The 57,671-nt window shown below is 43.2% G+C and carries 47 protein-coding genes and 8 tRNA genes (2 of these 55 cut by a window edge); 39 read left to right on the forward strand and 16 right to left on the reverse strand.

The window, feature by feature from the left end; genetic code table 11:
• Positions 1-140: the beginning of an IS5 family transposase gene (locus FTT75_RS00570; RefSeq protein ID WP_180185781.1), read on the reverse strand. Its footprint begins 625 nt before the window's first position; the window shows 140 of its 765 coding nt (coding positions 1-140); the start codon lies at positions 138-140; the stop codon falls past the left edge of the window.
• 63 nt (positions 141-203) lie between these two features.
• Between FTT75_RS00570 and FTT75_RS00575 the strand changes: the two genes are divergently transcribed.
• From FTT75_RS00575 to FTT75_RS00585, 3 genes are read left to right on the forward strand one after another with little or no spacing between them, the layout of a single operon-like run.
• The gene (locus FTT75_RS00575) at positions 204-896 is read left to right on the forward strand and encodes a CsgG/HfaB family protein (protein WP_257230313.1); all 693 of its coding nucleotides are present in this window, start codon (positions 204-206) and stop codon (positions 894-896) included.
• 45 nt (positions 897-941) lie between these two features.
• A complete protein-coding gene (locus FTT75_RS00580) occupies positions 942-1,289 on the forward strand; it encodes a DUF4810 domain-containing protein (RefSeq protein ID WP_171304303.1) in 348 nt (115 codons plus the stop codon).
• On the forward strand, positions 1,286-1,966 hold the full coding sequence (locus tag FTT75_RS00585) for a GNA1162 family protein (protein ID WP_005097867.1): 681 nt from the start codon (positions 1,286-1,288) through the stop codon (positions 1,964-1,966). Before FTT75_RS00580 ends, FTT75_RS00585 begins: the two co-directional genes overlap by 4 nt.
• A gap of 44 nt (positions 1,967-2,010) precedes the next feature.
• Here the strand turns inward: FTT75_RS00585 and metG are convergent, their stop codons facing one another.
• Positions 2,011-4,071, reverse strand: a complete 2,061-nt coding sequence (gene metG, locus FTT75_RS00590) for a methionine--tRNA ligase (protein ID WP_180185782.1) — start codon at positions 4,069-4,071, stop codon at positions 2,011-2,013.
• A 225-nt stretch (positions 4,072-4,296) separates the two neighbouring features.
• On the opposite strand from metG, the gene FTT75_RS00595 reads away from it, so the two are divergent.
• The 9 genes from FTT75_RS00595 to FTT75_RS00635 all read left to right on the forward strand — a co-directional run bounded on the left by FTT75_RS00595 (position 4,297) and on the right by FTT75_RS00635 (position 16,005).
• Positions 4,297-5,100 (forward strand): hypothetical protein, encoded by an 804-nt coding sequence (locus FTT75_RS00595; protein ID WP_100355579.1) that lies wholly within the window; start codon positions 4,297-4,299, stop codon positions 5,098-5,100.
• A gap of 361 nt (positions 5,101-5,461) precedes the next feature.
• On the forward strand, positions 5,462-6,295 hold the full coding sequence (locus FTT75_RS00600; RefSeq protein WP_180185783.1) for a hypothetical protein: 834 nt from the start codon (positions 5,462-5,464) through the stop codon (positions 6,293-6,295).
• A gap of 279 nt (positions 6,296-6,574) precedes the next feature.
• Positions 6,575-7,840, forward strand: a complete 1,266-nt coding sequence (gene apbC / locus FTT75_RS00605) for an iron-sulfur cluster carrier protein ApbC (RefSeq protein ID WP_005097862.1) — start codon at positions 6,575-6,577, stop codon at positions 7,838-7,840.
• Between the two features lie 265 nt (positions 7,841-8,105).
• Positions 8,106-8,699 carry a LysE family translocator gene (locus FTT75_RS00610; RefSeq protein WP_100329137.1) on the forward strand — a complete coding sequence of 198 codons (594 nt, stop codon included), beginning with the start codon at positions 8,106-8,108 and terminating at the stop codon, positions 8,697-8,699.
• 123 nt (positions 8,700-8,822) lie between these two features.
• Positions 8,823-9,392: a dCTP deaminase gene (gene dcd, locus FTT75_RS00615; RefSeq protein ID WP_004280726.1), complete on the forward strand. Its 570-nt coding sequence runs from the start codon at positions 8,823-8,825 to the stop codon at positions 9,390-9,392.
• 234 nt (positions 9,393-9,626) lie between these two features.
• Positions 9,627-11,648: a hypothetical protein gene (locus tag FTT75_RS00620; protein WP_159138282.1), complete on the forward strand. Its 2,022-nt coding sequence runs from the start codon at positions 9,627-9,629 to the stop codon at positions 11,646-11,648.
• A 12-nt stretch (positions 11,649-11,660) separates the two neighbouring features.
• Positions 11,661-12,383 carry a hypothetical protein gene (locus FTT75_RS00625; protein WP_180185784.1) on the forward strand — a complete coding sequence of 241 codons (723 nt, stop codon included), beginning with the start codon at positions 11,661-11,663 and terminating at the stop codon, positions 12,381-12,383.
• A 33-nt stretch (positions 12,384-12,416) separates the two neighbouring features.
• Positions 12,417-14,702 carry a DUF6160 family protein gene (locus FTT75_RS00630; RefSeq protein WP_180185785.1) on the forward strand — a complete coding sequence of 762 codons (2,286 nt, stop codon included), beginning with the start codon at positions 12,417-12,419 and terminating at the stop codon, positions 14,700-14,702.
• Between the two features lie 16 nt (positions 14,703-14,718).
• Positions 14,719-16,005 (forward strand): hypothetical protein, encoded by a 1,287-nt coding sequence (locus FTT75_RS00635; protein ID WP_159516130.1) that lies wholly within the window; start codon positions 14,719-14,721, stop codon positions 16,003-16,005.
• A gap of 57 nt (positions 16,006-16,062) precedes the next feature.
• Here FTT75_RS00635 and FTT75_RS00640 read toward each other — a convergent pair whose 3' ends face one another.
• From FTT75_RS00640 to FTT75_RS00655, 4 genes are all read right to left on the reverse strand, one after another.
• Positions 16,063-17,778, reverse strand: a complete 1,716-nt coding sequence (locus FTT75_RS00640; RefSeq protein WP_159138278.1) for a proline--tRNA ligase — start codon at positions 17,776-17,778, stop codon at positions 16,063-16,065.
• 96 nt (positions 17,779-17,874) lie between these two features.
• Positions 17,875-20,982 (reverse strand): efflux RND transporter permease subunit, encoded by a 3,108-nt coding sequence (locus tag FTT75_RS00645; protein ID WP_180071786.1) that lies wholly within the window; start codon positions 20,980-20,982, stop codon positions 17,875-17,877.
• A 24-nt stretch (positions 20,983-21,006) separates the two neighbouring features.
• Positions 21,007-22,134, reverse strand: a complete 1,128-nt coding sequence (locus tag FTT75_RS00650; protein ID WP_180185786.1) for an efflux RND transporter periplasmic adaptor subunit — start codon at positions 22,132-22,134, stop codon at positions 21,007-21,009.
• 51 nt (positions 22,135-22,185) lie between these two features.
• On the reverse strand, positions 22,186-22,833 hold the full coding sequence (locus FTT75_RS00655) for a hypothetical protein (protein ID WP_005097852.1): 648 nt from the start codon (positions 22,831-22,833) through the stop codon (positions 22,186-22,188).
• Between the two features lie 287 nt (positions 22,834-23,120).
• On the opposite strand from FTT75_RS00655, the gene pilG reads away from it, so the two are divergent.
• The 6 genes from pilG (at position 23,121) to FTT75_RS00685 (ending at position 31,653) form a co-directional block, all read left to right on the forward strand.
• Positions 23,121-23,504: a twitching motility response regulator PilG gene (pilG, locus tag FTT75_RS00660; RefSeq protein WP_005097851.1), complete on the forward strand. Its 384-nt coding sequence runs from the start codon at positions 23,121-23,123 to the stop codon at positions 23,502-23,504.
• A 28-nt stretch (positions 23,505-23,532) separates the two neighbouring features.
• Positions 23,533-23,901, forward strand: coding sequence for a response regulator (locus FTT75_RS00665; RefSeq protein WP_005097847.1), 369 nt, complete (start codon positions 23,533-23,535; stop codon positions 23,899-23,901).
• Positions 23,902-23,906: 5 nt separating this feature from the next.
• Complete coding sequence (locus FTT75_RS00670) at positions 23,907-24,443, forward strand: chemotaxis protein CheW (protein WP_005097846.1); 537 nt, start codon at positions 23,907-23,909, stop codon at positions 24,441-24,443.
• 46 nt (positions 24,444-24,489) lie between these two features.
• Positions 24,490-26,562: a methyl-accepting chemotaxis protein gene (locus FTT75_RS00675; RefSeq protein ID WP_005097845.1), complete on the forward strand. Its 2,073-nt coding sequence runs from the start codon at positions 24,490-24,492 to the stop codon at positions 26,560-26,562.
• A 168-nt stretch (positions 26,563-26,730) separates the two neighbouring features.
• Entirely contained in the window at positions 26,731-31,191 is a 4,461-nt protein-coding gene (locus FTT75_RS00680) for an Hpt domain-containing protein (RefSeq protein WP_180185787.1), read from the forward strand.
• 3 nt (positions 31,192-31,194) lie between these two features.
• The gene (locus tag FTT75_RS00685) at positions 31,195-31,653 is read left to right on the forward strand and encodes a hypothetical protein (RefSeq protein WP_180185788.1); all 459 of its coding nucleotides are present in this window, start codon (positions 31,195-31,197) and stop codon (positions 31,651-31,653) included.
• Between the two features lie 65 nt (positions 31,654-31,718).
• Here FTT75_RS00685 and dapE read toward each other — a convergent pair whose 3' ends face one another.
• The 3 genes from dapE to FTT75_RS00700 all read right to left on the reverse strand — a co-directional run bounded on the left by dapE (position 31,719) and on the right by FTT75_RS00700 (position 34,117).
• A complete protein-coding gene (gene dapE, locus FTT75_RS00690; RefSeq protein WP_180185789.1) occupies positions 31,719-32,855 on the reverse strand; it encodes a succinyl-diaminopimelate desuccinylase in 1,137 nt (378 codons plus the stop codon).
• Between the two features lie 121 nt (positions 32,856-32,976).
• Positions 32,977-33,129, reverse strand: a complete 153-nt coding sequence (locus FTT75_RS00695) for an entericidin A/B family lipoprotein (protein WP_004280704.1) — start codon at positions 33,127-33,129, stop codon at positions 32,977-32,979.
• Between the two features lie 112 nt (positions 33,130-33,241).
• Positions 33,242-34,117, reverse strand: a complete 876-nt coding sequence (locus tag FTT75_RS00700) for a DUF1853 family protein (RefSeq protein WP_180185790.1) — start codon at positions 34,115-34,117, stop codon at positions 33,242-33,244.
• Between the two features lie 87 nt (positions 34,118-34,204).
• On the opposite strand from FTT75_RS00700, the gene FTT75_RS00705 reads away from it, so the two are divergent.
• The 11 genes from FTT75_RS00705 (at position 34,205) to FTT75_RS00755 (ending at position 37,123) form a co-directional block, all read left to right on the forward strand.
• Positions 34,205-34,663: a YbaN family protein gene (locus tag FTT75_RS00705; protein WP_100355569.1), complete on the forward strand. Its 459-nt coding sequence runs from the start codon at positions 34,205-34,207 to the stop codon at positions 34,661-34,663.
• A complete protein-coding gene (elsL, locus tag FTT75_RS00710) occupies positions 34,660-35,193 on the forward strand; it encodes a cell wall-recycling L,D-carboxypeptidase ElsL (protein ID WP_005097834.1) in 534 nt (177 codons plus the stop codon). The genes FTT75_RS00705 and elsL overlap by 4 nt, the downstream gene beginning before the upstream one ends.
• A 496-nt stretch (positions 35,194-35,689) precedes the next feature.
• Positions 35,690-35,765 (forward strand) — tRNA-Val (locus FTT75_RS00715).
• Positions 35,766-35,793: 28 nt separating this feature from the next.
• Positions 35,794-35,870, forward strand: a tRNA-Asp gene (locus FTT75_RS00720).
• 48 nt (positions 35,871-35,918) lie between these two features.
• Positions 35,919-35,995, forward strand: a tRNA-Asp gene (locus tag FTT75_RS00725).
• Between the two features lie 21 nt (positions 35,996-36,016).
• Positions 36,017-36,092 (forward strand) — tRNA-Val (locus tag FTT75_RS00730).
• Between the two features lie 14 nt (positions 36,093-36,106).
• A tRNA-Asp gene (locus FTT75_RS00735) sits at positions 36,107-36,183 on the forward strand.
• A 70-nt stretch (positions 36,184-36,253) separates the two neighbouring features.
• A tRNA-Val gene (locus tag FTT75_RS00740) sits at positions 36,254-36,329 on the forward strand.
• Between the two features lie 12 nt (positions 36,330-36,341).
• Positions 36,342-36,418 (forward strand) — tRNA-Asp (locus tag FTT75_RS00745).
• A gap of 99 nt (positions 36,419-36,517) precedes the next feature.
• A tRNA-Val gene (locus FTT75_RS00750) sits at positions 36,518-36,593 on the forward strand.
• A gap of 71 nt (positions 36,594-36,664) precedes the next feature.
• Positions 36,665-37,123 carry a DUF2750 domain-containing protein gene (locus tag FTT75_RS00755; RefSeq protein WP_005097833.1) on the forward strand — a complete coding sequence of 153 codons (459 nt, stop codon included), beginning with the start codon at positions 36,665-36,667 and terminating at the stop codon, positions 37,121-37,123.
• A 24-nt stretch (positions 37,124-37,147) separates the two neighbouring features.
• Here the strand turns inward: FTT75_RS00755 and FTT75_RS00760 are convergent, their stop codons facing one another.
• The 4 genes from FTT75_RS00760 to yccS form a co-directional block, all read right to left on the reverse strand.
• Positions 37,148-37,942 (reverse strand): YdcF family protein, encoded by a 795-nt coding sequence (locus FTT75_RS00760; RefSeq protein WP_005097832.1) that lies wholly within the window; start codon positions 37,940-37,942, stop codon positions 37,148-37,150.
• A gap of 95 nt (positions 37,943-38,037) precedes the next feature.
• Complete coding sequence (locus FTT75_RS00765; protein ID WP_179999743.1) at positions 38,038-40,617, reverse strand: sulfite reductase flavoprotein subunit alpha; 2,580 nt, start codon at positions 40,615-40,617, stop codon at positions 38,038-38,040.
• 170 nt (positions 40,618-40,787) lie between these two features.
• On the reverse strand, positions 40,788-41,348 hold the full coding sequence (locus tag FTT75_RS00770; protein ID WP_005169724.1) for a YcxB family protein: 561 nt from the start codon (positions 41,346-41,348) through the stop codon (positions 40,788-40,790).
• 85 nt (positions 41,349-41,433) lie between these two features.
• A complete protein-coding gene (gene yccS, locus FTT75_RS00775; RefSeq protein WP_159138270.1) occupies positions 41,434-43,608 on the reverse strand; it encodes a YccS family putative transporter in 2,175 nt (724 codons plus the stop codon).
• Between the two features lie 139 nt (positions 43,609-43,747).
• On the opposite strand from yccS, the gene FTT75_RS00780 reads away from it, so the two are divergent.
• Complete coding sequence (locus FTT75_RS00780; protein WP_180185791.1) at positions 43,748-44,965, forward strand: multidrug effflux MFS transporter; 1,218 nt, start codon at positions 43,748-43,750, stop codon at positions 44,963-44,965.
• A 77-nt stretch (positions 44,966-45,042) separates the two neighbouring features.
• Here the strand turns inward: FTT75_RS00780 and FTT75_RS00785 are convergent, their stop codons facing one another.
• Positions 45,043-45,750, reverse strand: coding sequence for a nitroreductase (locus tag FTT75_RS00785; RefSeq protein ID WP_005097826.1), 708 nt, complete (start codon positions 45,748-45,750; stop codon positions 45,043-45,045).
• 912 nt (positions 45,751-46,662) lie between these two features.
• Here FTT75_RS00785 and gltS point away from each other — a divergent pair.
• Positions 46,663-47,901: a sodium/glutamate symporter gene (gltS, locus tag FTT75_RS00790; RefSeq protein ID WP_180185792.1), complete on the forward strand. Its 1,239-nt coding sequence runs from the start codon at positions 46,663-46,665 to the stop codon at positions 47,899-47,901.
• Between the two features lie 45 nt (positions 47,902-47,946).
• Positions 47,947-49,422, forward strand: a complete 1,476-nt coding sequence (locus FTT75_RS00795) for a sodium:alanine symporter family protein (RefSeq protein WP_180185793.1) — start codon at positions 47,947-47,949, stop codon at positions 49,420-49,422.
• 54 nt (positions 49,423-49,476) lie between these two features.
• Here the strand turns inward: FTT75_RS00795 and chrA are convergent, their stop codons facing one another.
• Positions 49,477-50,685: a chromate efflux transporter gene (chrA, locus tag FTT75_RS00800; protein ID WP_180185794.1), complete on the reverse strand. Its 1,209-nt coding sequence runs from the start codon at positions 50,683-50,685 to the stop codon at positions 49,477-49,479.
• A 123-nt stretch (positions 50,686-50,808) separates the two neighbouring features.
• Here chrA and FTT75_RS00805 point away from each other — a divergent pair, with 123 nt between their 5' ends.
• The 7 genes from FTT75_RS00805 (at position 50,809) to FTT75_RS00835 (ending at position 57,081) form a co-directional block, all read left to right on the forward strand.
• Positions 50,809-51,813, forward strand: a complete 1,005-nt coding sequence (locus FTT75_RS00805) for a patatin-like phospholipase family protein (protein ID WP_180185795.1) — start codon at positions 50,809-50,811, stop codon at positions 51,811-51,813.
• 345 nt (positions 51,814-52,158) lie between these two features.
• Positions 52,159-52,335, forward strand: coding sequence for a hypothetical protein (locus FTT75_RS00810; protein WP_005169744.1), 177 nt, complete (start codon positions 52,159-52,161; stop codon positions 52,333-52,335).
• Between the two features lie 289 nt (positions 52,336-52,624).
• Positions 52,625-53,146, forward strand: coding sequence for an acyl-CoA thioesterase (locus FTT75_RS00815; RefSeq protein ID WP_004280680.1), 522 nt, complete (start codon positions 52,625-52,627; stop codon positions 53,144-53,146).
• A 497-nt stretch (positions 53,147-53,643) separates the two neighbouring features.
• The gene (locus FTT75_RS00820) at positions 53,644-54,207 is read left to right on the forward strand and encodes a TetR/AcrR family transcriptional regulator (protein ID WP_005097816.1); all 564 of its coding nucleotides are present in this window, start codon (positions 53,644-53,646) and stop codon (positions 54,205-54,207) included.
• A 31-nt stretch (positions 54,208-54,238) separates the two neighbouring features.
• On the forward strand, positions 54,239-55,438 hold the full coding sequence (locus FTT75_RS00825) for an MFS transporter (protein WP_005097814.1): 1,200 nt from the start codon (positions 54,239-54,241) through the stop codon (positions 55,436-55,438).
• Position 55,439: 1 nt separating this feature from the next.
• Positions 55,440-56,333 (forward strand): LysR substrate-binding domain-containing protein, encoded by an 894-nt coding sequence (locus tag FTT75_RS00830; protein WP_005097811.1) that lies wholly within the window; start codon positions 55,440-55,442, stop codon positions 56,331-56,333.
• Between the two features lie 133 nt (positions 56,334-56,466).
• Positions 56,467-57,081: a glutathione S-transferase family protein gene (locus FTT75_RS00835; RefSeq protein ID WP_180185843.1), complete on the forward strand. Its 615-nt coding sequence runs from the start codon at positions 56,467-56,469 to the stop codon at positions 57,079-57,081.
• An 80-nt stretch (positions 57,082-57,161) separates the two neighbouring features.
• Here the strand turns inward: FTT75_RS00835 and FTT75_RS00840 are convergent, their stop codons facing one another.
• On the reverse strand, positions 57,162-57,671 hold the final stretch of the coding sequence (locus FTT75_RS00840; RefSeq protein WP_180185796.1) for a bifunctional 3-(3-hydroxy-phenyl)propionate/3-hydroxycinnamic acid hydroxylase. It continues 1,095 nt past the right edge of the window; the window shows 510 of its 1,605 coding nt (coding positions 1,096-1,605); its start codon lies off the right edge, out of view; it ends in the stop codon at positions 57,162-57,164.

Here is a 57,671-nt window from a genome sequence, read left to right on the forward strand (position 1 = left end):
CGCCATGGGCAGCCTGTTCTTATTCTATAAAGTATTGCTTCGACAAAATTTCTCAAATTAGATTTGAAATAGATATCAAAATTTCGGAAAATAGAAAGTAACTTAGACCAGTGTTGATCATTCAGCATTGTACGAGGCATAGCGAGAAGTAAATTTGGTTTGGCGATTAAATTTTACTTTCTCGCTATTTTTTTGAACAGAAAATGTCAACAGACCCTAATATTTTGAAAAAAACAGCACTCGTTTGTTCTTTAACCTGCTTAGCTTTAACAGCGTGTTCAACAACTGAAACCTCAAAAACAATACAAGCACCGCAAGTAACAGCTGCAACCGCACAAGTAAAATATACGGGCGCTAAAACTGCAGTTTCTATTGGGAAATTTGATAACCGTTCAAGTTATATGCGCGGGATTTTTTCTGACAATGTAGATCGTCTGGGGGGGCAAGCAAAAACAATTTTAGAAACTCATTTGCAGCAAACGGGTTATTTCTCTGTTTTAAATCGTGATAATTTATCTGAATTGCAACAAGAAGCAGGATTTGGAAAATCAACACAATCAATTAAAGGCGCACGTTTTGTACTAACAGGGGATGTTTCTGAATTTGGTCGTAAAGAAGTAGGTGATCACCAATTATTTGGTGTATTAGGTCGTGGTAAAACGCAAATCGCTTATGCAAAAGTTAATCTTAATGTAGTTGATGTAAAAACTGCAGAAGTGGTTCACTCAGTACAAGGTGCAGGTGAGTATGCGTTAAGTGAGCGTGAAGTGCTTGGTTTTGGTTCGACCGCATCTTATGACTCAACATTAAACGGTAAGGTTTTAGATTTAGCTGTACGTGAAGCAGTGAATAATCTTGTGCTTGATTTACAGACTGGTAAATGGTCAAACAAGTAATAGGATTATTCTGTGAAAAATATTTTTTTATTACTTGGTGCTGTGATGTCACTAAGTTTGGTTGGTTGTGCAAGTGGTCCTAAATCTTTATATAGTTGGGGTACATATCCGCAACAAACTTATTTGTTGTTAAGTGTTCCTGAAAAAACCTCTCCTCAAGAGCAGATTGCTAAACTTGAAAAAGATATAGAGAAGGCTAAAGCTAAAAATGCGGCTGTGCCCCCGGGTTTATATGCACATTTAGGGCTATTAAATTTAAATCTTAATAATGGCCCACGAGCAGTAGAGTATTTTGAGTTAGAGCGTCAGGTTTATCCAGAATCAACTGTTTTGATGGATCGTTTACTGAAAAAAATGACAAGTCAAACTATTATTGCAGGAGCGAAAAAATGAAACAGTTAAAACATTTATTCGCTTTAGTTGCAGTAACATTGTTAGTTACAGGTTGTGCAGTAGCCCCTAAAAATACGCGTGATTTAAGCAGCTACACCGCGCATATGCCAAAGTCTATTTTGGTGATGCCACCTGTGAATGAATCTCCTGATACACGTGCAATTTATAGTTATTGGTCAACAGTAACTGTTCCTGTTGCAGAGGCAGGTTATTACGTTTTCCCTATTAGCGTTGTCGATACGATGTTTAAGGAAAATGGTATTTATAACGGTTCTGATGCTCAAACAGTAAGCACTCAAAAGCTACAAGAGATTTTTGGCGCTGATGCTGCTTTGTATGTGAAAGTAAAAGAGTATGGTTCGAAGTATCAAGTGATTCAAACGGTAGCTACGGTAGCTGTAGAAGCTAAATTGGTTGATTTAAAAACTGGTCAACTTCTTTGGGAAGGTTCAGAAAAGCAGATCCTTGCTAACAGCAATAATAATGCTGGTTTAGTGGGTATGTTGGTTGGTGCTTTGGTGGATCAAATCTCGAATCATTTAAGTGATAAGGCGTATGTACTATCAGGTACGGTAAGTCAATTGTTGTATTCGCCACGGTTGAATCAGCAAAAAGGTTTGTTATATGGACCAAGATCTCCGAATTTTTCACAGAATTCGATAAGTCCTCAGCAGTAAAAAATCCCCTCAATTGAGGGGATTTTTATATTTAGGTCTAAAAATTAAGAAACTTTATCACCCGGTTGAGCACCAGATTCAGGTGAAATCACCCAAACGCCGTCGCCATTACCCGCAGCTAAAACCATACCATTTGAAATACCAAAGCGCATCTTACGTGGCGCAAGGTTAGCCACCATCACCACCAATTTACCTTTTAGGTCTTCAGGTTGATAGAACTCACGAATACCACTGAACACATTACGTGGCTCAGCTTCACCAACGTTTAAAGTGAGTTGAAGCAGTTTGTCAGAACCTTCAACTATAGCTGCTTCAAGAACTTCAGCCACACGTAGGTCAACTTTCATAAAGTCTTCGATGCCAATAATTTCAGCTTCACCGACTTTAGGTTCAGCTTTCTTCTCGACCTTCTTCTCTTTTTTCTTTTCAGCTTTAGCTGGTTCAACAGCAGGAGCAGCTAAAGAATCTTTAGATGCATCGACCATGGCAGCAACCGCTTTTGGATCTACACGTTGCATCAATGGTTGGAACAATGCAATTTCATGACCCAGCAGAATCGTTTCACGAGAAGCGAAGTTGAAAGATTCTAATTGCAAGAAATCTTGAACTTGTTGCGCCAGTGTTGGCAACACCGGAGCCAAATAAACAGCCAATTGACGGAACAGGTTAATACCGACAGAACATACGTCATGTACTTGTTGTTCCTGGCCTTCCTGCTTCGCCAGCGCCCAAGGCTTTTTCTCATCGATATATTGATTGGCTTTATCTGCAAGTGCCATGATTTCACGAATCGCAGCAGAGAACTCACGTGACTCATATTGCGCTGCGATTGAATCACCCGCATCAATGAAGCTTTGAACCAATTCAGGCTCTGCACAAGTTGCAGATAATTTATTGTCAAATTTAGTATTGATGAACTTCGCACAACGGCTGGCAATGTTGACCACTTTACCAACCAAGTCAGAATTTACTTTCTGCACAAAATCATCCAGATTCAAGTCAGAATCTTCAACTTTATCCGAAAGTTTCGACGCGAAGTAGTAGCGTAAATATTCAGGGTTTAAATGTTCTAAATAGGTTTCCGCTTTAATAAATGTGCCGCGAGATTTCGACATCTTCTGACCATTGACAGTCAAGAAACCGTTTACAAATAAACCTGATGGCGTACGGTAGTTAGCACCTTCTAGCATTGCCGGCCAGAACAGCGCATGGAAATACACAATGTCTTTACCAATGAAGTGATACACCTCATTTTTAGAATCTTTTTTCCAGTAGTCATCAAAGCTTAAATCAGGACGTTTGGTTTTGATATAGTTTTCAAAACTCGACATGTAGCCAATTGGCGCATCGACCCACACGTAAAAGTATTTGTTGGGTGCGTCTGGAATTTCAAAACCGAAATATGGCGCATCACGCGAGATATCCCAATCGTTCAGGCCATTTTCAAACCATTCATCTAATTTGTTGGCAATCGAGACCGGTAAGCGGCCTTCATCACGTGTCCATTTTTGCAGGTATTCACCAAAATTCGGCAACTTAAAGAAGTAATGGTCAGATGATTTTTCGACAGGTGTTGCACCGCTTAAAGTCGAATGTGGGTTCAATAATTCGGTTGCATTATAAGTTGCACCGCAAACTTCACATGAATCGCCATATTGATCTTCTACTTTACATTTCGGGCAGGTGCCTTTAATGAAACGGTCTGAGAGGAACATGCCTTTTTCAGGATCGAAAAGCTGGGTGACAGGACGAACCGCAATATTGCCGGCATCACGGTTTTTGAGATAGATTTCAGATGCACGTGCGCGGTTGGTATCGCTATGGGTAGAATCATAATGATCGAAGTGCACTGCAAAACCGTCAAAATCACGAATATGTTCTTTTTGCACGTTGGCAATTTGTGCTTCCGGTGAAATCCCGTTGGCTTCAGCACGTAACATGATGGCTGTGCCGTGAGCATCGTCCGCGCAGACATAAGTCACATCATGACCCATTGCACGCATCGCACGTACCCAAATATCAGCTTGGATATAACCGAGTAGGTGACCCATATGAATCGGGCCATTGGCGTATGGAAGGGCGTTAGTGACTAAGATATTACGCACGGATATGACTCTCTCATTCGTATATTATGCAAGGTGGATGATTTTACCTGATGCAGGTCCGAATACAAAGCAATCCTTTAAGCGAATCAATTCCATTTCACCGCGAATTCGTGTCGAAAGGTCTTTGTATTTACAGAATGTCTTGGAAATGTAGATTTCTCTATATTGCGTTGCCAATAACAGTGATAATAGGCCATTGATCTAAAAGCTTTGAGCTAGAAAACCATGATTGACGAAGATGATTTTGATTTTGACCAACCTGTCACGCGTATTAAACAAAATGCAGCGAGTCAAAAACAGTTGGGCAGTCAGATTTTAAAAGATGCAGAAGCTTATCTTGAAGACATCTCGGCAGATGAACATACACTTTTAATCAAAAACTTATCGGGTTTAGTCGCGCAAGATGCTTATTTCCAAGTGCTGGCAGATCAGCTCGATCAACCGATTGGCGCGAAGTTTGCCAATGATGCTTTAAATTTGATGCATTTTTGGCCGGCCACTCACCAGTTTGAAGATATTGAGCAATTTAAGCTACTCGATATGATCAATAGCGAATATTTCCAAACTGAAATGCTGAAAGCCTTTGATGCCTTAGAGATTGATGAAGACATCAAAGCCAAGCGCCGTTTGGTGCTGCTTGAAAGCTTGAAAATGTACAAACTTGGCTTTTACAGCGGTTGTATTCCAAATGTCTATGCGCAGCTCGAAGGTATTTTGACAGATATCCTGATCAAAGCAGGCTTCTTAAAGCAAAATGGTACCAAGTTTGTCGATGTCTATAAAATCGTACCGGGTTTAAAAGGCAATGAAATTAAAAGCCTGTGGCATAAGTCTAAAATTGCGATTGAACTGAATCCGTATTTTGCTGAACTTGCTGCCTATAAAATGGATTCAAGCTCGAATGTGACCATGAGCCGTCATAACATGCTACATGGCACAGATGTCGACAACTTCAATCAAGCACGCAGCTTCATTCTGTTGATCTGGTTGTTCTCTGCGCTCAGCTTTATGAGCACCTTGCGTGTCTGACTTGAAATAATATCTCCTGATGCATTTGCATCCTATAAACATCTGCTGTGAATTGGCAACACTGATTCTTTGGCTTTGGAAACTATGCTATAACGGCATTTGAATGAGAAGCCAAAGAAAATGTGCTGACAGGCTTTGTCGAAACCTCAAGTAATCGATGGACTTGAATCGCCAGAATCCAAAAGAGTTGGATTATTCATCTTTGCAATACTGATTGGGCGCAGCTCATGCTACAGACTGCAAACAATAGCAACAACATGTACAGGCTTTGTTGCAGTTTGCTTACTGCGCCCGATTTGCTCCACACTTTGTGCTAAAAAATGGCTGATTGTTTATATGATATGCCTAAGGAGGGTACCTCATGACTCAGCAGAACCAGAGCAATAGTTCAAAGCAAAATCAAGACAAAGAACAACATGAGAAACAATTAAATCAGAAAGCCAAAGAAGAGCAAAAGCAAAACCAGAATGACCAGAAGCACAATCAGTCGCATGATACACAAGACACAAAGCCACACCAGACTGATGAAAATTCTGATAGCAAACAAAACTCTAAAGATACAGGCGCTGACTCGAAATCGAAGGATGAAGCCTCTAAAGAGCAGCCATCTGATCAAAAAGATAATTCGAAAAATGAGCAATCAGATAACAAAACTGAAAGCTTTAAGATGGATGATTTAAAAGCGAAGGCCATTGCGATTGGTGAGGAGCTATTACAAAAAGGCGAAAAACTTCTGAATGAGCTAAAACATGGCAAGTCCAACGGTCAGAAAAATGATGATCAAGGTTCAGATGACGCAAAAAAGGCAAAAGCTGATCATAGCACTGAAGATAAATCATCGAATCAGTCAGATAAACAAAATGCTAAAGAAGCTCAGACCGATCAACAGGCAAGCATGGCCAATTTAAAAGATGAGGCTGTACATAAGTTTGAAGATACAAAACAGAAGATTACTGAGTTAGTCAGTGAAGCCTCTACCAAGCTGGGTGAGCTGAAACAGATGGCGGCTGATAGCATGAATAAAATGAAAGAAAATCAATCTCAGGGCAATGATTCTGATCAGCAAAAAGATGCCAAAGCTCAAAATTCAGAATCGAAATCAGGTCAGTCTGACAAGAGTGAATCTAAAGAAGATCAGGATAAAAATGCCAAGGATCAGCAGCACAAGTCTGAAAATAATAAAAATCATAAATAGACTGTGATTATTGTAGAGCCACTTTAATCAAAGAAGGTTAAAGTGGCTTGCTACACCTAAAATCAATAAAAATTCTTTTCACATCAAAAAGAATCCAGTTGGCTTTACTTTGATTGATTCACTTTTAGCATGCCTATCCGCTACAATCCAACAAAACCAAGTAAAATGGTTGGAAATTGCAGATATCTCTTCGATCTTCTCGGCAGAGTGCTTAACCTTAAGCGAAAACCCCGTTAAACTATGCCATTCGGATATCTATCTATAGTTTTGGAGTAACCTATGTCGTGGCTTTCTTCGCTCAAATCGGTCTTTTCACCTTCGCAGGAGGTGAACGAAGAAGCTGTGCAAAAAGTATTGCAAAACTATCTGTTGCCAAATTCAAATGATCCGCTCAAACAGCGTATTACTCAGGTCAATGTTCAAGCTGAGATCCTACAAATCACCTTAAATACTTATCCTGAAGAAAAACAAGATCTGCAACAAATCCATGATGAACTGGCGCAAGCTTTGCAAAAATGTGGTATTCAAGAATTGAATATGCATGTGATTCAGCAAAAAACCGGGCCTAAAAGTCATAAATCGGATGGCTGCGGGCATAAGCATGCCGAAGGTGAAAGCTGTTCCAGTCAGCCTAAAGCAGAAGCAAAACCCAATCTTCCTCCTGTGGTGGATGCCTCCGCTCAGCCTGCAAAACAAGAAGAAGCTGATCCCAATAATCCACCGATTCAAAAAGCTGCACCTCAGCAACGTGATGTACCAAAACATCCACGTATTCAAAATGTGATTCTGGTGTCATCCGGCAAGGGCGGTGTAGGTAAATCGACGACTACAGTGAATCTGGCACTGGCTCTGCAAAAATTAGGCTTAAAGGTCGGTGTGCTGGATGCCGATATTTATGGTCCGAGTATTCCGACCATGCTCGGTAATGCGGGCAAAACGCCGATGATCGAAGCGGAACAGTTTGTCCCTATCGAAGCCTATGGAATGGCAGTGTTATCGATTGGCCATTTAACTGGTGATCACAATACTCCAGTGGCTTGGCGTGGACCGAAAGCCACCGGTGCATTGATGCAATTATTTAACCAGACCTTATGGCCAGATCTTGATGTTCTGATGATTGATATGCCACCCGGTACAGGGGATATCCAGTTGACGTTGGCACAGCGCATTCCGGTAACCGGGGCAGTGATTGTCACCACACCACAAAACGTGGCCCTACTCGATGCGACCAAAGGCATTGAACTGTTTAACCGTGTGCAAATTCCGATCATGGGCGTGATTGAAAATATGTCGACCCATATCTGTTCAAATTGTGGTTTTGAAGAACAGATTTTTGGCACAGGCGGTGGAGATAAACTGTCTGAGCAATATCATATTCCATTATTGGGTCGCTTACCTTTAGATGCTGAAATTCGTGAAAATGCCGATGCTGGCACACCTTCAGTCATTGCCGGAGATGATGCAGCCGAAAGCTATATGCTGATTGCAGAAAAAATTGCAGCGCAGCTACCTAAGGCCGAAAAAGATCAGAGCCGAATTTTCTAATTGACCCATTAAATAGAGAGTTCACATATTTAAGCCCTAATTCAAGTTAGGGCTTTTTTATTAATAATTCACGGAAATAAACAGCTTTAAATTAAGAAAATTGACTGAAATGACTGTTGCGTATTAGTTCCCAAAATGGTTTCAAGTGATTGAATTAAATTGATTTAATTCAGTGTGAATTCTGATTATATGTTCTCTTACAATTATTTTTTTGCAGCATTGACCGAACTATTCTATGCTACGCGGATTAGAGCGAGGTCAAACTATGATTTCATGGTTTTTTATTGGTTTAGTGGCAACCATTCTTTTAACACCAGGCCCAACCAATACCTTATTGGCATCTTCAGGCATACAGGTCGGATTTAAAAAAACATTTCGTTTAATTCCTGCTGAAGCCTTTGGCTATCTGATTGCCATTAGCTTTTGGGGCATTCTGATCGGAAAAATTTCCGTTCATCTTCCGCTTTTGCCGACCATTCTCAAGCTGTTTAGTGCCGGCTATATCCTTTTTCTGGCTGTGAAATTATGGCGCACGGCAGAACTCAGTGAAAATTTTGAAAATGTCTCGATTCGTGCACGAGAACTATTTCTGGCAACCTTGTTAAATCCTAAAGCACTTTTATTTGCTTCAGCGATCTTTCCGGTGATTGTCTGGAAAAGCAGTCAGCACTATGTGACTCATATGTTAGTATTCCTGGTTTTGCTGATTCCGATTGCATTCTTCTGGACTTTCCTCGGCTCAATACTGGCCAGAAAAAACAGTCGCTGGCTCAATCAAAAAAACCTGCAAAAAACCGCATCACTGGTGTTAATGAGCTTTTCGATTCCTTTAAGCTATTCTGCACTTTTAAGTTTATAAGCTGATATCTATCAGCAATTTTTTATCCACTGTGGCTGCAAGCGCTTCACTTATTTTCATTGGGGGCAATTTCAGTTAAAGTACGTCGCAATAACTTGTTCTTAAGATTTTTGGATTATATCAATGGCAATTAAGTCTGATCGTTGGATTCGCGAAATGAGCGAAAAACACGGCATGATTGAACCGTATGCAGAAAACCAGGTACGTTTGGATGAAAATGGTCAAAAGCTGATTTCGTATGGCGTATCGAGCTATGGTTATGACGTGCGTTGTGCACGGGAATTTAAAGTATTTACCAATGTGCATTCTGCAATTGTCGATCCGAAGAACTTTGATGAACGCAGCTTTATTGATATTGAATCGGATGTTTGTATTATTCCACCGAACTCATTTGCATTGGCCCGTACCATCGAGTATTTCCGTATTCCACGTAATGTACTGACGGTTTGCCTGGGCAAGTCGACTTATGCGCGTTGCGGTATCATTGTCAACGTCACTCCGCTTGAGCCAGAGTGGGAAGGTCATGTAACTTTAGAGTTCTCAAATACCACCAACCTTCCTGCGCGTATTTATGCAGGGGAAGGTGTCGCACAAATGCTATTTTTTGAGTCTGATGAAGTGTGTGAAACGTCATATAAAGATCGTGGCGGAAAATATCAAGGCCAAACTGGCGTTACTTTGCCGAAGACCTAAGCAGTTTAAAATATTGAATAACGGGACTATATGTCCCGTTTATTTTTTTGAGATTTTCATTCATCGGAAACTCAGGTTTTTACTTCAATTGACTTTGGCATCTGTATTAAAAGTCAGCATAATAGATTCCGAATAACCATAAAAAAGATGCAATGCATCATAAAAAACAAAATGTAGCGGCTGGGAAGCTGAAACATAAAGATGCGGAGCATCGGATAAAAAGGAAAGAGTGAGATGACTCAGATAAAAGATCTATTTAAATTTCGCAAAAATTATTTAGCAATGACAATTGGTTTAATCCTGTTGCCTTCTGCGCATGCGATGCAGGAATTATCAGATTCTTCTCTTTCTGACACCACGGGTGAGGGGGTTGCGCTCGTACTTGATGATTTTAAAATGGTGTTTCAAGGCCCTAAAGATATTTCTGCTGGTTCCAGTTATGCCAGAGGTATTGAAAATCCGGGACAGGCGGATACGGGTTTTATTCGCATTATTCCAACTGGTGAAAACTATGAAAAGCTAGGGGAGCGTTTATACGATAAAGTTTATAGCAATACTTACCATAATGCTTATCTAGCTGAACGTGCGAGAATCTATAACCATGTATATGGAGATACGTATGCATCAAGCCGAGATGCTTATATTACAGACAATCGCACCCGCGTAGCGAGTGAAATTACAGCTGAATATGCTGCTAGCTATCGTGGTAGTCTAGTCCAACAATATCTCGATTCACCAATTATGAAACAGTATTATGATCAGCGTTATGCTGATTATTATAATGGTAGTTCAGCTGGCTTGAATTTTGTAAATGATGGTACAACAAAAGAGTCAATTACCCCATGGTTAACTGATCGGTCGAAAGCAGCTGCACTTAAAAATACTCTGGAAATGATTGAATTGTTATACGGAAATAATTATGCAGCGAATCTTCCAAATTCACCTTTTTACCAAAGTTTTAAACAGCAGTTTCCAAGCTATGTTCGTGCAAATGTCATTAAAAATACAGTAGATAGTCAGCTTGCAGCCAAGACCACTGAAATGCTAAATCAGTTGGCTGCAGATTATGCGAAAGAACAGGCAACAACAGCCAGTAATACCGTGCATGATGAAGTTGTACGAAATGCAATAAATATGGCAAAAGCTGCTGCACAAAATGCCAATATTGGAAGCCTGCGTACCAAGGCAGATGTTTTCATTTATGGTCTGGCATTATCAAAAAGTGATGACTCGCTGAGCACGCGATACAGTAATCAGGGTTTTAGTTGGGGATCTGCAGATAATCCTTGGTTATTCCGGGCAGGAACTGAAAGCGTCAAACAGTTTAAGGACGCTGCTAAAGATGTAGGCTATATTGCTCTAGAAGCGCCTCTTGCCAAGATTGCTCCAGATGAAAGTGATAATAATATTAAATTGGGGTTTTGGAGTGATATTTTTGCACGTGAGCTTAATTCCTCTAATGTTGTCGATCCTATAACAGGTGGGCCCACTTCAGGGCTTGATACAAATTACCGATTAAGAACGCAATTTGTTGCCAATGGTCTCAGTTTAAATGGTTCGCAAGTTCGGTTATTCCAAACCTTGGAATCGGATAATAAGGACTATAATCAAACTTTAGGAATGGCAAGTATCGTTCGTTTAAATACCAATGATCGGCCAGAAACTCTAAGCAGTAGCGATAGCAATCTTAACAGTAAAGGTATTCGTCTAAGTACCGCAGCAAAAACAGATGCACTTGATGGTAATGTCCCGACCCCAGCCTTAAACGGAAGTGCTGCTCCCATATTTCATGATTCTGAGGGTTTATATTTATATAGTCCAAATATTAACCTGGTGCTCGGTAATATGTATCAGCCTTTTGTGGTCGGTTCAGAAGGCAATAATATTATTTTAGAAGTGACACGTATTCCAAATATTCCTGCTATCTATAATCAAATTTATCAGAATTATGGGGGTGGACTAGGAGAATCTGATTTAAAAGGTTCAACCTGTAATGTCTATAGTTGTGGTACGCCGATTAAAAATAATGCTTCAGATGCGACCGTGCTTTATCAAGGCCGTAACGCCACTCACAGTAGTATTTCAATAGGGACTACAGAGCGTATCCCAGGAACAAATTTGCTGCGCGCCAAAGATGGCCCCAACTCCACGGGAGTCGTATTCAAGAGTACTGATGGTATAAGTAAGAATTTTGGGTCTGCAGTCATTGATGGCGTACTGATTCAGCATTTAAAAATTAGAACAACTGGTCTGTAAGGGAGTATAAAAATGTCCAAATTATTGACCCTCTGCGCATTGATATGTACCTCTATGCTCAGTCAAGCCGGATTGGAAGTCCTTAATCAGCAAGAGTTAACTGAGACAGTAGGACAGGGCGGAGCAGACCTTAACTGGACTTTATCCTTAAATCATATTTACGCCACAGATTTAACCAAAGATACAATTTCTCGACTTGATGGAAATGATAATCCACTAGAAGTATTTTATGTTTTAGATCCGACAACATGTGGTGCAACAAAACAGTTTTGCCGTTTGGCAATAGCCCCAAATAATCATGTCGATGCCAATGGGAATAAAAAATGGTTAGTATTTAAAGGTATTCAGGGCACGATTCAGATTGACAAGTTTTCTATCGATGGAACAACCATCATTAATCATCGTAATGAACCGCAAACAGCGATGAAAGTCAGCTTTTATGATGAAAAACCTTTGAAAATCAGAAACTTGGGTTTCAGTACAGTGTCGATTGAAACGGGTACAGGGGGTGGTGCACTAGAAGGTTATGCCAATACAGGTACTTATGACACTTATACAGCACGCACCTATAATACCGAAGGCGGTTTTTCTACCTCGACACAAGATGTGCCTTCATTTGATAAGGGGGCCGAAAAAGGTTTTATGGGATTGAATGTTCATGGAAATCTGCATATGTCCGGTAATTTGAAAATATTTGGTTATAACTGTACAGGTGGGGCACAAAGTCGTTGTTAATCGCAGCGTCAAGTACAGCATAAGGATATAAAAATGAAAAAAACAACAATAAAGTTGAAGTTACTAACGGTATGCATGTGTCTTATACAGCAAGCTTATGCACTTGAAACCATTGAAGAGCAGGAATTGAGCGAAGTCACTGGACAAGATGGTATGGTGATTACTCATGAAATTTCTAAAGCCAACATTGCTCAAGTCAATTGGTATGATCCCAATCCAACTGCCAGTACTAAAATGGGTTTAGGTCTACATAATGTTGAAATTATTGGAAAAGATAATAAGCCAATTATTAGTCAACTTGAAATAGATGTAGGTGCTACTTCACAAGGGGCAGGACTTCGGCTTGCTGCAAGTATTTCACCATTTCAAGCCACTGCAGATTTAAAACTGGTAAAGACAGCCTGTACGACCAATCCATGTAGCCAGTCTGCGAATAGTATTCGGACTGCTGGCGTACAATCTAGTCAAAGTCTAGGTGCATTAGGGATTAGTACCTCTACGCCGCTTAGTGTTCTATTGCAAACTACTGCAGGTTTATTTAATAAAGAAGCAATTGCCAGTATCGATTTTCAACTTAAAAATGCCACCATTAGTCATAAACTAGGTGAAAATAGCCTGATTTTAAATGACTTTAACTTTAATTTTGCGGGTCAGGGCTATATGTACATTGACCCCAATGAAGGTGTTGTACTCACTACCCGAAATGGCAATCAAGACCATTACGTCGATTTGAAACGTGTTGAAGATACCACTGATATTGCTGTTGGCCGGGTTAATCCGACCAATCCTGGCGTTAATATTGACTTGCGTTATAACACGCCAAATAACGAACGTAAAAATATTATGCGTCTTGGGGCTTCAGGTGCGGTGACCAATGCCAGATTATCCATGAATGCCGATCAAACCCAGATTGGTGCTTTTGATGTAAGTAACAAGTTAAATGGTGTTTTACAGCGTCAAGACAAAACTGCAGCAGGATATAGCGATCTGGTGGGTGAAGGGGGGTTGCATCTGGGCTTATCTGCCGACTTTACTGGTGCTGCTAGTGGTCACCCAAGCAACATCGCACCTACCGTGCTTGAAATTGGTCATACTGGCCATGGAAGCTATGCAGTCCAATTCTCCAATATTAGGCCCCTGACAACACGGAATGCTGATGAAAGTTTACATGGTAAAAATGCCTATATCGATTTTGGTGATATTTATATAAATACTATTACGGCTAAAAGTCTCGATTTTATCATCAATGAAAATATGCGAAAAACCTTGGGGCATAGTAGTGATGTACTGAAACAGACACTGAGTACAGCAGGAGATGGAGAGGATTTTGCTTTTATTGCAGTACGAGGAATGGACTTTCAGGCAATTGCTGCGAAAGCACGTTTTATTTCAGATAACTCCTTGACAGAACTTGGTGGGGATGGCGGTTCATGGGGGATTGGTATTCCTATTTATAATTTAAATGCCAATGTCGCGTTGTCTGGAACAACTTATGGAACAGATAATAAGCAGGCAATTGCTTATAACATCATGGCCTCTACTGAAGGATACGGGGTCGACAAGAAAACCGGTTTGCCAAGTACAACTTCAATTATATTGATTGATGGTCAGGACGGTGTACAGGGTGAAGCTGTTAACTATTATGCAGGCTTTAGAAATATCGATGCTTTAATTAAATCTGAAGGGATTATTGGCTATGAAGATGAAGGGATTTATATTCGTGCCGATAAATTACTGATTGCAGCAAAAGCAGAGCTCGCAATGGGGCAATTACCAGGATCTAAATATAACTGTAGCACTGCATCAGTCAGTAAATGCGGAGGCTATGTGCCTCACGATAATTTTTCTAAACGTGATGATGTACTGACCAATATTGCCTTTAAGCTCGATGGAAATGGTGAGCTTCTGATTATTCCTGGGATAGATCCAACCGCAAGTTCACCAGATACCAACTTTTTGTCATTTGATGCAAACTTTAAATTTAGGCCACTCACATCAGAAGAAAGTGCAGATAAAGCTAATCTGGGTAGCTACTTTAGTATCTCCAATGAAGATATTGATTTAACAACAGGAGCATTAAACGTTTCTTCGATCAACTTTAACCGGATGGAAGGTCATTTGGGTGTTAATGGGAAAGTTCGTGTCAGTGCTGATACCGTAACGTTGGATAATCAGGTCAAACTCAATTATGAAAATAATATCGCGACACCATTTAAAACCAATTTTGCGATGGCGACCAATGGCAATATGCAAAACATGGCAAGTATTGCACTGACTGGTGGCACTATTCGTAGCACGCTGGGAATCACACCACGCTAAATTCAGGATGAGAAAAATGAAAAAAATAATATTAAAGAGTCTAGTTGCGGCGATGGTGGGATTGAGTGGTCATGTATCTGCATTAACCTCATTAGAAGATCAGGAGCTTTCAAATATTAATGGACAAGCTTTATTGTCAATGGAGGTTCAGGCCGGATTTAACCAAGTTGATAATTTGGGAGAGGCATATGACCAGAGAAATATCTCATTTTATAAATTGGGTCTAGAAGCTGAAATGGAAATTAATGCCAATATTAAAAAACTGCAACTTGGTTGTGGAGGAATTAATGGTGCAACTGGTTGTGATATTGATATTGATCATATTTCCTTAAGTGGTAATTCTGCAAATGGAATGGATCGTGCTGCGACCTCTGCCTTGATTACTAATCCTTTTGTTCAATTTGCTATAAAAAATCCAAATCAGGCATCTACACGTGAAGTTTTGGGTTTCCGTTTAAGTGCAGAAAAGATTTCAGGTCTACTGACTATGGGTACAGAAAATACGGCCACACCAAATGGTATTAATAGTTTTAGTGGATATATGAAGACTAAAGAAGCCAAAGGAACAGCTGTAACTAATCCAAGAACAATGACCTATGCATCAACTGGCAATAAATATATTGAAGGTGCTGTTACGGGAACAATATTGGGGCAGGATCTGGAACTTCATTATAAATCGAATGATTATACTTTTAATTTAACAAGTACCAATGCGCCATTTGTGATTCCAGCCACTATAGTTTCAGGAACACGAATGAGTGAAGTTAAATTAAAGGGGACTGGTACAGTTGACAGAATTGATTTTAGTGGCCCATTAAAGGCCATTTTAAAGCCACTGGATTTATTTGAGCTTACACTGGATAAACAAATTACAGGCTATATGACAGGCCTTAGAACAGATATTACAGTGGATCAAGATCTTGGCTTAATCCATGCATTGTATTTGAATAACCCAGCATCTTTATCATTACAATCGCAAAAAATACTTTGGCCGGGTGCTGCCGTTGCTGCTAATCAAGGTTGGTGGATGGCAATCGAGGATGAGGTAAATCTTGGTGATATTAGTCCAAATAAAGGTGTGGATATTACTAATGCGGTATTAGCACAAACCATTGCAGGGATTAATCATGATTTAACATCAAAACCCAGAGCATGTGGAAGTCTTTTGAATTGTGTATTTGATGGAGCTTTAGATGTGAAAGAAATTAAAAACCCGGCACTTCTTGATTTTCCTTTGAAAAATTTAGAGCTTAAAGGCCAGAACTTTCAACCGAACTGCTTCGGTGGACATAAATTCTGTTAAGTTAAAAAAAACAAAAAATCCCGCACTTGACGGGATTTTTTTATTAAGAAAGCAAAATTATTTCGCGATTTTAGCCAACAACTCTTCTTTGGAAATATTTACAGATTCAGCATCACGGCGACCTTTATATTCAAAAGTACCTGCATCCAAGCCTTTTTCACCAATCACAATACGATGTGGAATACCGGTCAACTCAAGGTCAGAAAATTTAACGCCTGGACGTTCGTTACGATCATCTAGAATTACGTCATAACCCGCAGCAGTGAGTTCAGCATAAAGCGCTTCAGCTGCTTCTACTGTGCGTGGTGATTTATGTGCATTCATCGGTACAATGGCCACTTCAAACGGGGCAATGGCAGTTGGCCAAATAATGCCTTTCTCGTCAAAGTTTTGTTCAATGGCAGACGCAACCACACGTGTTACCCCAATACCATAGCAACCCATGGTCACAGTGAATGGTTTGCCATCTTCACCCAAGACTTTACAGCCCAATGCTTCAGAGTATTTCTGACCCAACTGGAAGATATGACCCACTTCGATACCACGTTTGATTTGCAGTGTACCTTTGCCATCTGGAGAAGGGTCACCTTCAACTACATTACGCAAGTCATAAACTTCAGTGAACTGTGCATCACGTTCCCAGTTTATGCCGGTTGCATGCTTGTCAGCTGTATTAGCACCTGCAACAAAGTCAGACAATACTGATGCTGCACGGTCAACAATGACGGTGACACCTTTTTCAACCAGACCTTGTGGGCCTACAAAACCAGCTGTCAAGCCAAGTGCTGCGATTTGCTCTTCGGTTGCAAAAGTGAGTGGAGCTGCAATTTGTGCATGCTTCTCGGCTTTAATTTCATTCAGTTCGTGATCGCCACGAAGGAATAAAGCAACCACAGGAACAGAACCATCCTCTTTTGCAATGCCTTGAACAAGCAATGCTTTTACTGAGTGAGCTGGATCCGTGCCCAAGAAGGCAGATACATCCGCAATGGTTTTTTGATTTGGCGTATCAACCAGTTTAAGTTCTTGAGTTGGTGCCGCACGTTCGCCGACCAGAACGGCTTCAGCCATTTCAATATTGGCGGCGTAGTCTGATTCGGTCGAAAATGCGATATCATCTTCACCGCTTGAAGCCAGTACATGGAATTCGTGTGAACCTGAACCACCAATCGAACCGGTATCTGCTTGAACCGGACGGAAATCTAAACCAAGACGAGTAAAGATTTTGCAGTAGGCTGCATACATGTCGTCGTAGGTTTGTTGCAATGATTCCTGATTGGCATGGAAAGAGTAGGCATCTTTCATGATGAATTCACGTGAACGCATTACCCCAAAACGCGGACGAATTTCGTCACGGAATTTGGTTTGCACCTGATAGAAGTTGGCAGGGAGCTGCTTATAACTTTTTAGTTCATTGCGTGCTAAATCAGTGATGACTTCTTCATGGGTTGGACCCAGTACAAACGGGTTACCGTGGCGGTCATTGAAACGTAACAGTTCAGGACCGTATTGTACATAACGACCTGATTCTTCCCATAAAGACGCAGGTTGAGTCACCGGCATATAGACCTGAAGTGAACCGACCTTGTCCATTTCTTCGCGAACGATCGCTTCAACTTTATTTAATACGCGAACGCCCATCGGCAGCCAGGTGTACAGACCTGAAGCCAACTTACGAATCATACCGGCACGAAGCATCAACTGATGGGAAATAACCTCAGCATCGTTCGGGGTTTCTCTTAACGTTGCAAATAAAAAGCGACTCGCGCGCATGGAAACTGTCCTAAAAAATTAAGCGTTAAAGCAGAGATTATACAATAAAAAATGAGATGAGCATTTGGGAATGTCACCTCATTGTGTTGCATTAAATTATGCCATGATTTTACGCATCTGACGCAGCATAAAATTCTTAAAGTCATCCAGGTAAGTAAAGATCACGGGGACAACCACCAAAGTGAGCAGGGTTGAGGTGATCACCCCGCCAATCACGGCATGGGCCATCGGCGCACTTTGTTCACCGCCTTCACCCAGCCCTAAGGATAAGGGCACCATACCCATGACCATGGCGCTGGTGGTCATTAAAATGGGACGCAGTCGGGTTTTCCCCGCGGCAATAATCGCATCATAACGCTCTTCACCGCGATCCATGGCTTTTTTAATAAAGTCGATCAGCAGAATCGCATTCTTGGTCACCAGTCCCATTAGCATGATAATCCCGATAATCGAAAACAGGTTCATGGTGGAATTAAACAGGAACAGCGCCAGGAAAACACCAATCAAGGATAATGGCAAGGAGGCCATAATCGCCGCAGGATGGATAAAGCTATTAAACTGTGAACCCAGCACAATGTAGATAAACACAATCGACAGGGTGATGGCGGTCAGGGCATAGCCTGCGGATTCTGCCATATCGGCATTTGAACCTTGGGTATCAAAACTATAACCTGGCGGCATATCAAAATTGGCTTGTAGCCGGCTGATATCCGTGCCGATATCTCCTGTAGGACGACCAGCGGTATTGGCTTCTATCAGAACTTCACGTGCCAGATCACGGCGGTTAATTTGTGAAGCACCGAGTTTTTCTTCAAACTTGGCCACACTCGAAAGTGGAATCAGAATCGGCTGATGATTGGCATCGGTTTTATTTGAAGTGATATACATGTTCTGTAAATCACGTGGCAAGCTGCGCTGGTCTTCCGTCAGGCGCAAATTCACATCATAAGTTTCGCCTTTTTCATCCTGCCAGGTGGTGACATCATCACCGGCAATCAGTGGACGAACCACATTGGCAATCTGATTCACGGATAATCCTAAATCACTGGCCAAGACACGATTGATCTGCACGCCGAGTGTTGGCTTGGGTTCTTTCAGTGAGGTTTCCAAATCGACAATACCGTCAATCTTGGCAATCTCTGTCATAAAACGATCGGAAATTTTTTGCAGTTCATCCAGGTCGGGGCCTTTGATCGAGATCATAATTGGCTTTTGACCACCCGAAACGGTTTCATCGGCAGATGCAACCGAGGTAATACTGATCCCGGCAACCGATTGCAGGCGTTGTCGAAACTCATTGTTGAGCTCGGTCAGGCTTTTTTCGCGTTCGATCCGTGGTGTCACGGTCACTCGCAGGCTGACGTGGTTTTTACCACGGTCAGTTACACCATTAATCACGCCATAAGTTGCTTTAACATCAGGGTGTTGACGGATAATATGATCGACTTGTTGCAGTTTGGCTTGTGAGTATTCAAGCGAAGAATCTACCGGTGTTTCAAACTTAATGCGGATTTCGCCTTTGTCAGGAACCGGTACAAATTCGGTGCCAATCAGTTTCGATAATCCCAAGGCACCAAATAATGAAGCTACGGCAATCATTAAGGTAATGAATCTGAAGCGCAGCGCCAGTTTGAGCAGCTTTTCATAGACATGGCTTAAATTGTCCAGCTTGCCAGAAATCCAGCTAAAGAAACGTTTCACCCGTCCGGGTCTTTTATTTGGATCTTTTTTCTTTTCGGCCCAATGTGCAGAAAGCATCGGATCTAAAGTAAAACTAACAAACATCGAAATCAGCACAGCCACACTAACTGTAACCCCGAACTGATAAAAGAAACGACCAATAATCCCGCCCATAAAGGCCACCGGCAGAAACACGGCGACAATGGTCAGGGTGGTGGCCAGAACAGCTAAACCAATTTCTTTGGTGCCATCCAGTGCGGCAGTCACATGATCTTTGCCCATGTCGGCATGCCGGACAATATTTTCACGGACCACAATCGCATCATCAATTAACAGGCCAATACTCAAGGATAGCGCCAGCAAGGTCATCATGTTGATACTGAAGCCAAAGGCCCAGATGAAGGTCAAAGTACCTAATAAGGCGATCGGCAAAGTCAAACCGGTAATCACAGTGGAGCGGAATGAACCGAGGAATAGCAGAACAATCAGTACGGCAAGTACCGCACCTTCAATAATGGTGCGGGCTACATCGCCAATGGTGCCCCGGATACTTTTGGAAGAATCCACTACCACTTGCAAGGTCGTCCCCTGAGGAAGCTGGGTCTCAATACTTTCTAAAGTTTTGTAAGTTCTATCGACCACCTCAATCACGTTAGAGTCCGAGCTACGCAGGATATCAATCGCAACTGCGGTTTTGCCATTTAAAAAGGCGGCAGATTCTAGTTCTGCCTGACTGTCTTGGATCTCTGCGACTTGTCTCAGGAAAATTGGTACGCCATTTTTATTGGCGATGATGAGATCGCCGAAGGCCAGCGGATGCAGCACTTTGGAATTGATCTCAATCACCAGTTCCGAGTTGCCAGATTTGAGTGTGCCGCCTGGAACTTCAATATTTTCAGCCTTTAAGGTATTGATGACACTGTCTACACCAAGGCCAAAAGCTTGCAGTTTTTGCGGTTCTACCTGAATCCGGATCTGGCGCTGTGCATCGCCGAGTAAATTCACCGTTCCCACGCCAGCAACTGTGCGCAGTTGGGGTACAATCCGCTGATCCAGATAAGAACTGAGTGCTTTGATATCCATGTTATTGGATTCAAATACGATCGACATGACCGCATTTGCGGTTGGATCATAACGTTCGACAATCGGATCCTGAATTTCATCACGAAATTCAGCAGTTACCGAGGCAATTTTATCCCGTACATCCTGAGCGGCTGTGGTAGAAGGTACATCTAGGTTGAATTCAGTCGTGATCATCGACAGGCCTTCACTGGACTGTGAAATCACCTGTTTTAAACCAGAAATGGTATTGATCTGATCTTCGAGTTTCTTGGTTATTTCTGACTCGACCGTTTCTGGAGAAGCACCCGGGTAGTTGGTATACACCACCACAAAGGGAAAATCGACATCGGGAAATTCTTCAACACCCATCCGCTGCCAGGAAGCCAGTCCCAATACCATCAGACAGAACATCATCATGATGGTGAAAACTGGATACTTCACACTAATTCGGGTAAACCACATGTCAATGATCCTGTGTGAGGCGCTTTAGTTCGAGCGAAGTGTGACAGTTTTTTGTAGATCGGCTTCGCTAAATTTAATTCGGCTGACCCGATCGGTGCTTTCCAATCCTTTGACCACCGCAATATTGTCGTTATAGCGCTGTTCCAGTATCTGCACATTGGCCTTGATAAGTTTATTCTGGCGAATCACCCAGACATAGGGTTTGTTCTGGATATCCTGCAGCGTATCTAGGGGAATAATCTGCCCACTGATTTGGCGTGAACTCAAAATATTGCCTTCTACAAAGGAACCGATACTTAAAGAAGGAATCATTTCATTCGGTGTAGCAAAGAATTCGATCTGGCGACTGGCCTGATCGGCGATCGGGGAAATCCGGCTCATCACTGCAGTGAGCCGATTGGGATTGCCTTGAATGCTGTATTCGACTTGACTGCCTAGCCTTAAGTTTGATTGTAGGTCACTAGGCACGCGTGCCTGAATTTCCAGCTGTTTAGGATCGACAATTTCAAACAGGGTTTGTCCAATCGCCACGGTCTGGCCAGGTTCCACCTGACGCTGGGTAATCACGCCACTGATCGGACTGGTCATGGTTCCGTCACGATCTGCTTTCTCGGCAATATCGACATTGGCTTGCTGGGCACGTACATTTTCCAGCTGTGCCTGATAATCGACCTGACTCTGTTCATATTCTACTTTTGAAATAAAGCCCTGATCGAGTAGACGCTTTTTACGTTGCATCATGTTTCGAGCCTGATTGGCCTGAGCTTGGGTAGAGGCCAGATTGGCACGTGCCTGTGCCAGTCGGGCAGCATTGTCCTGATTGTTTAGCCGTACCAGCACCTGACCTTTGGAGACGGTCTGACCGACTTGGGCATTGACACTGGTGGCGGTGGCAGACACCTGTGCCTGAATACTGCTTTGATTGACAGCCCGAATCGTGCCGGTAAACGCTGTTTTTTGAACTGAGTTGCCGGACTGTACTGCAATCAGGTCTTGAGGAATGACTTCAATGGATTTGGGTGTTTCGGCTTGCTGTACGGGTTCATTTTTATCACAAGCCACTAATAACATATTTAAGCAAAGTGCACTCATGATTAGGATAGAGCGCGGAGAAGGCATATTTAAACCATGAGCATGTGGTGCAGTTTGCATAAGAGTCCTTACAGCTTATTGTGGTTTAAAACCAAAACAAGCTATCTGTATTTATTCAAGTGCTTTTAAACGGGCGATAATTTTGTCGTATTCTGCTTCCAGATTTCGATAGCGACTTTGTAAAGATTGAATATTTTCTTTTTGGGAAATGAGATTTTTATGATTATTCTCAAGTGTGGTTTTCAGGTGTGCCGGTGGAGCCTTACCTTTACGTAAATATTCACGTTCTTGGCGTACAAACATCACTCGATCTTTTTGCAATTGCTTCATTTGTTCTTGCTGAAAATCAATTTGCTTTTTTAACTGTAGCAGACTGTCATTTTTTTTCTGTAAGGCGGTCTGACTATTGTTGTACGCTCGCTTCAGTCTATTGTCTTCAGCGATCCGCTTGGCCTGTTGAGCACGTTGGGGAGCCTGTCTGATATCGGCTTCGGCATTATAAGGACGAGCACGTTTAATGACCTGCATATTCTGGTCAAGCGCTTCATAACCGTAACGGATATGATTGGGCGTCACATTAGTGCTGATATTGGCCACGCCTTTACTATCATAATAGCGGTACCAAGTGGCCTTTTGCTGGATTTGGTTATTGTTGGCACAAGCTAAGGTCACCTGTAATAGTAACAGCACAGCAACAATGAATTGACCAGTCATTTTATTTTTATCAATGACAGCAAGTTTTTCTGAAAACTGACCCATCATTGGCTCCCTAAATTTAAAGTTGACTAAATTACTTATTTTAAAGTAATAATCTTGTTATATTAGACTTAAATTTACGAATTAAAAACTACCGTTAGTCAAAAAAAAAACATCGGCGTGGGTAAAATGTGAAGCTGTTGTTAAAAATAACTGATTTTGTCTACTTGTGTAGAAAATGTTCGTTGATAATACAAGTGACTTTATGTTAAAAATGTTTATCGATCGTAATAAAATAATCCTATGAGCCTTATGGCATAATAGTTTCTAAAATGGGAAGGGTTAAACAAATGGACGATAAATTCCAAAATCTAAAAGTTATGGTTATTGATGACTCAAAGACCATTCGTCGTACCGCGGAAACTCTTCTTCAGCGCGAAGGTTATGAAGTGATTACTGCCGTCGACGGATTTGAAGCTTTGTCAAAAATTGCCGAAGCAAATCCAGATATCGTGTTTGTAGACATCATGATGCCGCGTCTAGATGGCTATCAAACTTGCGCGTTAATTAAAAATTCTCAGAATTACCAGAATATTCCTGTGATTATGCTATCAAGTAAAGATGGTTTATTTGATCAGGCCAAAGGTCGTGTTGTGGGTTCAGATGAATACCTGACCAAACCTTTTAGTAAAGATGAATTGCTGAACGCAATCCGTAACCATATTAGTGCTTAATATTTGATTTTTTTTTTGGGGAATTGGCATGGCACGTATCCTAATTGTGGATGACTCACCGACAGAAACTTTTCGCTTTAGAGAAATTCTTTCTAAACATGGCTTTGAGGTGATTGAAGCAGCCAATGGGGCCGATGGCGTCACCATGGCACAGGCTGAATTGCCTGATCTGGTCCTGATGGACGTTGTGATGCCGGGCGTAAACGGATTCCAGGCGACCCGTCAGATTGCGCGTGGGGCGACCACCAAACACATTCCAATTGTGATTGTCAGTACCAAAGATCAGGCCACTGACCGCGTGTGGGGCAAGCGTCAGGGTGCAGCAGACTATCTAACAAAACCAGTAGATGAAAAACAATTAATAGAAGTAATTAAGCAACACCTCAATGCAGGATAAGCTCTATGGCAGCAAATGGATTTATCGAATTGCTTCGCATTGCGAAACGGGGAAATAAAAACTACGTTTCCAATGACAATGAAGTGAACCGATGGTCGGGCATTGCTTTTGAGATGATGGGGCAATATTTTGTTGCTCCGCTGGGGGAAGTATCAGAAGTGATTTATCCCCCAAAATATACGCCGGTACCCAAGACACAAGCATGGGTGTTGGGTCTGGCGAATATCCGGGGAAGATTGTTATCCGTTTCTGATCTCACTCAATACGTATCAGGGCATAGCAGTCAGTTTTCACCGACTCAAAAAGTATTGTGCATCAACCATAATGACCAGTATGTCGGTTTGGTCGTAGATCAAGTTTTGGGTATACAACATTTCAATAAGAAAAGTTTCTTTTCGAAGAAATCTGAATTAGATGAAAACTTACAAGAATACTGTCAAGGATTTTTTCATCAGCACAACCAGCAGTGGCATGTGTTCTTATTCAGTCGTCTGTTGCAAAATCCAAATTTTATGAACGCATCTATAAAATTTATAAATTAAATGTCGCGCACGAAAGTGATCAAGGCGTCAACCGGGGAGAGGCTGCATGGGCTTTAAACTTAAAAAGAAAAATACAGGTGAAAGCACTGGCCGCAAAGGCGGTAATGCTTTTTTCACTAAGATTCAATCGCAAATAGATCAATTATCACGTGTATTTGGTGATAGTGAAAAGTCAAAACCGCTGATCTATGGGGCAGCAGGCTGTCTTTTAGCCGCACTGATCACTTTATTATATCTTTTTTATAGTGTGCCACGTAGCAACGAACTCACTCAAAGTCTGGGTGATTTACGTCTCCTCTCGCAAACGATTTCGCGCCAAGCAACTGAAGCAACCGCTTCGGGTACACCGGAGGCAATGAAAAACCTAACTGACTCGCAAAAATCTTTTGCTGAGAACCTTGAAACAGTTAAAAATATTCATTCAGATAATGAGGCGCTACAAGCTGTTGATAAACAGTGGACAGAAGTTTCTAGCGGTATTGATCTGATTACCTCGCAACAAAAAATCATTAACCAGTTATACGACACCAACATTGCCATTGGTGAAGCAATTCCCGGGATTCAGGCGGAATATAACTTGATGGTTGACCAGATGGCGCGTCAAGATATGCCATCGAGCCAGGTGGTGATTGCCAAGAACCAGGTATTTATTGCAGAACGTATTTTACGTTCCATCAGTCTGGTATTGACGGGTAGTGATGGCTCTCGTGAATCGGCGGATGACTTTAGTGCCGATACCGAAACTTTCGGCTCTTATTTAAATGCACAATTGAATGGTTCTGTTGAACTGGGCGTACAGCGTATTGCTGATCCAGCAATGCGTGAATCTCTAGAAGGTATTAAGGCTGAATATGATGAAGTACTCGAATCAGCATCAGCAATTATTCTGAAGAACTCGACTGAAATTGTAAAAGTTCGTCAGGCCGCTGCATCTATTTTTGCCCAGTCTGATGTGCTTTTAGATAACCTGAACAAATTATCAGGTAACTCAGGTCTTAAAACCGTTATTCCAGCCATCCTGTTGATTGCCTTGTTACTTGGTTTCTTGCTTTGCGTATTCAAATTACTTTCTTTGCGTGGTGTATCGGATAAGCAGCGTGTAGGCCGTTTACAAGAAGAATATGACCGTAACCAGAATGCGATTTTACGTTTACTGGATGAAATCGCCGATCTTGCAGATGGTGATTTACGTTCATACGCAACAGTATCGGAAGACTTTACCGGTGCGATTGCCGACTCGATTAACTTTGCAATCGACCAGTTACGTGACCTGGTATCGCGTATTACTGAAACTTCACAAGAAGTTGCGCAATATACCGCAACCACACAGGGCATTACCAACCAGTTGGCTGAAGCTTCTGAACATCAGGCTCAGGAAATTGCCGGTGCTTCTGCGGCAATTAACGAAATGGCCATGTCGATTGATCAGGTATCTGCCAACGCCGATGAATCTGCTGTGGTAGCAGACCGTTCGGTACAAATTGCTGCAAATGGTGCGGATGTCGTACAACGCTCGATTGAGGGGATGGACACGATTCGTGAACAGATTCAGGAAACCTCAAAACGTATTAAACGTCTGGGTGAATCTTCTCAGGAAATTGGTAACATCGTTGCCTTGATTAACGATATTGCCGACCAAACCAACATTTTGGCATTGAACGCAGCCATTCAGGCGTCGATGGCGGGTGAAGCCGGTCGTGGTTTCGCAGTTGTAGCCGATGAAGTACAGCGTCTTGCAGAGCGTTCTGCGTCTGCAACCAAGCAGATTGAAGGCCTGGTAAAAACCATTCAGACCGATACCAACGAAGCGGTTATTTCGATGGAGCAAACTACAGCCGAGGTTGTACGTGGTGCGAACTTGTCTAAAGATGCCGGTGTGGCACTGGATGAGATTCAAACAGTATCGAATAACCTGGCGAAACTGATTGCGAACATTTCCGATGCAGCGAAACTGCAGTCTGCATCTGCAGGTCATATTGCGACCACGATGAATGTCGTACAGGAAATTACTTCGCAAACCACCAGTGCCACCTTCGATACAGCACGTTCGGTATCTGAACTGGCAAATATGGCCGATGCATTACGTGAATCTGTAGCTGACTTTAAACTACCAGAATAAAGTTAGCGATGATGGGGAGAATGTGCCTTGATTACGATTGAGGCACATTCAAAAAATACAGATAAAGCCTCGACAAGATGTACTTAACCTCAAACATTAGGTATTGCGTGACGGTCACAATTAAGTTTGAGCGCCCTTCTTGGCGGCATAACGTAAGAAGCATAAGCTATGAAAGAAATATTAAAAAATTTAGTTGAAACGACAACGCTTCCTGAAGATAGTTATCTTGATCAAGATGCAGAAATTCTTGAAATTTTTGTTGAGGAAATCGAAGAAATCTTCGTTGAGTTAAATGCTTTATTTCCAGAATGGCTGGTCAATCCAGATCATCAGGAAAATCTGAAGACCATTCGCCGTCATTTTCATACCCTGAAAGGTTCAGGTCGTATGGTGGGTGCAAAATCGGCAGGGGAAATGGCCTGGGCAGTTGAAGATACCCTGAACCGGGTCTTGTCCGGTTCAATTCAGCTGACAGCGATGGTGCAAAAATTTGCCCAAGCGGTACTGAATGTCTATCAATATGCTTTATATCCAAAATTCAAACATGTACAGGAAATCGATCTCGACCTGCGTCCAATGCTGCTGTTGGGACAACAATTACAACAAAACCTTTCACCTGAACCTGCGCTAGAAGAATTATTAGCATTGGCCGATCATTTGACTGCCGAAGGTCAGACCACAGGGCTGGAAATTGCAGATCATGACCTAAGTGAATCTGCTGCTATTATCGAAACAGCGCCGGTAGAAGTAGCGGTTCGCACTGATATTGAAGAAACCGTGGCCATCTTCATTGAAGAAGCCGAAGAGCATCTGGAAACGATTGCCACCTTCCTGCGTACTGAAGATGAAAAATCACAAGATTATAATGCCCTGATTCGTGCCATTCACACCTTGCGTGGCAGTTCATCGATGGCGCAGATTGAACAGATTTTTGAAGCCAGCTCTAAAGTTGAACAGTTATTTAAGACCTTGTTACAAGATGAAATTGTCTCGACCTCAAAAGAAACAGCTTTATTGATTCAATATGCCGAATTTATCAGTGACTATGTGCATTTATTAGGTCAGGGGGATACCGAAAAACTAGATGCGGTCTATGCCACTTTTGAAGCAGTCTGGAGTGATTATGGCTTTGCGGTCACTGAATCAGATGCGGTTCAAACCCAAGGTCTGGTGTCCAAACTGGTTGAACTGGATATTGACCTGTTGCTCGATGCTGAGTTTGAATTCGATAAACGCGCACAAGTCGATTATCCTGAATATATCCAGGCACTGAGTCAACAGGCTGCAGAATTACTGGCGCATACTGATAGCCGCGCGGCCAAAGGAATTCATGAATTCACGGCAGATCTGAAATCGGCTTATGATGCCCTGCTTAAAAAGCCGGTGCTGTTAAACAGCAATTATGCTTATGAACTGTTTGCACAGGCACATCAGGAATTTATTCATTTATTTGATACCCTGGCCGCAGGACAGCGCGTCATTCTGAATGATGACATTCAAAAAACTTTAAGTGAACTGTCGGCATTTGTACAACAGGATCTTGAGATCTTTGCTGAAGAGACTGAAAAGTCAGGCATTGAGCCGACCACAGATATTCTCCAAACGGCTGACACCTTAAGCACAGGCAGCGTAGATTTTGCTGCCTTGAGCCAGCGTATTGCAGCCGATCGTCAACAGCGCGAGAGTGCTGAAACCAACCGTGATTTCGATGAAGAACTGTTAGGTATCTTTCTGGAAGAAGCTGATGAATTGCTGGCAGGTATTGATGAAGATCTGAATACCTGGAGCAAAAAACAGGATGATACGACTTCACTGAACAATCTGATGCGTCATTTGCATACCTTAAAAGGTGGTGCAAACATGATTGCGGCTTCGCATATCGGTTTGATTGCCCATGAACTGGAAAGTATTTATGAACGGGTGATCCGTCAGCAGATTGCCGTAACACCTGCTTTAATCCAGATTGTCCGTCTGGTACAGGACAATGTGTCCGACCGTATTCAGTCCATTCGAGATGATGGCATTGATTATCCGGCGACAGAAGCGGTGGCAATTTTACAAAATATTCAGGCACTACTTTCTGGGCAAACGCTGGCTGCTGTTGAAAGCACAACTGCTGCATTCAACGTGACCGCGTTAGAGACGCTATCAACTCCTGAAGTGCCATTCGAAGAATCAGTGGCGACAGAGCAGCCTGCAATTGGTCTGGCTGAAACAGAAGAACAGGTTGAAAGCATAGCAATAGAATCTATTGAAGCTGCTGAGACTGAAGTTGAACGCTCTGAAGAAGATGAGCTGAAATCAATCGTTGAAGAAACCTTCCTCGAAGAGTCTGAAGAAATTCTGGCCAATGCAGAGAAGCTGCTCAATCAATGGTTTGATCAGCGTAGTGACCGTAGTTTATTACTTCAGTTACAACGTGCTGCCCACAGTATTAAAGGTGGTGCACGCATGATTGAAACTGAAGAGGTGGCCAGCATTGCCTATGAACTGGAAACCACTTTCGAGCAGTTTGCAGTTTATCAATTTAACTCGAATGCCTATGATGGCTTATTGCAGAAAACACTGGCCTGGTTAAAACAGGCAATTTTCCAGCGCGACTATAGCGGTTTTGAGCAGCTTCAAAGCAGTCTGAAAAAGATTGCTTATGTGGACGTCACTGCGCAATTGCCTGAGCGTCTGGCAAAAACAGAACATCTGGTGGTCAGCACCGACTTTAGTTTTGTTGAGGGTGATGGTACTGAACCGCCACAGATGATGGGTGAGTGGGCGAATACAGGCAGTAGCGATAGCAATAACGAGATGATTCGTATCTCTGCTGATCTGGTCGAGAAGATGATTGACCTGTCGGGTGAGAACTCGATTAACCGTTCGCGGATCGAGATGGATCTGGGTCAGCTCGGCAATACCCTGAACGAGATGGAACTGGCGATCAAACGACTTGCCGACCAGTTGCGTCGAATGGAAGGCGAGCTTGAATCACAGATTATTGCCAAGCATGGTTCAGAAAATTCGCGCTATGCCGACTTCGATCCGCTGGAAATGGACCAGTATTCATCGTTGAACCAGTTATCTAAATCTCTGGCAGAATCGGCATCGGATCTGGTCGATTTCAAGAGCACCTTGGCCGACAAGATTCGTGAAACTGAAGGACTGTTATTGCAACAATCCCGTATTCAGGCCGAAATTCAGGAAAGCCTGATGCGTACCCGTCTGGTTCCATTTGACCGGATGCTACCACGTTTACAGCGTATCGTACGTCAGACGTCTACCACACTGAACCGACCTGCAGAACTGATTGTACAGAACACCGAAGGCGAACTGGACCGTAACATTCTGGAACGTCTGGTGACACCATTTGAGCACATGCTGCGTAATGCAATTGACCATGGTCTGGAAGATACCGCAGATCGTCTTACATTGAACAAGCCGGAAGTCGGTTCAATCGTCTTGAACATCAGCCGTCAAGGAACCGATGTGATCGTGTCCTTCAGTGATGATGGTAAGGGCATCGATGCGGACAAGATTCGTGAAAAAGCATTGAGTCTGGATCTGATTAAAGCTGATCAAATTATTGATCAGGAAGAAATCCTGCAATTTATCTTCCATCCTGGTTTTAGTACTGCGAAAGCCGTGACCCAGATTTCTGGTCGTGGTGTCGGTCTGGATGTAGTGCAAAGTGAAATTAAAGCACTGGGCGGCCATGTTTCAGTGAGTTCACAATTGGGTCAAGGCACCATCTTTACCATTCGGGTTCCGACGACAGTGGCAGTCAGCGATGCCTTGATGGTGAAAGTGGGCGATCAGCAATATGCGATTTCTCTGGCACAGATTGACCGAATCGTGCGTATTGCTCCAACGACATTGGAAAGCTATTTCAACAGTAAAGATGACTTTTTCAAGATCGATGGCGAAAATTACAAATTGCGCTATCTGTCTGAGTTTGTCGGCAACCAGCCAATTCCACGTCTGAATAATGTGGGACATTCATTGCCGGTGCTGTTGATCAAAGGCAATAGCGGTCAAACCATTGCCTTGCTGGTCGATCAGCTGGTCGGCTCTCGAGCACAGATTGTAGTGAAACCGATTGGTCAGCAGTTTGCGAGCGTGGGTGTGGTAGCTGGTGCTACGATTCTGGGTGATGGTCAGGTCTGTCTGATTCTGGATGGACAGAATATTGCCCGTCAGATTCAGGCGACACAGCGGATCAAACAGCTTAATGATCAGCGGGATGGTTCGCGTCATGCCAATGCACGCCGTCTGGTAATGATTGTCGATGACTCGGTGACTGTACGTAAGGTGACGTCACGTCTGCTTGAACGTCAGGGTTATGATATTGTCACCGCCAAAGATGGCGTAGATGCGATCGAGCAGCTTGAAAACGTCAGACCGGATCTGATGTTGCTGGATATCGAAATGCCGCGCATGGACGGTTTCGAAGTGACCAATCTGGTTCGTCACCATGATATTCACCGTGACTTGCCGATTATCATGATTACCTCACGTACCGGTGAGAAGCATCGTGAACGTGCATTCAGCCTGGGTGTCACGCATTATATGGGTAAACCGTTCCAAGAAGCGGAGCTGCTGGCCAATATCCAACAACTGATTGCTGAAAAACAGGGGTAATACATGAGTCAGACCAATTCGAGTAGCAAAATGGCTGATCAGATTAGCCAGCAGGAACTTCAGCATCTGATTACGGTATCGACCGGATTTATTGATGCTTATATTATTCATTGCCATGGCAAAGATCCGATGTTGTTGCCACAAAATATTGTCCTGTCAGCGCTAGATAGCAATACCCAAGTTAAAGTTGTGGAATGGCATGAGGCACAATTGCCGGTCTATGCAGTGAACGATCCTTCACGTCAAAATGGGGTGGCACTGGTCATTGAAGGTGATGAAATCAATCAGCGTTTTGCCTTGATGTGTAATGAAATGCCGAAAACCATCCGGATCCGTATTTCTGAAGTGGTCGATGTTGATCAACCAGTGAATGACCCTGCCATCTTCCAATATGTGCGTATGGATGAACAGTTGTTCCATATTCCAAATATGAACCATATTCAGGCTTCGATCGGGCTGTAATCCAAAGCAGCAAATACAAAAAAGGAACTCAACAGAGTTCCTTTTTTATTGCATGCTTCATTCACTTAATTGGCGAGTAAATTCACCAGAATCTGCTCATAAATTTCAGCCAATGGCTCCAGATCTGCAATATCGACATGTTCATTGATCTGGTGGATGGTGGCATTTAACACGCCCAGTTCCAGCACTTGTGCACCTGTAGGTGCGATAAAACGACCATCTGAGGTACCACCAGAAGTCGACAGCTCGGTTTCAGTCCCGGTCACATTCAGAATGGCAGTTTTGGCTGCATTCACCAGTTCACCGACCGGCGTCAGGAAAGGCAAGCCCGACAAAGTCCAGGAAACATCATAGTCCACACCATGACGATCCAGAATTTCTAAAGTACGTGCTTTGAGTTCTTCTGCAGTCACTTCAGTTGAATAACGGAAGTTAAATAGCAGATTCATGTTACCCGGAACAACATTGGTTGCGCCTGTACCTGAATTGATATTGGAAATCTGGAAAGTGGTTGCCGGGAAATATTCATTGCCATGGTCCCAGACGGTGTCACACAGCTCGGCAATCGCTTTAGAGGCGCTATGAATCGGGTTTACTGCCAGATGCGGATATGCCACATGGCCTTGTTTGCCTGTTACCGTGAGATTGGCATTTAAAGAACCGCGACGGCCATTCTTGACAATATCCCCCAGTTTATGGGTACTTGACGGTTCACCGACCAGACACCAGGTAATTTTTTCATTACGCGCTTCCAGGGTTTCAATGACCTTGACTGTACCATTAATTGATGGGCCTTCCTCATCTGACGTAATCAGGTAAGCAATTGAACCTTTATGATTTGGGTATTTTTCTACAAAACGTTCTGTCGCTACGATCATAGCTGCCAAAGCCGTTTTCATGTCGGCACTGCCACGACCATAAAGTTTACCTTCACGGATTTCGGGTAAAAATGGATCTGAGTTCCAGTCATTCAGGTTGCCCGTTGGCACCACATCGGTATGGCCAGCGAAACAGAAGACCGGACCTTCTGTGCCTTTGCGTGCCCAGATATTATCGACATCTTCAAAACGCATGGATTCAATATTGAAACCAATCTTTTTTAAACGTTCCGCCATAATATTCTGGCAGTCATGATCAATGGGGGTGACAGAAGGCTGACGTAATAGTTGCAGGCTTAAATCGAGAGTAGCGGAAGAGCTCATGCGGTTTTCAACAGTCGATAATTTTCTCGGCTCTATAATAGGCGAATATCGGCTTGAATGTGAACGATCGATATAAAAAAACCCTATCTGAGATAGGGTTCTATGAGCATTTAAGAAAAAACTAGTTTTGACGGATTTCGTCAGAGGTTTTTTCAGCAGTATTGGTTACCGCATCGCCCGCCTTAGACACGTCTTTGCCCATACCTTTTACGGTGTTACAGCCAGTTAATACAAAAGCCATCATTAATGAAGCAGCAAGAATTTTTTTCATCATCATCTCCGTATAATCAATAATAAAATTATTATGATGTGGAACTTAGAGTAGAAAATATACGCACTAAAAAATATGTGGTTTTCATAGTGCTTCGGTTAATAAATGTAATGCTTTATAGGGGCTTATGTGATGGATACTGGCTTAGTACCGGTTGGCGATACATATAGAAGTCATTGCGATCGATTTTTTTATAGAGACCATCCGTCCACCAGGTCGCAGTCAAACTGCTTGGCTGGGCTTGCGGATAAATCCATTCATGCCGTTGCAGGCGATAGAACGCATCTTGTGCAGCAGGAATATGCTGTCCCCATAGACCTAGGCGACGCTCGGTATTAATCCAGGTGGGAATAGGCTGGTCAGCATGATGGGTCGGCAGATACAACTGTCCCTTCATCACACAAAAACGTTTTTGAATAGAATGTGCTAAAGCTTCATCAAATTGGAACTGTTTTTGTGTGAAATGGTTCATTTTTCTGATTAAGGTATCGGTGCGGCTCAGGCCGTACCAATGCGGCAGACTAAAATCTGCTTCGGCCAGATAATATTTCAGGGCAATTTCCCAGTGTTCAACCAGTCCGGTATCGGTATTAAGGACTAGGAAATCCAGTTCACCCAAGGTTTTTGCACCCTCAATTTGCTGAATACTATGACCGAGTAGCCGATAGGGATGATAAGCATCGTCGAGTAACCAGAACCAGACCAGCATTTCAAAGCGCAGCCCCAAACGCGTGCTTTTCAGTTGCTGCACAAATTCGATTAATTCTTCTGGATGCTGATCGAGAAATTCCAAACGTGGATGATACTGGCTAAGATATTGCTGCCAAGTCTGGCTGTCATGCAGCTCAAAGCGATGTATGAGTTCAAGCTCCTCGGGAATACCGGACAGAATATTCGGACTGCCGACAGCAAATGCCAGTTGCCGTACCAGAGGATGTTGATAACGATGCCATGCTTCTACAAGATTTTGGTTTAAACTGGAAAAAGACATGGTACAACCTGTGAAAAGTGCAGAAATACAACGGACAGTATCGGAAAACGCTTTATACTACCTGAATTCTGCGGTTAGGGTTGATGTATGAAAGTGTTGTTTTGGCGGAGTCTGGTGGTGCTGTTTGTGATCCTGGGCTTTATCGGTGCAATCCTGCCGGGTATGCCAACAACGGTCTTTTTGATTCTGGCTGCTTGGGCGGCATCTAAAGGTTGGCCACAAATGGATAACTGGTTATTGAACCATCCCAAATATGGCTCGACTTTAAGAGATTGGCGGGCACATGGTACTGTACCGCGTAAGGCCAAATGGCTGGCCAGTATCATGATGCTGATCAGCGGGATTATCATGCTGTTTACTACCGCACCCTTGGCAGTAAAAGCCTTTACCAATATCACCATGCTGATTGTGGCCATCTGGTTATGGCGACGTCCTGAACCGGATCAGGTGATGCTTCATCAAGAAACGATTCATACTGAAAAAACAGAGATAAAGTTAAAGAAAACAGAGTTAAATAAAGTAGATTCAGAGAATAACAAGTCATGAATACCTTGCATCTGGATCAAGCAGATATCCTGATTGATCTCGCCCAACAAAAGCTGTATTTGCCACGTCTAAACAAGCAATATCTGATTTCCACTGGTAAAAATGGCATTGGTGAAACTGAAAATAGTGGCAAGACCCCACGTGGCTGGCACAAGATCGCTGAAAAGTTTGGTCAGAATGCACCTTTAAACAGTGTATTTATTGCACGTCAGGCGACGGGTGAAATTTATGATGCTGAACTGGCAGCAGAGTTTCCGCAACGTGACTGGATCTTGACCCGTATTTTATGGTTGAGTGGGCTTGAAGCCGGTTTTAATCAAGGCGAGGGCTGCGATACCTATCAACGTTATATCTATATTCATGGCACGCCAGAAACAGAAATGATGGGAGAGCCACTTTCTCATGGCTGTATTCGTATGCGTAATCTGGAGGTCGCTGAACTCTTTGACCTGGTGGGTGAGAATGCCTTGGTGTATATCTCGGAACATGCATTAGATTCAAAAATGCTGAAGGGTGTGCATACTGAATAATGAATCGATCTTTAATGTCATGTGAAAATGATTTTGTTTTTACGGGCGGGATGAGATGATTTAATACAGTTTAAGACATTTATTAATCTGATCCAGATCCTATTTTTACAGCATGAAACGGGTTGAATCATCGTCTAAAGCTAAACTTTATCGCTATTTTTCACATAAAAATAAATGACAGTTGAAAGATTACATGAACACAACGCCGAGTAATTTTAAAGCTTTGTATAATTCTTGATCGGAACTAAAGCATATTGCCTGAGTGAGTCTGAAATCTTGCAAGAGAAGACAGGAAATTTTGTTGTGATTTTCATTTTGGAAATTAAAAAATTTCGGTAGAGACTTAAAAAATAAACAAAAAGTGTTGTTTTTTTTAACAAACAACCTATTTTTTAATCACTCACACCTAAAAAGTGGAAAACATTCCGAAAAGCGTTTGACAGGCTGTGCAGATTCTCTATAATGCACCCATCAAACGATGATAGACGTTTAGAAAGGGCGCTTAGCTCAGTTGGTAGAGCGTCTGCCTTACAAGCAGAATGTCGGCGGTTCGATCCCGTCAGCGCCCACCAAGCTCTTTCATGTTGAGACCTTATAGTTGCAGCGGTAGTTCAGTTGGTTAGAATACCGGCCTGTCACGCCGGGGGTCGCGGGTTCGAGCCCCGTCCGCTGCGCCACTTTAAGATCTTGATTCTCGTTTGCCACAATAGCGACATTGTGTAAATGCAGCGGTAGTTCAGTTGGTTAGAATATCGGCCTGTCACGCCGAGGGTCGCGGGTTCGAGTCCCGTCCGCTGCGCCATTTATACGATAGACCTTTTGAGGGCGCTTAGCTCAGTTGGTAGAGCGTCTGCCTTACAAGCAGAATGTCGGCGGTTCGATCCCGTCAGCGCCCACCATAATCTTTTGCGATGCAGCGGTAGTTCAGTTGGTTAGAATACCGGCCTGTCACGCCGGGGGTCGCGGGTTCGAGCCCCGTCCGCTGCGCCATTTCAAAAGAAATTAAATTTAGGTCCCTGAGCTTAAATTTGATTAAACTAAAGATTGACACTCTTTATCAGGGCGCTTAGCTCAGTTGGTAGAGCGTCTGCCTTACAAGCAGAATGTCGGCGGTTCGATCCCGTCAGCGCCCACCAGATTCTTACGATGCAGCGGTAGTTCAGTTGGTTAGAATACCGGCCTGTCACGCCGGGGGTCGCGGGTTCGAGCCCCGTCCGCTGCGCCATCCTAAGATGAGAAGCTTGGATTCCTGAGATCTGAGTGTTCAATATACCAAGACATTCCTTGTCTTGCGTCATTAAAAACAACGCTGTTGTTTTTCTCAGGGCGCTTAGCTCAGTTGGTAGAGCGTCTGCCTTACAAGCAGAATGTCGGCGGTTCGATCCCGTCAGCGCCCACCATATCTTTCTTGCCTAAACACTGAACATTTCATAGAATTTGAAGTCTATAATAATTTGAAGGTTTCACGACGATGAGAAATCCATATCAGCGCAAGGCAGCGACCAAATCTCAAACTACATACGACCCCCAACACCTTTATAAACAGTATATTGAATCGATTGTCGCGAATGCCGGCATTTTTGCGCTTTATCAGGATGGCTGGGCTTTGTGTGCGACCCCTACTGGACAGCGTGCATTTGCTTGCTGGCACAGTAAAGGTCTGGCTCGTCTGCTGATTAAAGACAATTGGGTGAATTACGATATTCAGGAAATTGGTCTCAAGGATTTTGTAGAGAAAGTGATTCCGTTTTTACGTCAGGAAAGTACCATTGTGTCTCTTGATCTGACGCCAGAAGGGCAGAATATTCTGGTGGCACCGGAAAAATTATTACTGGATATCAAAAATTATCTGTATCAGATCTATGTGCAAAAGCCGGAACTTTTTAAAAATCCGGATATGCCTTTGCCAAGACACATTCGTTTAAATTAATTTTCTTGTTGTTAAGCAGCTTGTTTATTGGAACAGTGAATATTCATTCAGCAGCCAGCCATTAATCAACGCAAAATATTCACGTAGCCATGAATGGTAGCGAGCATTCTGAGGAGTGCTGGCACTCAGACTGATCACTTGCTGATAGCCCTGATGTCTGGCAATAGCACGGGCACGCGGGCTATGAAAATCATTGGTCACAATCACAATGGGCTCATTTCGGCCAATATTCTGTTGTTGCAAGATCGCCTGAGAATATTGCAGGTTCTGTTGGGTGCTTCTGCTTTGATCTTCTACGCGAATCGGGTTTTTGAGCTGCGGATAGGTCGTATGAATATAATGTTGCATGACTTCAGCTTCGCTTTGTCTTTCCCGGAAATTTCGTCCTCCGGTCATAATCATCAACGTATCTGGATATTGTTCTGCATATTTTGCTGCAGTATCCAGACGATTTTTTAAGATGGGTGAGGGTTGACCCTGGTTAATCCCACTACCTAATACCAGAATCGCTGTAGCCGGTTGTGCAGGAATATTCGAGTTGATCGACATCTGGATATAAGCGAAAAAAATCGCAACACTGATCATCCAGAGTAAAAATCCGCCCCAGAGACTGTTCCAGAACAATGTTCTGAGTCGAGAATTTTGTTTCCAGCGCTGAATAGATGAAAAAAGCAGGGCATACAGGATCAGTGCCACACCAATGATGATAGACAGCATGATACCAAAATGCCTTTGGTCCTGATTCAGTAACCAGACGCTATTGATACAGAGGATCAAGCCAAAGATCAGACTGAGACTTCGTTTAAGTTGATTGAGCATCCAAGTTTCCTTTTTTCTTATTCATATTTTTATTATTACTTTTGTATTTTCAAAAACCGGGCTATTGCGCCCGGTTTTTAGTATATCAGTTCATCTTAATATACATCACGGCGATAACGGCCATCCAGACGTAATTGATCGAGCAGCGTTTCACCAAGTATCTCGGTCAGGGCCTGATCGACATCACTGGCCATGCCATTGATGCTACCACAGACATAAATCACTGCGCCTTGGGCAACCCAGGTTTTCAGCTCTTCAGCCTGTTCCCGTAATTTATGATGCACATAGACTTTTTCCTGCTGGTCACGAGAGAACGCAAGATCCAGCCGTTTCAGGGTTCCCATTTGCAACCAGGCCTGAATGGTTTCTGCAAAGAAGAAATCATGTTCACGCTGACGTTCACCGAAGATCAGCCAGTTTTGGGTGTATTCCTGACGGTTACGGGAGCTGAGCAGACTCATTAAACCAGCAATACCGGTACCATTCCCAATACAAATGATCGGACGGTTATCATCAATCAGGTGGAACGATTCGTTGCTGCGAATGCGTAGCGCAATCGGTGCATTGAGTGCGGCATGCTGGGTTAACCAGCCTGAACCCAGACCTAGATTTCCATTCGCATCAGCTTGCTGACGTACCACCAGACGCAGGACTTGCTGACTTGGAATGCTGGCAATCGAGTATTCACGTGATGCCAAAGCCGGTAATTGCTTGAGGAGCTGATCCATTGAATCAAAAGGTTCAGCCTGAGTCAGATCACGATCCCAAAGCGCGCGCTCAATGCTTTGCTGCATAGAAGGCACTTGTGTGCCGGCAGCAATATTGTGTTGTTGCATAAATGCCTGAATACGTTCCGGACTGTTAGCTGGCTGAATCTCGGCAATATCACCTGCTTGCCAGATTGCTTCATGCTCAGGAATCAGTTCGATATTAAAGGCAGGAGCACCCAGACTACCTGGATTGAGGATTTCACGTTGAGTCAGTGTCCACTGATCAAAGGTTTTATCGATACCCATGGCTTGCAGTTCAAGGCGAGTTACTTGTGCCAGTGCAGTATTCCATTGCTGGATGTGCTCATTATTGGCATTATCCACTTCAATGGTAGTGAATAACTGCTGGGCACCATTTTGCTGCAACCACTGGTCAATACGGTGACCAAAACTGCAATAGCTATCCGGATATTCTTGAGAACCGAGCGCCAACACCGCATAATTTAAATGCCGCAGATCAGCTTTGCCGGACAGGATTTTTTTCTCAAAAGAAGAGGCCAGATCAGGTGCTTCACCTGTGCCATAAGTACTGGCAACAAATAATACCTGCTCGGTTTGCTGTAAATCGGCAAGCGTCAGTTGTTGTACCGCTTTTACTGTTGCTGGCTGACGCGCTTCCTGCAGGGCAGTTGCTGTACGCCAAGCCAGTTGTTCTGAGACACCTGTTTGTGATGCATAAGCAATCAGCCAAGGTTTGGCATTTTCATCTAAGTCAACTGGAGTGACACCCTGACGCGCTGCCAGCGTTAAGCGCTTCTGTTTACGACGTTTCAGATACAGCATCCAGCCTGTCACAAAGAATAATGGCATTAACAAGGCTGCGACCATGGCAAAGAACTGGTAGATCGGGCCGAAGAAGCTGCCACGATGCACCGGTAACATGCTGCTCATGATCTTTTCATTGAGCTTTTTATCTTCATAGAGCTCAACTTCTGTAAATTCGGCTGTCTGGTAATTATAAGTGGCACTGTTCCGCGCACGTTCATGTTGGGCAACCGGATCGACAAAGCTGAGCTGCATGCTGCCGTCGGGTTTTTTGGGAAGATTAAAGGTTACTGTGGAATATTTATCTGAAAATTCAGTATTAAAGCCAGTCCAGCTCAAATCTAGCGCGCGGCTAATCTGTTCTGGATTCATGCCTTCTTCGCGTCCTTCACCACGTGGGCCGCGTTCGCCACCTTGACGTCCTTCACCACGATTATTGCCCGCATTGGCTTGCATGGTAGGCTGTGGACGTTCAACGCCGAGAACTTTAAACATCCCGCTACGCCACCAGTCATAGGACCAGTACAGGCCGGTACAAGCCAGAATCAGGTAGAAAATCACCACCCAGGTTCCCACAACAGCATGCAGATCCCAGATAAAATTACGGCCTTTCAGCTTGGGTTTTACAAAGAACCATTGCTTGATCGAATGACGCTTTGGCCAGCGCAGGTAAAGACCGGACAAGACGAAAAAGATCAGCATTAAAGTACAAGCACCGGTAATCTGTTTGCCGACCGGGCCAACCGTTAAATTACGATGCAGTTGCTGAATAAACTGGAAAAATTCCCGACCCTTAATTTCAGGCAAAACTTCGGCAGTATAGGGATTGATCAGGATGTTATGACCACGCCGTGCTCCCTCTTTGGCAATATTTACAGTACTTGAAGCACTTGGATCTTGTGCCACGCTAATACTGTTAATCTTCATCTCTGGAGTGGTATTTTGAAAATGCTGATACAGCTGAGCAGGCGTAAGTTTGTCACCTTGCTGAACCTGAACCGTATAACTGTCGTTATTTATCCATTTTAAGATTTGTTGTTCATAGGAATAAATTGCGCCAGTGACGCCCATCAAAGAGAGGATTAAACCTGCTGTAATCCCCAGAAACCAGTGGATTTGGAAAAATGTTTTTTTAAACATGGTCGTCAGATTAAGGGTGAGCTTTATAAAAGTGGCCAAATTATAACTGAACTTTAATACTGAATTATAGATGTTGAGGATAATATTTATTCTCATTATCATTTATTGTTTTAGGATTAAAAAAACCTCCATGCCGGGGCAGGAGGTTTTTTGTTGAAACGTGTACAAGTTTAGATTTGTTTGGCTGCGCCAACTTCTGCTTCTAGATGCTTACGAATCGTGTTAAAAGAAAAGTTTTTGCTGTCCAGACGTTTAGGCAGGATATAAGCACCTTGCTGGCCTTTTACCTTGAAATTGACCAACATGAATTCTGGTGTGTTGTACCATTCATAAATGTCTTTCCAGCTGATCGCACCCACACCTTCCTGCATGCCCATTTTCTGACGCATGATGATACCGTGCGGTTGTACGCCCAGACGAACACCTTTGATTTCCTGTACCGGAAATTCATTCATCTTGCGTTTAACATACCATTCCAGACCAAAGGTACGGATCAGGTAATACAACACCACACAGGCAATCGCCACCCAGCAGAACACGGTTGAATAGTTCTTGAGAAGCAGAAGGCCCAGAATAGAAAGTGCAACAACAGCACCCATGATCAGCCATGCTTTCATGCCAATTTTATTGGTACTACGCCAGATCACCAGCTGAGCATGACGCTGCTCGGCTTCTGAAATTTCATAGTTCACAGGCTGTAGGGTATAAGCGTATAAATTTTTCGCGGTCATAGTGAAACTAGCAGATTTAAAACTGTAAAAAGTTTAGCATTAATTGTACCAATTCAGTGAGTATATTGTTCCAAAATCATCCAAATTATAATGAACCGAGTTCTGTTGCCTGTTCATCACGCTCATGACTCAAACTTTGTTTCAATTGGCTCAACTGGTTTAAAATACTGAACATTAAAGACAGCTGCTGCAAAATGATCAGAGATTTCTGATCTTGTTCCTGATCATGTGACAGGCGCTGACGAATATGGACAATCATATTTTGCGCCCTGAAATCGGGCGTTTCGTCTCGTAATAATGCACCGCGAATGTTCTCTAATGCATTATCCAGTAAATTCAGAATGTCCTGATCCTCAATTCTTCCCCGGTGCGCACCCAGCGCGGCGATATAACTGATAAAAGTATGGTTCAGACACAGGAACTCAAAGGCCAGCGATTTTTGTACCGGATCAATATCCGGTTCAGTGGCCAGGGTCGAAATGAGTGAAGCCACCTCTGCATCGGTATTGTGGGCAGCACGGCGCACAATCCGATATTTCAGGCCATTATTACGCCCCGATTTATATTGCTCGATCACTTCACTTAAATAGTCCGCTTCTGCCTGCAAGCTGCGTTTGATACTGCGCGGCAAACGTCTGAACTTCCAGTCCGGGAAAATAAAGCTGACCCCGAACCAGGCAATGGCACAGCCAATCAGGGTATCAATCATCCGCGGGATAGCCGCAGCAAAGCCCATACCATCCAGATTGAAGTTGATCAAGGCAAGAATCGTGATAAAGGCCGTGGCTTGGGCATACTGTTTACTACGCAATTCAAAGAACAAGATCCCGCTGAACACCAGCAGTAATAATTGTCCTTCGACAGAAGGTACAAAATATAAAATGGCATAACCGAAAATAATACCGACCAAGGTACCGACAATCCGCAGACGTAAACGCCGCTTGGTGGCGTTAAAGTTTGGCTGGCTGACAAACAGTGCAGTTAATAAAATCCAGTAACCATATTCAATATTGCTGACCTGTACAAAGATATAGCTGATCAGCAGCACAATCGACAGGCGGATGGCATGCCGGAACAGCACCGATTCTGGAGTGAGATGCTGTTTAATTCGAACCTTGATGTCGTCCCAGCCTTTCAGGTCATCATCTCTGAGCTGGTTTTCAATATGTTTAAAACGCTCGGCTTTGATACTTTGCTCGGTTTCCAGGTTACGTAACTGGGCATCAATCGATTTCAGGTTCTGAAATAGTGAAAATAAAGCATTAATCCAGACCTGATCATAATGCTGATCCTGACGTAATTTCTCCAGAGACAGCCGAAGATTGTCAAAAGCATGCTTGAAGCGTTTGTTATGTACATAAGGCTTGCGCAGCAGCAAACTTTCACTCAGGTCCTTGCAGGCTTTGCCCTGAATCGACATGATGCGCTGAAAGCGGAACAGGATGTCGCTGTGCTGGAAAATCTTGGCCAGTTTCTGATAATCAATATGGGCTGAATCGGCACGTTCATGAATATCCTGCGCCACAAAATAATATTGCAGACTGCGACGGGTATCTTTTTGCCCACGGTCGCCTTTTAGACGGGTCAAGAGCGCCGTTTTCATTTCGTTAAAAATGGCAATCAGTTTGCCATTTTCAAGAGAAAGATCAATCATGCTCTGCTGATAACTGGTCGGGGTCATGTCCACATCAAACAGATTGGACTTGGCATATAAAAAGTCACCAAGCGAAGCATAAGAGGTGGCAAGCTTGTCTTGTGCCAACCGGGCAGGGAAGACCAGGAAGCTGAGCGTCGACAGAATGCCGTACCACATCGCACCGATGACCAGCAAGCCGGCCTGCTTATACCATTCATCGAACAGTTCGACACCCAGCATGGCATAGACGGAAACCACCAGACAGCCATAAGAAATTGTGGCATAGCGCCTGCCAAGGGAGCCAAGCAGAATCAGGCCAATACAAGAAACAATCAAGGCCAAGGCGAACAGCGGCGGATAAGGATAGAGCAGATAAACGCCAACCGCAGTAATAAAGAAACCCATGTAGGTATACAGGAGATTGAGAATACGCACCGAAAAGCGGTCATCAATATCGCTTAAACCGGCTGCGACCACACCTAAAGTCAGGGGAATCGTCATCAATTGTTGCCCCATAAAATAGGGAACAAAGGCGGTACCTGCAAATGCCGTCATCATACGCAGGTTATACATCAAGGTCGTATTATAGGTGGTTTGCTTGAGACGAGTGAGCCAAGATTTCAAAAGTCGTCCTTTATACTGCAGTCTTACAGATGAATCTGAATATGCCAATGAAAAATAGTAGGTTTATAAAATTTCATTTCAAGCTAAATCATACTATGCACTGTGTTAATTTGTCTGCATATTAGCGCTTTAAATCTTCATGCTTATGCCATCGAATAAAATCGTACAACCACCTTATGCCATGTCCTGGATTGTTTTGCTAGCGGCACTGAGTGCGCTCGGACCTTTATCCATTGATATGTATCTTTCTGCCTTGCCGGCGATGGCAGCAGATTTTGGCGTCAGTACCCAAATGGTCTCGAATAGCTTGCCAGCTTACTTCTTCGGTCTGGCTGTGGGGCAACTGATTTATGGGCCGATCAGTGACCGGATTGGGCGTAAACCACCGCTGTATTTTGGGCTGTGTTTATACATTGTGGCAAGTCTGCTGTGTGTGTTTGCACAGGATGAATGGAGTCTGATCGCTGCACGGATTCTGCAGGCCTTGGGTGGTTGTGTCGGGGTGGTCATGGCCCGTGCGGCCATTCGTGATCGTCTGGATATGCATTCAGCAGCTCAGGCTTTTGCCAGCATGATGATTGTGACCGCGATTGCACCCATTCTCGCGCCGAGTCTGGGGGCCTGGGTGTTGATGTTTTATGAATGGAATGTGATTTTTTTGGTGCTGATGGGCTGCGGTCTGTTGAGTCTGGCCTGTGTACATTTTCTATTTAAAGAAACTCTGGAGCCAGAACGTCGTCTCAAGCTGAACTTCCAGCAGGTATTAAGTTTGTACCGTACTATTTTTCAGGATCCAAGCTTTCGACGCCTGCTCTATGCTGGCTGTTTTTCCGGTGCAGTGATGTTCTGTTATATCAGTGCTTCTTCTACCATTCTGATGGATCGTTATCAGCTGACTGAGCAGCAGTTTGCTTATGCCTTTGGTGCTAATGCCTTCGGGATCATGCTGTTTTCGACCTTGAATAAACGTCTGGCTGGGCGATTCTCGATATTACAGCGCTTGAAAATCGGCACCTGTCTGCAGTTTGCCGGTGTATTAGGGTTAATCTTGCTGGGCTGTCTGGATGTCGATTCTGTGCTCTGGGTGTTGTTAGGCATGTTTATTGTGGTGGCAGCCCTTGGGTTTACTGGTCCGAATGCCATGGCTTTAGCAATGGCTAAACAGGGCGAGCGGGCGGGAACCGCCAGTGCGATTATGGGCAGTATGCAATTTGTCTGTGGCTTATTGGGCGGTGTATTACTGAATTTTCTGATCTGGCATGCCTTATTAAATATGGCATTGATCATGCTGGTTTTTGTAGGTATTTCCGCTTGGGCGATTTTTAAAATCAAGATGCCAATCTTGAAAAATGCATAGATGCTGGGCGTTCTCTAATATATTAAAAATGCTGGATTGAGCAGAGGGCTAAGCAAGTTGGCTTAGCCCTGCTTGCATCACTCATCAATAAATACAGCGAATTCTTCTACCGGGACACGCGGCGTAATAAAGCTGTTAATGATCTGCTCTGGATCGGCATAGCCCAAGGCCATGCCACAGACCAGTTCTTCATGTTCAGGTGCACCGACCAGATCGAGTACGATGGGATGGAAATGATTCCAGGCGGCCTGCGGGCAAGTGTCCAGACCGCGGGCTTTTGCTGCAATCATGACATTCTGGATCATCATCGAAATATCCATTTTCGAACCAATGGCCAAAGAGCGATGTACGGTAAAAAACAGTCCCACCGGTGCATCAAATAATTCAAAATTACGCAGCTGCTGCCGTGCCATTTTTTCTTTTTCGCCTTTTTGAATATTCAGCAAACCATATAAGCCCCAACCATTTTCACGACGACGTTCAATAAACGGCGAGAGCCATTGTTCAGGATAATAGGCAAAGGTTTCTTGGTATTGTTCCGCCAGCTCGGGATTGGCATAGATTTGCATTTGGGCCTGACAGACGCGTTCTACCAGTTCATCGCGTTTTTTACCTGTCACAACATAGACTTTCCAAGGTTGGGTATTGGTGCCCGAAGGTGCGCGGCTGGCCACAGTTAAAATCTGTTTCAAGATGTCTGTACTGACCGGCGTATTTAAAAAAGCGCGCACCGAATGGCGAGAGGTGATCGTTTGATCTACAGCATGAACAAGTTTTTGATCCATTTTGATGTCCAATCGAATATCCATATGAAGTTTTGAATGACTATAAACTAAACAAACAGTAGGGTGGACAGAAAAATTTAATCCCTGCCCGAATGGAAAAAGTATTTATCAGTGAAACAAAAGATTGATATCTAGCTTGATGTTTTAAATAGCCTCAGTCAAATAGTCAGGACATTGGTTAAAAAGCTTTGATGAAATTAAAAATTAGCTTAAAACTCGGATGCTTGAACCATTTGAACATACTAATTGCCTGCACAGATGAAGTGGATTGGGATAGAAAACCATGTTAATTTCATTGAAATTTCTTGGTTTGATAAAGTTTTAAGTAAGAGATTAATATTTTTTTTCGATAACTAGAGAGTTTGACCCTCATCTAAAAACCTTGGACTAATAATTATTTTTTATAGATTGATTAACTATTCTTAATAAAAAACAATAAAACTTTATACAAAGAAACAGCATAATATGCAGCTTTTCATCTTAATCCATGCGCTTTGGGAAAATTCAAGGTCGGCATGCACAAGATTTATTTTAAATAACGCTATTCCAAGTGGCTTGAATTAAGCTAGTCAGGTTAAAAGCGCTCACTAAACCTTGGTGTTTTTTGAGAAGTAGAACACAGTCTTATAGATCTGACTCTCCTGTTAAATTTGTATGCTTATACCATTCATTGACAGCAATAGAGCTTGAATCAAAGCTGTATTTTGGCTTTTATAAATCTCTCATTTGTTGAATATGATCGTGATGATGATATTCATAAGTTTGAAAGAGATGGTGGATCATTTTGTTATTTTAAAAGCATTAGATGAGATCAGAATATTTTAGGTCGAAATCGATGAGAGATCTAAAGCTCGGTATCTCTGCATCACTTTTAGAATGATAAAAAATCAACATTATCTTGGGCAAGAAATTATGGATTTTACTTTTAACGCATTTTATACCTTGATTGCCGCAGTTATTGTTTTGTTACTCGGCCGATTCCTGGTTAATAAAATCGATTTTTTAAAGCGCTACAATATTCCTGAGCCGGTCGCAGGCGGTTTAGTCGCTGCAATTATCTCGTTGCTGGTGCATGCACTGTGGGGATATAGCATCACCACCAGTGCAGAATTACAAACCAGTTTTATGCTGATTTTCTTTGCCTCGATTGGTCTGAGTGCCAACTTTTCCAAGTTGCGTGAAGGCGGTGTCGGTCTGGTTATTTTCCTGTTTGCTGTTTCGGCTTTCATTATTTTGCAAAATGCAGTCGGCATGAGTCTGGCCACCTTGCTCGGTATTGACCCATTGATTGGCCTGATTGCAGGTTCAATTACCTTAACCGGTGGTCATGGTACTGCAGGTGCATGGGGCGAGATTTTTGAGGTTGAACATGGCATTCAGGGGGCGCTTGCACTGGGGATGGCCAGTGCTACTTTTGGTCTGATTATCGGTGGGATTATTGGTGGTCCTTTAGCAAAATTGCTGATTAACCGTCATAATCTCGCAATTGCACGTACGGATCAACAAATCGAAAAGCGTGATAGCACGCCAATGGATATCAACTCGACCGAATATATTCCATTTGAATATCCGCATCAGGTGCGTTTAATTACCGCAGATAATGCAATCACGACTTTGGGTCTATTTGCAGGCTGTTTGGCTTTTGCAGAGTTTATGACGGGTTTCAGTAAAGGTACTGCATTTGAACTGCCAACATTCGTGTGGGCATTGGCGGGTGGTGTCATCCTGCGTAATGTACTGGAAGGTATTTTCAAAGTTCAGATTTTCGATCGTGCGATTGATGTGTTCGGTAATGCTTCATTGTCGCTGTACTTGGCGATGGCATTGTTATCATTGAAATTATGGCAATTGGCTGACCTTGCAGGACCACTGATGGTAATTCTGGGTGCACAGACCATCACCATGGCTTTGTATGCCGGTTTTGTAACTTTCCGCCTGATGGGCAAGAACTATGATGCTGCGGTACTTGCAGCAGGTCATTGTGGTTTCGGTATGGGTGCAACTCCAACAGCGGTTGCCAATATGCAGGCGATTACCAATATGTATGGTGCGTCGCATAAGGCCTTCCTGATCGTTCCATTATGTGGGGCGTTCTTCGTTGACTTAATCAATGCTACTGTTATTCAGATGATTTTGAAGTTTTTTGCATAATTTTTATGCCTGATACGATGAGTCATAGGCTCATAAGGATGTGACATGAATGATCAGTTAAATGAAACCTTACTCGGCTGGATTAATGCCCTGAATGGCCCTTTATGGGACTTTCTAGTGGTGTTTCTGGTCGCAGTCGGTATTTTCTATACGATCATGACCGGTGCAGTACAAATTCGTTTGTTCTGGCACAGCATGAAAGTCATGAAAAATAGCCGTGGCAAGGTTCAGGATACACACGGGATTACCCCGTTTCAGGCTTTTGTTACCGGATTGGCAAGCCGGGTCGGGGTGGGCAATGTCGCGGGTGTTGCCATTGCGATTGCAATTGGTGGCCCTGGTGCCGTGTTCTGGATGTGGGTTACTGCATTTCTAGGTATGAGCTCTGCTTTGGTGGAATCCTCTTTGGCACAGTTGTTCAAAGTGCGAGATAACAAAAACCAGCAATTCCGTGGTGGCCCCGCGTATTACATTACTCAAGGCCTGAAACAGAAATGGCTCGGGATTGTCTTTGCGATTGCATTAATCACGACTTATGGTTTTGTATTTAATGCGGTTCAGGCCAATGCAATTAGCGGCGCAACCTCGCATGCCTGGGGCTGGGATCAGGCGAACCTGCTGCTGCCCTTAGGTGGATTGAATCTGGAAATATCATGGGTCGGTCTGTTCCTGGTTCTAATCACGGCTATGATTATTTTTGGCGGGATTAAACGGATTGCGAAAGTCGCTGAAAGCTTTGTGCCTTTTATGGCCGTGCTTTATCTGGCGGTGGCCTTGTATATTGCCGTGATCAACTACGATGTCTTGCCCTCCATTTTTCAGCTGATTTTCAGTAAAGCCTTTGAGTTTGAAGCTGCCGCGGGTGGTTTCTTTGGTGCCATGATCTCTATGGCCATGATGATGGGGATCAAACGCGGTCTGTTCTCTAACGAAGCCGGGATGGGTTCAGCACCGAACGCTGCCGCAGCCTCTGATGTGAAGCATCCGGTCAATCAGGGTCTGGTACAAATGCTCGGGGTATTTGTAGACACTTTTGTGGTGTGTTCATGTACTGCGATTATTATTCTGGTCTCGGGCCTGTATGAAAATGCCGGTTTTGAAGGCGTGACCCTGACTCAGATGGCGCTGGAAAGCCAGATTGGTGCCTGGGGTGATGATTTCTTGGCCTTGATCCTGTTCCTATTTGCCTATTCTTCGATTATTGGTAACTATGCCTATGCCGAAGGAAACGTTCAGTTCATTAATAACAATCGCCGGGTCATGCTGATCTTCCGGATTTTTGTGTTGATCATGGTCTATTTCGGTTCTGTCGCCAGTGTGCCATTGATCTGGAATATGGCAGACCTGTTTATGGGCATCATGGCAAGTATTAACTTGATTGCGATTCTGTTGCTGATGCCATTCTTGCTCATGCTACTCAAAGACTATACCGGTCAGTTGAAGCGTGGCGTGAAAGAACCTGAGTTTAAACTGGATAATCATCCTAAGTTTAAAGACAAGGTCAAATCTGATATCTGGTAACCCTGCAAAGCAAAAAGCCCTGATCGTTCAGGGCTTTTTTATGGCTGGAGTATTTTAAAAGAAATTCAAATAACTTTGATAAAGGATAAAACCCAGAATCAGGCTGCACCAGACTGGTAATTTTGAACGGAGTAAAGCAATCATTACCACAACGAACAGCAGGTCGGAGATACTGTTAAAATAACGTTGTGACAGATTCAGGAGCAAAGCCAGTAACAAACCCACTACCGCTGCATTAATTCCCATCACGGCCTGATGAATCAGCCGTTGCTGCAGCAGCCATGACCAGTAGGGCAAGGTGGCAAAGATCAGAAAAAATGAGGGTAAAAAGATTGCACAGGTCGCTAAAAGTACATTCAGCCAGAGATAGGGCGTCCACGGCAGCACAGCGCCAATATAACTAGCAAAACTGAATAGTGGCCCGGGCATGAGCTGGGCAAATGCATAGCCAAGATCAAAAGATTGCGCATTCACTATGCCAGTCGCGACAAAATCCTGATGGAGTAAGGGCAAAATCACATGACCACCACCAAAAACCAGCGAACCGGTCTGATAAAAATCACTCAGGAATTGTAGGCCCGACCCATTCGATAGTTTATCCGCTAGGGGCAGCAGCAAAAATGGCAAGATAAATGCCAGCAGCCAGTAGGGTGCAGCAGCAGATTGCAGATAAGGCGAGCTGATTTCAGTACTGTCACTGTCTTTGGGCTTGTTCGGATTTAATCTGGAAGAATATCCCATCAACATTCCACAAATTGCACCGAGGATGATGACGAGAATCTGGTTATAACTCACCGAAATTACCGTCAATAATATGACAGACAGCAGCAGGACTGCATATTGCCAGGCCGTTTTACAGCAGCCTTGCAGCATCTGCCAGAATGCCCAGGCAATAACAGAAAATACAATGAGCTGAATGGTATGAAAGCTATTTGAGTTTAGAATATGAACATAGTGTTGACCCAGTAGCGCGACACCAGTCATGAGTATGATCGAGGGCAGGGTGAATCCCAGCCATGCCATCAATGCACCTAGATAACCACGTTGCAGATATCCGATAGACAAACCCACCTGACTACTGCTCGGACCCGGTAAAAGCTGCGCCAAAGCCACCAGTTGACTGTATTGGGTATCATTGAGCCATTGTAGTTGCATCACAAATTTGCGGTGAAAAAATACCAGATGTGCGGCTGGCCCGCCAAATGAAATACAGCCCAGTTGCAGGAAAATCAGAAAAATCCGGTACAGTGAAATGACTGACATAGCATGAAGGGGAAAATGAAGACAAACTACCCGAACTGTATGACAATTTTACGAAATTCTACAGATTATTTAAGCAGGTGTTTATACACTATGCTGCTTTAAGTTAATGAGGACATTCTCTACATGCAGAAATATGTGTTGAGTATTGTGGTACTGGGTGCATTCGGCCTGAGTGGTTGTCAAACCACACCGATGACAGTCCAGTCGGCTACCAATCATCTACAACCCGCTGCGCAACGTGGAGAAGCTCAGGCACGTCCGAATCAAATTGATTTTGAAAAGATCAAGCAAACTGAACAGCGTCCGGTCATTGCTCTCGTTTTAGGCAGTGGTGGCGCACGTGGCTATGCACATATCGGTGCGCTCGAAGTACTGGAACAGGCCGGTATTCGTCCGGATTTTATTGTTGGAACCAGTGCGGGCAGCATCGTCGGATCTATTTATGCCAGTGGTAAACCGGCGATTGAGCTGCGCAATATTGCCTTGAGCATGCGAGCAACCGATGTACGCGATATCAAACTGGATCGAAAAGGTTTTTTTGATGGCAAAAAAGTAGAAGACTATGTCAATTTACAAGTCGATCAAACTCCACTAGAAGCCATGAAAATCCCGATGTTTGTGGTGGCCACAGCACTAAAAGAAGGCAAGAAAGTCGTTTTTAATTATGGCAATACTGGACAGGCAGTACGTGCTTCAGTGTCGATTCCGAGTATGTTTATTCCAACAATAATTGAAGAAAAAGAATATGTCGATGGCGGGCTGGTCAGCCCGGTACCGGTGAATGTGGCACGTGAGCTGGGAGCAGATATTGTGATTGCGGTTGATATTCTGGCACAGCCTATTCATACGGAAACCAGTAATGTCTGGGGACTGTTTAACCAGAATATTAATATTATGCAGCAACACTTGGCACAAGAAGAATTAAAGCATGCCGATGTGGTGATCCAGCCCGATTTACGGGAAAAAGGACATATCTTTGATGTACGTGGCAGAGAATTAACCATGCAGGCCGGCATTGATGCTGCACAGTTAAAACTGATGGATATTTCTCTCGCTTATCAAAAATATAATTATGCTCGCGGCCATCATATTCCGCTCTTTGTGGCTCAGGAACAGCAGCAGCCCTAAAGCATATTGCGGTTAAATTTTTTTGTTCATTTTTTATGAGATCGAACCAGGTAGGCAAAGCTATTGCATCCCTATGCTTTCCAGATTCTGATCTTAACACTGGCTGATCGTTATAAAAGATTAAATCATTGTTTCTGCATATGAATTGGCCAGAATTTTCAGGAGAGATAAGCTTTATTTTGACTATAAGTTGTTGAATTATAAATTATATTTTTTTTGGAATAAGTGTTGCTTTTCTAAGTCGAAATTTTAATATTATTATTCCTATACTTAAGTTGATCAAATATTTAAATATTGTTCATGACAGAATGTGCTTTGAAAGATTAATGAATAGATGTAACGACAATGAATCAGATTAAAATTGGACATCAGGTCAAGTTGGCGCAATTTGAACACTATATTTTTACAGTGACAGCTGCACATCAAGATGGTTCTTTCACGGTCACTACCACACTGGATGGTCAGCAAATTCTCAGCTATGAAAATGTCGCCCAGGAAATGTTAAAACCACTCATGCGCTAAATCAGTAATGATTTATCCAACATCTTGAATTATTTTTTGCAAAATGAGAGCGGCCCGAAAAAAACTTGAGCTGAGTAAGCAGATGCTTTGGATCAATAAGTGTTTATTTGTTTGGAACTTAGCTTCTTGCTGAGCCTTGAGATCTGTTAAATATATTTTTTTCTGTATGAGTGCAGTTTCTATATCAATAATTATGATGCTTCATTTGCCGAATTGAACATTTTATTCATGTTAAAAACGCTATAATAATAAGCGATAACCTTGTCATTCAAAGAGTTCAAAGAAAACGATGGCCCCTTTAGATCAAATTGCAGCAGTGTCAGATGACCAGTCAGAGTTAACGATGTCAGTTCTCATGACGCCAGATATGGCAAATTTTTCAGGAAATGTTCATGGTGGAACCATTCTGAAATTACTGGATCAGGTGGCGTATGCATGTGCGAGTCGCTATTCGGGCAGTTATGTCGTGACCTTATCGGTAGACAAGGTAAACTTTAAGGAACCAATTCATGTGGGTGAGCTGGTAACTTTCTTGGCCAGTGTCAACCATGTTGGTCGCACCTCGATGGAAATCGGGATTCGTGTAGAAGCGCAGAATATTCAAAAAAGAACGGTACGCCATACCAATAGCTGTTATTTCACTATGGTAGCCGTAGATGAAAATGGCAAACCGAAACAGATTCCGGCTTTGAACCTGGACAATGACTGGAAACGTTGCCGTTTTGAAGCAGCCGAACAGCGTAAAGTCGCGCGTTTGCAAGAGAATCATCATCCTTCATGCAGTATTTATAAAAAGACTGCACAGAGTTAAGCGGTGATTTAAAAACATCTTCATAAGACTAATGCCAGTCAGTTAACCAATTGACTGGCATTTTCTTTTTTAAATTGAGGATTATATGTGATAGGTGGAAAAGTCATCCGCAACTGTTTGAGGCATGGGGTGTATTGCACCGCAAGATTTAAAAAATGATGGTCTCCATGACAAATTTACGAGTCGAGGGTGGCTGACGAGTTTTGCGGTGAGGAATATGACTGCAAGATGCCTTCCTTGCGAAGTTCCGCTGCTCATTTGAATGAAATCAAAGTAACAAATGATATTGAAAATATTTGATTTAAAACCTTAAGACTCCATCATGAACGACTAAGCAGTTAAAGCGTCTATTTTTAAATTCTTTAACTGATCAGCATGACTTTATAAGAGAGTCTTTTTTGCCTTAATTTCAGTTTATGTCTGGAGCTTTATCGTTTTTTGCTCTAATATAAAACGATACGTATCGTATCGATTGTGTTTGAAGATAAGTAGACTTTATGAATCATGACGAAAAAAGCTCACGACGACAGCAATGTATCTTGCAGGCGGTTGCCGATGCATTGGCAGAGGGAGAGTATCATCAACTGACTATTGAGGCTGTTGCAGCACGAGCTGGGGTGGGAAAATCTACGATTTATCGCTGGTGGAAGCATAAATCGGAGCTGGTGCTAGATACCTTCAAACAGCATACGGTCTCAGTCTTTGAGCCTGATCCTGCAAATGACCTGAAAAGTAATCTGATTCGACAGCTAAGCTTGTTGTCTCAGGCGCTCAACCATCCGATTGGTCGGGCTTTACTGGTGGTAATCGCCAATCATCGTGAACTGGCCGGTGAATTCTTTCAGCAATATTTATTGCCGCGTCGACAGCAGACTCATCAACTGATTCAGCAAGCGATTGAACGTGGCGAGATTCGCGCGGATTATCCTTTTGATTTAATGCTGGACAGTTTGTACGGCCCGATCCATTACCAGATTATTTTTTTCAATCGTATGCCGGATGAAAATTACATCCGGGCGCTGGTTGAGTTAGTGCTGCATCCTGCTGTGATTCAAGCCTGAGCCTGGTCTATTTTTCTTAAAGTTGGTTTTTATGTCTCTCAGCCCCGAGCGTTTATGGAATCGCTCATTTATCTTGTGCTTATGCAATAACTTTTTTCTGTTTGTTTATTATTTTGCCTTACTGACCATCTTGCCGATTTACATCATGAAAGATTTGGATGGCTCAGTCAAAGAAGCAGGTTTGGCACTGACCTTGTTTCTGGCATCATCAATTGCAGTTCGGCCTTTTTCCGGCATGATCATCGAAAAATTGGGCAAGAAAATCTCGATGCGCGGTGCAGGCGTGATTTTTGCGCTGTTTGCCTTTGGCTATTTGCTCATTGATAGCTTGTGGTCACTGTTGCTGGTGCGATTTCTACATGGCATTTGGTTCAGCATTTTGACTACGGTGGCGGTGCCGGTGGCCAATGAATTTATTCCAGAACAGCGTAAAGGCGAGGGCATGGGCTATTTTGTCATGTCAACCAATCTGGGGGTGGTATTTGGCCCATTGCTGGCCTTGACCGTCATTCAATTCACTAGCTTTAAAAGCTTATTTGGGATTCTGGCTATTATTATTTCTCTAGGACTGATTTTCTGCTGGATGCTGAAAATTACCGAACTGCCAAAATCAAGGCGGATTGGCACAGAAAAAACCAAATTAAGTCTACAAGATATATTGGAAGTGAAAGTCCTGGCGGTAAGCTGTGTGGCATTGCTGACGGCATTTGCTTATTCGGGCATCATGAGTTTTATCACGGCATTTAGTGAAAGCAAGCAGCTTTTGGCTTATACCAGCGTATTTTTTATTGTATTTGCGGCTTCGATGCTGTTGGTACGGCCGTGGGTCGGGAAAATCTATGATCGTAAGGGGCCAAGTGCTGTCATTTATCCTTCCTTTATTTTCTTTGCGATTGGCCTAGTCATGGTGAGTCTGATATCCAATCAATGGACGCTCTGGTTATCAGCGGTCTTTGTAGGGATCGGTTATGGTTCATTATTTCCATGTCTGCAGACACTCGCAATTCAATCTGTCGATAAGCAGCGTATGGGACATGCGATTTCAACCTTCTTTACCCTGTTTGATCTGGGTTTGGCGGTAGGTTCCGTGGTGATGGGCCTATTGATTGCCTATTGGGGCTTTGAAGCGATGTATGTGTCGAGTGCTGCACTCGTCATTGTGACGATCTTGGTTTATCGTCAGTATGTGGCCAAAAGACCAATACACGTACCGGAAAATCAGGAAGCATAAAATGGAATTAAGACATTTACGTTATTTTGTCACTGTGGCCGAGGAACTGAATTTTACCCGGGCTGCGGAAAAATTGAATACTGTACAGCCTTCCTTAAGTCAGCAAATCAAGGATCTGGAGCGTGAGGTAGGCGTACAGTTACTGGAGCGAAATAACCGTAAGGTCAACCTGACCGAGGCCGGACAGGTTTTTTTAAAAGAAGCTTTGCTCAGTCTGGAACATGCAGAACGTGCGATCCACGCTGCCAGACAGATTGCCAATGCACATCAGGATCAGCTGAATATCGGATTTGTACCGGTTGCGGAAATGAAAGTCTTTCCCTATATCATGCCCAATATCCGCGCACATTTTCCTGAACTGAAAGCACTATTTCATAGTTTGACCGACGCTGAGCAGTTTAGTGCTTTAAGAAAAGGCCAGATCGATATTGCTTTTACCCGCTATCCGGGACAGTCGAGCGAGTTTGATTCGATCCGGATTTTTGATGAACCTTTAACCCTGATTGTGCCGAAAGATTCTCCGGTTGCGACCCTGCCACATGTCAGTATTAAGAGCTTTGAAAATCAGGATTTTGTCATTAGTGATGAGCAGGCTTCACCACAACTGCATCGAATTATTCAAGACTTTTTTAAACAGTCTAAATTGAAGGTCAATGTGGTGCAGCATTCCACCAATATCCTGCTCAATGTCAATCTGGTCGGAATGGGCGTGGGCTGGAGTCTGGTACCAGCCTATGTGATTCCATTACTCGGCGATAATATCGTGGTCAAAAAGACCCTTGAACCTTTGCCCATGATTGGGCTATATGCCAATTATCGTAAAGACCAAAAACATGTGGTGATTGATCTGATTTTAAAAGTCTTAAAAGAAAAGTTTTGTGTCGATCTTTTTTAAGATTTGCATCTTTGGTCTGCCTATATTTTAAAAGCTGTGCGACAGAAATGATCTGTAGCACATCTGTGTAAATTGGCACAGAAAACCGTTTTATACTGAAACTCTAAAAATAAAAAATGGTTAAAGCAATATGATGAAGCTCTATAACAATCCGCAATCACGGGGCCTGACCCTGTTGCCCTTATTGAAAGAATTGCAGATTGAAGGCCAGATTGAGCAGATGGAAGTGTCCTATGAATATATGCATCAAGCTGAATATTTACAGATTAATCCGATGGGAAAAGTTCCCTGTCTGGTCGATCAGGAGATTGTCATTTCAGAAATGGCCGCCATTTTTATCTATCTGGCAGATAAATATTCTGACCAAGGCTTGGCACCTGCTTTGGATGAACCCAAGCGTGGGGCATATTTAAAATGGATATTTTTCTGTCATGGGCCCTTCACCGAATATATCGATCTAAAAAATTTGCAGGTTTCGCCAGAAAATATTGAACAGAACCGCAGAAGTCTAAGTTTCGGGAATGAAGCTGCAGTATTTGATTTTCTGAAACAGGGCATAAGCCAGGCCAATCCCTATTTGCTGGGTGAAGAATTTTCCGCAGCAGACTTATATGCGGCTTATTGTTTAGTCTTTGCGATCTCTGCGAAAATTTTACCGCCATTTGACGAGTTCAGACCTTTTTTACAACAAATGGCACAGCACGACTCCCTAAAAGATATCCAGTGGTTTCAAGAGTACCGAGTCTAACTCCTCGGTCTATATATTGTCCGAGATATCTAAAAACAATAAAAAACCACGCCGAAGCGTGGTAAAAAATGACCTTAAAATTATTTCAGGTACAGCTTTTTAAACAGTTGCTGACTGGTGTTTTCCAGTGATTGTGGAATGGCCAGTGCGGCCACAAAACGGTCAGGACGCAAGATCACCACTGAATCGGAAGTATTGCCAAACCAGGAGCGAATTTCTGTGCCGTTATCACCAATGGTGATGACATCTTCAAACGGTTGGCGCTGGGTATTTTGTAACTGCACTGCCGGAATCACCTGAATGAATTTTACCCCGAGGGTTTTCCACTGTTGCAGTGTCTCTGGACTCAGGCCCCATTTTGGATCGACACCCCAGGCAATAATGGCAAAATCATTGCCGATGACTTCATCCAGTAACACTGTTTCACCTGATGCAAGCTGAACTTGAGGCTGAATGAACATCTTGCCAATTGGAGAATTTTTGGCGCCGTTGCTCAAAAGCACACCATCATGATATTTCGGCATCGGTTTAAAGCGCATTTCCAGCAGGTACTGTTTGATCGGCTTGATATAGTTCAGGGCATAGGCGAT

Origin of the sequence: Acinetobacter sp. YH01008, from assembly GCF_013420435.1 — a bacterium.
GTDB classification, from domain to species: domain Bacteria; phylum Pseudomonadota; class Gammaproteobacteria; order Pseudomonadales; family Moraxellaceae; genus Acinetobacter; species Acinetobacter pseudolwoffii.

What these genes read in the sequence shown, in the direction of transcription:
- FTT75_RS00575 (WP_257230313.1), top strand. Translation starts at nt 204, where the DNA reads ATGTCAACAGACCCTAATATTTTGAAAAAAACAGCACTCGTTTGTTCT.
- FTT75_RS00580 (WP_171304303.1), top strand. Translation starts at nt 942, where the DNA reads ATGTCACTAAGTTTGGTTGGTTGTGCAAGTGGTCCTAAATCTTTATAT.
- FTT75_RS00585 (WP_005097867.1), top strand. Translation starts at nt 1,286, where the DNA reads ATGAAACAGTTAAAACATTTATTCGCTTTAGTTGCAGTAACATTGTTA.
- FTT75_RS00595 (WP_100355579.1), top strand. Translation starts at nt 4,297, where the DNA reads ATGATTGACGAAGATGATTTTGATTTTGACCAACCTGTCACGCGTATT.
- FTT75_RS00600 (WP_180185783.1), top strand. Translation starts at nt 5,462, where the DNA reads ATGACTCAGCAGAACCAGAGCAATAGTTCAAAGCAAAATCAAGACAAA.
- apbC (WP_005097862.1), top strand. Translation starts at nt 6,575, where the DNA reads ATGTCGTGGCTTTCTTCGCTCAAATCGGTCTTTTCACCTTCGCAGGAG.
- FTT75_RS00610 (WP_100329137.1), top strand. Translation starts at nt 8,106, where the DNA reads ATGATTTCATGGTTTTTTATTGGTTTAGTGGCAACCATTCTTTTAACA.
- dcd (WP_004280726.1), top strand. Translation starts at nt 8,823, where the DNA reads ATGGCAATTAAGTCTGATCGTTGGATTCGCGAAATGAGCGAAAAACAC.
- FTT75_RS00620 (WP_159138282.1), top strand. Translation starts at nt 9,627, where the DNA reads ATGACTCAGATAAAAGATCTATTTAAATTTCGCAAAAATTATTTAGCA.
- FTT75_RS00625 (WP_180185784.1), top strand. Translation starts at nt 11,661, where the DNA reads ATGTCCAAATTATTGACCCTCTGCGCATTGATATGTACCTCTATGCTC.
- FTT75_RS00630 (WP_180185785.1), top strand. Translation starts at nt 12,417, where the DNA reads ATGAAAAAAACAACAATAAAGTTGAAGTTACTAACGGTATGCATGTGT.
- FTT75_RS00635 (WP_159516130.1), top strand. Translation starts at nt 14,719, where the DNA reads ATGAAAAAAATAATATTAAAGAGTCTAGTTGCGGCGATGGTGGGATTG.
- FTT75_RS00640 (WP_159138278.1), bottom strand. Translation starts at nt 17,778, where the DNA reads ATGCGCGCGAGTCGCTTTTTATTTGCAACGTTAAGAGAAACCCCGAAC.
- FTT75_RS00645 (WP_180071786.1), bottom strand. Translation starts at nt 20,982, where the DNA reads ATGTGGTTTACCCGAATTAGTGTGAAGTATCCAGTTTTCACCATCATG.
- FTT75_RS00650 (WP_180185786.1), bottom strand. Translation starts at nt 22,134, where the DNA reads ATGCAAACTGCACCACATGCTCATGGTTTAAATATGCCTTCTCCGCGC.
- FTT75_RS00655 (WP_005097852.1), bottom strand. Translation starts at nt 22,833, where the DNA reads ATGGGTCAGTTTTCAGAAAAACTTGCTGTCATTGATAAAAATAAAATG.
- pilG (WP_005097851.1), top strand. Translation starts at nt 23,121, where the DNA reads ATGGACGATAAATTCCAAAATCTAAAAGTTATGGTTATTGATGACTCA.
- FTT75_RS00665 (WP_005097847.1), top strand. Translation starts at nt 23,533, where the DNA reads ATGGCACGTATCCTAATTGTGGATGACTCACCGACAGAAACTTTTCGC.
- FTT75_RS00670 (WP_005097846.1), top strand. Translation starts at nt 23,907, where the DNA reads ATGGCAGCAAATGGATTTATCGAATTGCTTCGCATTGCGAAACGGGGA.
- FTT75_RS00675 (WP_005097845.1), top strand. Translation starts at nt 24,490, where the DNA reads ATGGGCTTTAAACTTAAAAAGAAAAATACAGGTGAAAGCACTGGCCGC.
- FTT75_RS00680 (WP_180185787.1), top strand. Translation starts at nt 26,731, where the DNA reads ATGAAAGAAATATTAAAAAATTTAGTTGAAACGACAACGCTTCCTGAA.
- FTT75_RS00685 (WP_180185788.1), top strand. Translation starts at nt 31,195, where the DNA reads ATGAGTCAGACCAATTCGAGTAGCAAAATGGCTGATCAGATTAGCCAG.
- dapE (WP_180185789.1), bottom strand. Translation starts at nt 32,855, where the DNA reads ATGAGCTCTTCCGCTACTCTCGATTTAAGCCTGCAACTATTACGTCAG.
- FTT75_RS00695 (WP_004280704.1), bottom strand. Translation starts at nt 33,129, where the DNA reads ATGATGAAAAAAATTCTTGCTGCTTCATTAATGATGGCTTTTGTATTA.
- FTT75_RS00700 (WP_180185790.1), bottom strand. Translation starts at nt 34,117, where the DNA reads ATGTCTTTTTCCAGTTTAAACCAAAATCTTGTAGAAGCATGGCATCGT.
- FTT75_RS00705 (WP_100355569.1), top strand. Translation starts at nt 34,205, where the DNA reads ATGAAAGTGTTGTTTTGGCGGAGTCTGGTGGTGCTGTTTGTGATCCTG.
- elsL (WP_005097834.1), top strand. Translation starts at nt 34,660, where the DNA reads ATGAATACCTTGCATCTGGATCAAGCAGATATCCTGATTGATCTCGCC.
- FTT75_RS00755 (WP_005097833.1), top strand. Translation starts at nt 36,665, where the DNA reads ATGAGAAATCCATATCAGCGCAAGGCAGCGACCAAATCTCAAACTACA.
- FTT75_RS00760 (WP_005097832.1), bottom strand. Translation starts at nt 37,942, where the DNA reads ATGCTCAATCAACTTAAACGAAGTCTCAGTCTGATCTTTGGCTTGATC.
- FTT75_RS00765 (WP_179999743.1), bottom strand. Translation starts at nt 40,617, where the DNA reads ATGTTTAAAAAAACATTTTTCCAAATCCACTGGTTTCTGGGGATTACA.
- FTT75_RS00770 (WP_005169724.1), bottom strand. Translation starts at nt 41,348, where the DNA reads ATGACCGCGAAAAATTTATACGCTTATACCCTACAGCCTGTGAACTAT.
- FTT75_RS00780 (WP_180185791.1), top strand. Translation starts at nt 43,748, where the DNA reads ATGCTTATGCCATCGAATAAAATCGTACAACCACCTTATGCCATGTCC.
- FTT75_RS00785 (WP_005097826.1), bottom strand. Translation starts at nt 45,750, where the DNA reads ATGGATCAAAAACTTGTTCATGCTGTAGATCAAACGATCACCTCTCGC.
- gltS (WP_180185792.1), top strand. Translation starts at nt 46,663, where the DNA reads ATGGATTTTACTTTTAACGCATTTTATACCTTGATTGCCGCAGTTATT.
- FTT75_RS00795 (WP_180185793.1), top strand. Translation starts at nt 47,947, where the DNA reads ATGAATGATCAGTTAAATGAAACCTTACTCGGCTGGATTAATGCCCTG.
- chrA (WP_180185794.1), bottom strand. Translation starts at nt 50,685, where the DNA reads ATGTCAGTCATTTCACTGTACCGGATTTTTCTGATTTTCCTGCAACTG.
- FTT75_RS00805 (WP_180185795.1), top strand. Translation starts at nt 50,809, where the DNA reads ATGCAGAAATATGTGTTGAGTATTGTGGTACTGGGTGCATTCGGCCTG.
- FTT75_RS00810 (WP_005169744.1), top strand. Translation starts at nt 52,159, where the DNA reads ATGAATCAGATTAAAATTGGACATCAGGTCAAGTTGGCGCAATTTGAA.
- FTT75_RS00815 (WP_004280680.1), top strand. Translation starts at nt 52,625, where the DNA reads ATGGCCCCTTTAGATCAAATTGCAGCAGTGTCAGATGACCAGTCAGAG.
- FTT75_RS00820 (WP_005097816.1), top strand. Translation starts at nt 53,644, where the DNA reads ATGAATCATGACGAAAAAAGCTCACGACGACAGCAATGTATCTTGCAG.
- FTT75_RS00825 (WP_005097814.1), top strand. Translation starts at nt 54,239, where the DNA reads ATGTCTCTCAGCCCCGAGCGTTTATGGAATCGCTCATTTATCTTGTGC.
- FTT75_RS00830 (WP_005097811.1), top strand. Translation starts at nt 55,440, where the DNA reads ATGGAATTAAGACATTTACGTTATTTTGTCACTGTGGCCGAGGAACTG.
- FTT75_RS00835 (WP_180185843.1), top strand. Translation starts at nt 56,467, where the DNA reads ATGAAGCTCTATAACAATCCGCAATCACGGGGCCTGACCCTGTTGCCC.